Origin of the sequence: Cohnella sp. OV330 (assembly GCF_900112065.1) — a bacterium.
Lineage (GTDB): Bacteria > Bacillota > Bacilli > Paenibacillales > Paenibacillaceae > Cohnella.
The window spans coordinates 57,672-113,730 of record NZ_FOKE01000004.1; the positions used below are offsets into that span (position 1 = coordinate 57,672).

The 56,059-nt window shown below is 60.1% G+C and carries 57 protein-coding genes (2 of these 57 only partly in view); 15 read left to right on the plus strand and 42 right to left on the minus strand.

The features are described from left to right. From BM235_RS31640 to xerS, 3 genes are all read left to right on the plus strand, one after another. On the plus strand, window positions 1–181 hold the 3' portion of the coding sequence (locus BM235_RS31640; RefSeq protein WP_143106664.1) for a hypothetical protein. 14 nt of this gene lie to the left of the window's left edge; only the last 181 of its 195 coding nucleotides appear in the window; its start codon lies off the left edge, out of view; the stop codon is at window positions 179–181. A gap of 274 nt (window positions 182–455) precedes the next feature. Then, complete coding sequence (gene sda / locus BM235_RS10190; RefSeq protein WP_255374347.1) at window positions 456–812, plus strand: sporulation histidine kinase inhibitor Sda; 357 nt, start codon at window positions 456–458, stop codon at window positions 810–812. Window positions 813–1,008: 196 nt separating this feature from the next. Then, the gene (gene xerS, locus BM235_RS10195; protein WP_090112417.1) at window positions 1,009–2,097 is read left to right on the plus strand and encodes a tyrosine recombinase XerS; all 1,089 of its coding nucleotides are present in this window, start codon (window positions 1,009–1,011) and stop codon (window positions 2,095–2,097) included. Window positions 2,098–2,140: 43 nt separating this feature from the next. Here xerS and BM235_RS10200 read toward each other — a convergent pair whose 3' ends face one another. From BM235_RS10200 to gluQRS, 5 genes are all read right to left on the minus strand, one after another. Continuing rightward, window positions 2,141–2,461 carry an MTH1187 family thiamine-binding protein gene (locus BM235_RS10200; protein WP_090112419.1) on the minus strand — a complete coding sequence of 107 codons (321 nt, stop codon included), beginning with the start codon at window positions 2,459–2,461 and terminating at the stop codon, window positions 2,141–2,143. Between the two features lies 1 nt (window position 2,462). After that, a complete protein-coding gene (locus BM235_RS10205; protein ID WP_158543750.1) occupies window positions 2,463–3,434 on the minus strand; it encodes a phosphotransferase in 972 nt (323 codons plus the stop codon). Window positions 3,435–3,487: 53 nt separating this feature from the next. Beyond that, on the minus strand, window positions 3,488–4,768 hold the full coding sequence (locus BM235_RS10210) for a stalk domain-containing protein (RefSeq protein WP_090112423.1): 1,281 nt from the start codon (window positions 4,766–4,768) through the stop codon (window positions 3,488–3,490). 246 nt (window positions 4,769–5,014) lie between these two features. Then, a complete protein-coding gene (locus tag BM235_RS10215) occupies window positions 5,015–5,554 on the minus strand; it encodes a GNAT family N-acetyltransferase (protein WP_090112425.1) in 540 nt (179 codons plus the stop codon). Window positions 5,555–5,574: 20 nt separating this feature from the next. Further along, complete coding sequence (gluQRS, locus tag BM235_RS10220) at window positions 5,575–6,579, minus strand: tRNA glutamyl-Q(34) synthetase GluQRS (RefSeq protein ID WP_090112427.1); 1,005 nt, start codon at window positions 6,577–6,579, stop codon at window positions 5,575–5,577. 146 nt (window positions 6,580–6,725) lie between these two features. Between gluQRS and BM235_RS10225 the strand changes: the two genes are divergently transcribed. Together BM235_RS10225 and BM235_RS10230 are read left to right on the plus strand one after the other, a co-directional pair. Further along, window positions 6,726–7,397, plus strand: a complete 672-nt coding sequence (locus tag BM235_RS10225; RefSeq protein WP_090113503.1) for a response regulator transcription factor — start codon at window positions 6,726–6,728, stop codon at window positions 7,395–7,397. Beyond that, complete coding sequence (locus tag BM235_RS10230) at window positions 7,394–8,611, plus strand: sensor histidine kinase (RefSeq protein WP_090112429.1); 1,218 nt, start codon at window positions 7,394–7,396, stop codon at window positions 8,609–8,611. The genes BM235_RS10225 and BM235_RS10230 overlap by 4 nt, the downstream gene beginning before the upstream one ends. Before the next feature lie 67 nt (window positions 8,612–8,678). On the opposite strand, the gene BM235_RS10235 is transcribed toward BM235_RS10230, so the two are convergent. The 4 genes from BM235_RS10235 to BM235_RS10250 form a co-directional block, all read right to left on the minus strand. Next, window positions 8,679–10,361 carry a methyl-accepting chemotaxis protein gene (locus BM235_RS10235; protein ID WP_090112431.1) on the minus strand — a complete coding sequence of 561 codons (1,683 nt, stop codon included), beginning with the start codon at window positions 10,359–10,361 and terminating at the stop codon, window positions 8,679–8,681. A gap of 242 nt (window positions 10,362–10,603) precedes the next feature. Continuing rightward, the gene (locus BM235_RS10240) at window positions 10,604–12,157 is read right to left on the minus strand and encodes a rhamnulokinase (RefSeq protein WP_090112432.1); all 1,554 of its coding nucleotides are present in this window, start codon (window positions 12,155–12,157) and stop codon (window positions 10,604–10,606) included. Between the two features lie 15 nt (window positions 12,158–12,172). Next, window positions 12,173–12,832, minus strand: coding sequence for a class II aldolase/adducin family protein (locus BM235_RS10245; protein ID WP_090112434.1), 660 nt, complete (start codon window positions 12,830–12,832; stop codon window positions 12,173–12,175). A gap of 102 nt (window positions 12,833–12,934) precedes the next feature. Then, a complete protein-coding gene (locus tag BM235_RS10250; protein ID WP_177244216.1) occupies window positions 12,935–14,725 on the minus strand; it encodes an L-fucose isomerase in 1,791 nt (596 codons plus the stop codon). Window positions 14,726–14,861: 136 nt separating this feature from the next. On the opposite strand from BM235_RS10250, the gene BM235_RS10255 reads away from it, so the two are divergent. Next, complete coding sequence (locus BM235_RS10255) at window positions 14,862–15,875, plus strand: LacI family DNA-binding transcriptional regulator (RefSeq protein ID WP_090112437.1); 1,014 nt, start codon at window positions 14,862–14,864, stop codon at window positions 15,873–15,875. A gap of 478 nt (window positions 15,876–16,353) precedes the next feature. Here the strand turns inward: BM235_RS10255 and BM235_RS10260 are convergent, their stop codons facing one another. The 5 genes from BM235_RS10260 to BM235_RS10280 form a co-directional block, all read right to left on the minus strand. Further along, window positions 16,354–16,950 carry an AAA family ATPase gene (locus BM235_RS10260; protein WP_090112439.1) on the minus strand — a complete coding sequence of 199 codons (597 nt, stop codon included), beginning with the start codon at window positions 16,948–16,950 and terminating at the stop codon, window positions 16,354–16,356. Continuing rightward, window positions 16,947–17,417, minus strand: coding sequence for a hypothetical protein (locus BM235_RS10265; protein WP_090112441.1), 471 nt, complete (start codon window positions 17,415–17,417; stop codon window positions 16,947–16,949). The genes BM235_RS10260 and BM235_RS10265 overlap by 4 nt, the downstream gene beginning before the upstream one ends. Window positions 17,418–17,531: 114 nt before the next feature. Continuing rightward, a complete protein-coding gene (locus tag BM235_RS32945; protein ID WP_369803498.1) occupies window positions 17,532–17,957 on the minus strand; it encodes a zinc ribbon domain-containing protein in 426 nt (141 codons plus the stop codon). Window positions 17,958–17,963: 6 nt separating this feature from the next. Then, window positions 17,964–19,118 carry a metallophosphoesterase gene (locus BM235_RS10275; protein WP_177244217.1) on the minus strand — a complete coding sequence of 385 codons (1,155 nt, stop codon included), beginning with the start codon at window positions 19,116–19,118 and terminating at the stop codon, window positions 17,964–17,966. Beyond that, window positions 19,115–21,256 carry a HelD family protein gene (locus BM235_RS10280; RefSeq protein ID WP_177244218.1) on the minus strand — a complete coding sequence of 714 codons (2,142 nt, stop codon included), beginning with the start codon at window positions 21,254–21,256 and terminating at the stop codon, window positions 19,115–19,117. Before BM235_RS10280 ends, BM235_RS10275 begins: the two co-directional genes overlap by 4 nt. A 95-nt stretch (window positions 21,257–21,351) precedes the next feature. On the opposite strand from BM235_RS10280, the gene BM235_RS10285 reads away from it, so the two are divergent. Then, window positions 21,352–21,780, plus strand: coding sequence for a universal stress protein (locus tag BM235_RS10285; protein WP_090112445.1), 429 nt, complete (start codon window positions 21,352–21,354; stop codon window positions 21,778–21,780). A 403-nt stretch (window positions 21,781–22,183) separates the two neighbouring features. Here the strand turns inward: BM235_RS10285 and BM235_RS10290 are convergent, their stop codons facing one another. Further along, the gene (locus tag BM235_RS10290) at window positions 22,184–22,447 is read right to left on the minus strand and encodes a hypothetical protein (RefSeq protein WP_090112447.1); all 264 of its coding nucleotides are present in this window, start codon (window positions 22,445–22,447) and stop codon (window positions 22,184–22,186) included. Window positions 22,448–22,727: 280 nt separating this feature from the next. Between BM235_RS10290 and BM235_RS10295 the strand changes: the two genes are divergently transcribed. After that, window positions 22,728–23,219, plus strand: coding sequence for a C40 family peptidase (locus tag BM235_RS10295; RefSeq protein ID WP_090112449.1), 492 nt, complete (start codon window positions 22,728–22,730; stop codon window positions 23,217–23,219). Window positions 23,220–23,283: 64 nt separating this feature from the next. On the opposite strand, the gene BM235_RS10300 is transcribed toward BM235_RS10295, so the two are convergent. The 8 genes from BM235_RS10300 to BM235_RS10335 form a co-directional block, all read right to left on the minus strand. After that, window positions 23,284–24,426 carry a Ger(x)C family spore germination protein gene (locus BM235_RS10300; protein ID WP_090112450.1) on the minus strand — a complete coding sequence of 381 codons (1,143 nt, stop codon included), beginning with the start codon at window positions 24,424–24,426 and terminating at the stop codon, window positions 23,284–23,286. Next, complete coding sequence (locus tag BM235_RS10305; RefSeq protein ID WP_090112452.1) at window positions 24,423–25,826, minus strand: spore germination protein; 1,404 nt, start codon at window positions 25,824–25,826, stop codon at window positions 24,423–24,425. Before BM235_RS10305 ends, BM235_RS10300 begins: the two co-directional genes overlap by 4 nt. Further along, window positions 25,810–26,907, minus strand: coding sequence for an endospore germination permease (locus tag BM235_RS10310; RefSeq protein WP_090112454.1), 1,098 nt, complete (start codon window positions 26,905–26,907; stop codon window positions 25,810–25,812). The genes BM235_RS10305 and BM235_RS10310 overlap by 17 nt, the downstream gene beginning before the upstream one ends. Before the next feature lie 70 nt (window positions 26,908–26,977). Then, window positions 26,978–27,970, minus strand: coding sequence for a CobW family GTP-binding protein (locus BM235_RS10315; protein ID WP_090112456.1), 993 nt, complete (start codon window positions 27,968–27,970; stop codon window positions 26,978–26,980). A 75-nt stretch (window positions 27,971–28,045) separates the two neighbouring features. Beyond that, window positions 28,046–28,720, minus strand: coding sequence for an SOS response-associated peptidase (locus tag BM235_RS10320; RefSeq protein ID WP_090112458.1), 675 nt, complete (start codon window positions 28,718–28,720; stop codon window positions 28,046–28,048). Between the two features lie 94 nt (window positions 28,721–28,814). After that, window positions 28,815–29,726: an aldo/keto reductase gene (locus BM235_RS10325; RefSeq protein ID WP_090112460.1), complete on the minus strand. Its 912-nt coding sequence runs from the start codon at window positions 29,724–29,726 to the stop codon at window positions 28,815–28,817. 54 nt (window positions 29,727–29,780) lie between these two features. After that, window positions 29,781–30,098, minus strand: coding sequence for a YbjQ family protein (locus tag BM235_RS10330; protein WP_090112462.1), 318 nt, complete (start codon window positions 30,096–30,098; stop codon window positions 29,781–29,783). Window positions 30,099–30,193: 95 nt separating this feature from the next. Then, entirely contained in the window at window positions 30,194–30,715 is a 522-nt protein-coding gene (locus tag BM235_RS10335) for an ADP-heptose synthase (protein WP_090112463.1), read from the minus strand. 123 nt (window positions 30,716–30,838) lie between these two features. Here BM235_RS10335 and BM235_RS10340 point away from each other — a divergent pair, with 123 nt between their 5' ends. After that, on the plus strand, window positions 30,839–31,798 hold the full coding sequence (locus BM235_RS10340) for a serine hydrolase domain-containing protein (RefSeq protein WP_158543748.1): 960 nt from the start codon (window positions 30,839–30,841) through the stop codon (window positions 31,796–31,798). Here the strand turns inward: BM235_RS10340 and BM235_RS10345 are convergent. The 3 genes from BM235_RS10345 to BM235_RS10355 all read right to left on the minus strand — a co-directional run bounded on the left by BM235_RS10345 (window position 31,786) and on the right by BM235_RS10355 (window position 34,249). Next, window positions 31,786–32,538, minus strand: a complete 753-nt coding sequence (locus BM235_RS10345; RefSeq protein ID WP_090112468.1) for an SDR family NAD(P)-dependent oxidoreductase — start codon at window positions 32,536–32,538, stop codon at window positions 31,786–31,788. The genes BM235_RS10340 and BM235_RS10345 overlap by 13 nt on opposite strands. After that, window positions 32,538–33,224, minus strand: coding sequence for an MOSC domain-containing protein (locus BM235_RS10350; RefSeq protein ID WP_090112470.1), 687 nt, complete (start codon window positions 33,222–33,224; stop codon window positions 32,538–32,540). The genes BM235_RS10345 and BM235_RS10350 overlap by 1 nt, the downstream gene beginning before the upstream one ends. Window positions 33,225–33,520: 296 nt before the next feature. Then, entirely contained in the window at window positions 33,521–34,249 is a 729-nt protein-coding gene (locus tag BM235_RS10355) for a phosphonate ABC transporter ATP-binding protein (protein WP_090112472.1), read from the minus strand. A gap of 146 nt (window positions 34,250–34,395) precedes the next feature. Between BM235_RS10355 and BM235_RS10360 the strand changes: the two genes are divergently transcribed. Then, window positions 34,396–34,626, plus strand: coding sequence for a hypothetical protein (locus BM235_RS10360; protein ID WP_090112474.1), 231 nt, complete (start codon window positions 34,396–34,398; stop codon window positions 34,624–34,626). Window positions 34,627–34,684: 58 nt separating this feature from the next. Here BM235_RS10360 and BM235_RS32015 read toward each other — a convergent pair whose 3' ends face one another. After that, window positions 34,685–34,822 (minus strand): hypothetical protein, encoded by a 138-nt coding sequence (locus tag BM235_RS32015; RefSeq protein ID WP_177244219.1) that lies wholly within the window; start codon window positions 34,820–34,822, stop codon window positions 34,685–34,687. A gap of 168 nt (window positions 34,823–34,990) precedes the next feature. Here BM235_RS32015 and BM235_RS10365 point away from each other — a divergent pair, with 168 nt between their 5' ends. Further along, on the plus strand, window positions 34,991–35,728 hold the full coding sequence (locus BM235_RS10365) for an HAD family hydrolase (RefSeq protein ID WP_090112475.1): 738 nt from the start codon (window positions 34,991–34,993) through the stop codon (window positions 35,726–35,728). Between the two features lie 13 nt (window positions 35,729–35,741). Here the strand turns inward: BM235_RS10365 and BM235_RS10370 are convergent, their stop codons facing one another. The 8 genes from BM235_RS10370 to BM235_RS32020 form a co-directional block, all read right to left on the minus strand. After that, window positions 35,742–36,719 (minus strand): hypothetical protein, encoded by a 978-nt coding sequence (locus BM235_RS10370; protein WP_090112476.1) that lies wholly within the window; start codon window positions 36,717–36,719, stop codon window positions 35,742–35,744. Window positions 36,720–36,723: 4 nt separating this feature from the next. Then, complete coding sequence (locus BM235_RS10375) at window positions 36,724–37,896, minus strand: lysozyme family protein (RefSeq protein ID WP_158543747.1); 1,173 nt, start codon at window positions 37,894–37,896, stop codon at window positions 36,724–36,726. A 182-nt stretch (window positions 37,897–38,078) separates the two neighbouring features. Beyond that, window positions 38,079–38,405, minus strand: a complete 327-nt coding sequence (locus BM235_RS10380) for a hypothetical protein (RefSeq protein ID WP_090112480.1) — start codon at window positions 38,403–38,405, stop codon at window positions 38,079–38,081. A 111-nt stretch (window positions 38,406–38,516) separates the two neighbouring features. Beyond that, window positions 38,517–40,007 (minus strand): glutamate synthase subunit beta, encoded by a 1,491-nt coding sequence (locus BM235_RS10385; protein ID WP_090112482.1) that lies wholly within the window; start codon window positions 40,005–40,007, stop codon window positions 38,517–38,519. Between the two features lie 103 nt (window positions 40,008–40,110). After that, window positions 40,111–40,632 (minus strand): dihydrofolate reductase, encoded by a 522-nt coding sequence (locus tag BM235_RS10390; protein WP_090112483.1) that lies wholly within the window; start codon window positions 40,630–40,632, stop codon window positions 40,111–40,113. Window positions 40,633–40,750: 118 nt separating this feature from the next. Then, window positions 40,751–41,545, minus strand: a complete 795-nt coding sequence (gene thyA, locus BM235_RS10395) for a thymidylate synthase (protein WP_090112486.1) — start codon at window positions 41,543–41,545, stop codon at window positions 40,751–40,753. Window positions 41,546–41,587: 42 nt separating this feature from the next. Then, a complete protein-coding gene (locus BM235_RS10400; RefSeq protein WP_090113512.1) occupies window positions 41,588–42,091 on the minus strand; it encodes an acyl-CoA thioesterase in 504 nt (167 codons plus the stop codon). A 185-nt stretch (window positions 42,092–42,276) separates the two neighbouring features. Beyond that, complete coding sequence (locus tag BM235_RS32020) at window positions 42,277–42,438, minus strand: hypothetical protein (RefSeq protein WP_158543746.1); 162 nt, start codon at window positions 42,436–42,438, stop codon at window positions 42,277–42,279. 166 nt (window positions 42,439–42,604) lie between these two features. On the opposite strand from BM235_RS32020, the gene BM235_RS10405 reads away from it, so the two are divergent. After that, on the plus strand, window positions 42,605–44,413 hold the full coding sequence (locus BM235_RS10405) for an SgrR family transcriptional regulator (RefSeq protein ID WP_090112488.1): 1,809 nt from the start codon (window positions 42,605–42,607) through the stop codon (window positions 44,411–44,413). A gap of 71 nt (window positions 44,414–44,484) precedes the next feature. On the opposite strand, the gene lpdA is transcribed toward BM235_RS10405, so the two are convergent. From lpdA to pdhA, 4 genes are all read right to left on the minus strand, one after another. Further along, the gene (lpdA, locus tag BM235_RS10410) at window positions 44,485–45,906 is read right to left on the minus strand and encodes a dihydrolipoyl dehydrogenase (protein ID WP_090112490.1); all 1,422 of its coding nucleotides are present in this window, start codon (window positions 45,904–45,906) and stop codon (window positions 44,485–44,487) included. Window positions 45,907–45,909: 3 nt separating this feature from the next. Next, window positions 45,910–47,265, minus strand: a complete 1,356-nt coding sequence (locus BM235_RS10415) for a dihydrolipoamide acetyltransferase family protein (RefSeq protein WP_090112492.1) — start codon at window positions 47,263–47,265, stop codon at window positions 45,910–45,912. A gap of 19 nt (window positions 47,266–47,284) precedes the next feature. After that, on the minus strand, window positions 47,285–48,262 hold the full coding sequence (locus BM235_RS10420) for an alpha-ketoacid dehydrogenase subunit beta (protein ID WP_090112494.1): 978 nt from the start codon (window positions 48,260–48,262) through the stop codon (window positions 47,285–47,287). Between the two features lie 142 nt (window positions 48,263–48,404). Next, window positions 48,405–49,505, minus strand: coding sequence for a pyruvate dehydrogenase (acetyl-transferring) E1 component subunit alpha (pdhA, locus tag BM235_RS10425; RefSeq protein ID WP_090112496.1), 1,101 nt, complete (start codon window positions 49,503–49,505; stop codon window positions 48,405–48,407). Between the two features lie 288 nt (window positions 49,506–49,793). Between pdhA and BM235_RS10430 the strand changes: the two genes are divergently transcribed. Next, entirely contained in the window at window positions 49,794–50,537 is a 744-nt protein-coding gene (locus tag BM235_RS10430) for an alpha/beta hydrolase (protein ID WP_090112498.1), read from the plus strand. A 102-nt stretch (window positions 50,538–50,639) separates the two neighbouring features. Further along, window positions 50,640–51,062, plus strand: a complete 423-nt coding sequence (locus tag BM235_RS31645; protein ID WP_143106666.1) for a hypothetical protein — start codon at window positions 50,640–50,642, stop codon at window positions 51,060–51,062. 147 nt (window positions 51,063–51,209) lie between these two features. Here the strand turns inward: BM235_RS31645 and BM235_RS10435 are convergent, their stop codons facing one another. Beyond that, window positions 51,210–51,695 (minus strand): low molecular weight protein-tyrosine-phosphatase, encoded by a 486-nt coding sequence (locus BM235_RS10435; RefSeq protein ID WP_090112500.1) that lies wholly within the window; start codon window positions 51,693–51,695, stop codon window positions 51,210–51,212. A gap of 2 nt (window positions 51,696–51,697) precedes the next feature. Then, window positions 51,698–52,348: a trimeric intracellular cation channel family protein gene (locus BM235_RS10440; RefSeq protein ID WP_177244228.1), complete on the minus strand. Its 651-nt coding sequence runs from the start codon at window positions 52,346–52,348 to the stop codon at window positions 51,698–51,700. A 219-nt stretch (window positions 52,349–52,567) separates the two neighbouring features. Between BM235_RS10440 and BM235_RS10445 the strand changes: the two genes are divergently transcribed. After that, window positions 52,568–53,224 carry a thiamine diphosphokinase gene (locus BM235_RS10445; protein WP_090112503.1) on the plus strand — a complete coding sequence of 219 codons (657 nt, stop codon included), beginning with the start codon at window positions 52,568–52,570 and terminating at the stop codon, window positions 53,222–53,224. A gap of 61 nt (window positions 53,225–53,285) precedes the next feature. Here the strand turns inward: BM235_RS10445 and BM235_RS10450 are convergent, their stop codons facing one another. Continuing rightward, window positions 53,286–56,059, minus strand: the 3' portion of a protein-coding gene (locus BM235_RS10450) for a HEAT repeat domain-containing protein (protein WP_090112504.1). Its footprint extends 265 nt past the window's final position; the window shows 2,774 of its 3,039 coding nt (coding positions 266–3,039); the start codon falls outside the window, past its right edge — the gene reads right to left on this strand; the stop codon is at window positions 53,286–53,288.

The following is a 56,059-nucleotide window of genomic DNA, read 5'->3' on the forward strand; positions in this document are numbered from 1 at the left end:
TTCAGCAGCAGTAGTAAAAAAAGAAATTAAGTCTTTGAAATCTCTTAAAAGTAATATTGAAAAACAAAATTTGCTAGGTAGCTACTCCTATTCCTCAGAATTAAACGACAAAGAAATCTCAGCATTAAACAAGACTGTAAATCGTTCCGACGGAGTTAGCACTGCAGGTTATTGGTCCTAATTCTAAAATTAAGCACTTATTTAGACAGTTTAAGCCCTTTAACTCTAAAAGAGAGAAAAAAGGGCTTTTTGCATTTCTGCTTCTTGCTAGTCATTTCTAATCCAACCAACCCAATAGAAAGCGTCATAACGCATATCAATTTGCATCTTCACGCACACAAAATGCACTGACAACACCAATAAATTACAGGTAAACTTTAACATATAAGCGCAAAGCATTCAAAAGAATTCTATTCATTTCATACTAAAGTAAACGAGGTTTGCAGGTGATTACGATGAAGGTGCTCAAGGAAAGCGACGATGCTTGGTACGTCTCCCTCGCGGTTCAGACCGTACTGCAGGAACAGTTGGTCAGAGTAAAGCTTAATCGCCATGAAATATTGAATATCGCTGAAGAAGTTCAGTTGGAAACGCTCCGCTTCAAGGAAGCGGCTGAACTCGTGAAGACACCTTCCGGAAAGGTGATTCCTCAAATGAGGTTCATTTTGGCGCATCTTCAGGACGATCATCTGGCCAGCAGCTACTTCGAGGCTAGATCGCTTGGATTGGATGCGGAATTTGTTCAAATGCTGCGCTGCGAGATCATTCGGAGAGGCATTAAGGATCTCGTATGCGAGGATTTAGAGCGTTAATTTGTCGAATTCAATATTTTATTGTCGTTAAATGTTGAATGAACTACCTCTCCCTTTTAACTGCTTTTGTTGCAGTTAATCTTATATTGTTTACATAATATTATTTACGACGTCTTTAATAAAAACCTCGACGCGCAATATGATCCGGTCGTCTGGTATAATAACCCTAAATAAACCGGCATGGAGCGCGAACCTGATGAACCTGCAAAAAATAAAAGACCGCGAGCAATTGGACCGACGCGTGCCGAGCATGCCCTGGTACGTCGAGAAGTTTATCAACTATAAACTGCCGGACCTGTCTCCCTCCTCCCTGCTCGAATACGTTAGAGATTACGAAACGTTTTTTAGCTGGCTGATGCGCGAAGGACTGACCACGGCGGAGAAGATGTCCGACATACCGATCGAAGCGCTGGAAAAGCTGAAGATGGACGAGATCGACAGCTTCCGGATGGAGCTATCGACCCGGCGCGAACACGCCAACACGCGGACGACGATCTCCCGCAAGCTCTCCTCCCTTCGCTCGCTGTTCCACTATCTCAGCCAAATCGCGGAGGACGACGACTTCTACCCGCTGCTGAAGCGCAACGTGATGGCCAAGGTATCGATCAAACGAACGCACAAGCCGAAGGATACGGCGGCCAAGCTGGAGGGCAAGCTGCTTCAGGAGGAGGAAATTGCCGAATTTATCGCTTATATCAACGAACATTATGCAACGGATGTGGCTGACAACAAGCAGGCCCTATACGCACACGAGTTGAACCATACGCGCGATGCCTGCATCGTGAGCCTTGTCTTGAATTCAGGCCTTCGCGTATCTGAGCTGGTGAACTTGAACCTGGACGATCTCGATGTTAAAAAGAAACTTTTATACGTCTACCGCAAAGGCAGCAACGACGACACCTTCAAGACGCCCGTTTTCTTCCGTCAAGATGCGCTGACTAATTTGGAGTCCTACCTTCAGCAGCGAGAGATTCGCTATCACGCGCCCAAACGGGAAAAAGCCCTCTTTCTCGCCTTGGCGAACGGCAAGAAGGAAGGCTCGCGCATGACCAAGCGCGCGGTTCAGGAGATGGTCATCAAGTACGCGAAACGATTCGGCAAACCTTATTTGTCCGTCCATAAGCTTCGGCATTCGTTTGCGACCGACTACTATCTGTCGAACGATCTGTACAAGACGCAGGAGCAGCTCGGTCACGCCTCGCCGGAGACGACGCAGATCTACGCCCATTTAACGGACAAAACGATGGAAGAAGCGATCGACAAGCGCCGCAGCCAGGAATCCTGATAGCACGCTCAGCCACAAGGGGACGATCTCGTATCGTCCCCTTTTATGATTCCGGCTTCTGCCGTAGCTTGTCGGCCACGGCCTCCATTTTTTGCGCCATCGTCCCCTGCTTGTCCCTGCGGTCGTCGATCGTGATCGATGTCGACACGCGCTGGGCGCCATGGTTAAAAGGCGTCTCATGCATGCGCCTAACGACCGCTAGCACGTCCTCGAGCTCGCCTTCGATAATCGTGCTCATCGGCGTCATCTCGTGTTTGATCCGCTCAGGCGCCATGCGAAGCACGCGTTCGACCTCGGCGACATATGCGCTCACGCTCGTCGATCCCGTGCCGATCGGCACGATCGTCACTTGTGCGATTGCCATCTTATCCGCTCGCTTTCTTTAACATCGTCTCCCTGCACATCGACCGAATCTCATCTTCCTGCCGATCCAACAGCGCTAACCCTGCGGCCGTCTCCAACGTCTGCTGACGGAGAACGGCCGCCTCGTCCACCCCGCTTAGATAACGCCCTAGGAAGTGAACGAACACGTCCAGGCGGCGCAAACGCATAAGCACCGGGAGGGCGTCGATCTCAGCTTCAATTAAAGGTGCTATTTGTCCAAAGCCATTTAAAAAAGCGGAAGCTGCGCCGAGATCCCCCGACTCGCCGATTAACCCGGCCAACGCGACCGCCGGCTCCATCGCCCGCAGCTCTATCGTGCAAAACTCGAAGTCCAGTATTGCCGCGATGCGTGTAGAATCATTCAGATCGGCGAGCAAGTTGGAATCGTTGATATCCCCGTGCACGAGCTGATGAGGCAGGCTGCGGACGGTCTGCAGCGCCGATTGAAAAACGCGCATCGCATCGCCTATCCGCAGAAGGGATTCCTGCAAATCGTGAAACGCAGCCGGCGGCGCCTCGCAAAAAGAAGCGATGACGCTGCCCGGACAAGACGGATGCGTCTGTTCGAGTTCGTAGCAGGGCAGATAGGCGGGAGCGGCCGTCGTGCGAAGCTCCCGCAGCGCGAGCGACAGGCGCCCGACGGCTTCGCCGATCGACTCGGCGACGGCAGGCTCGGATCCGTTCGGACGCTTGCCGGCCGTATAAGTAAACAATGCCGCGAATCGGCCCGTGCCGTCTGCCAGCGTCGCGAAGCTCGTACCGTCCTGCAGCGCGATCGGCCGCGGTACGGCGAACGGCAAAGTCGCCTCGCTAAGCTTCAGAAGCACGTCGTGCTCGAAAGCGATCTTTTCCGCATCCTTGTGCGTCTCGTAGATGCGCAGCACGCGCTTGTCGCCGAGATCGTTCTCCGCGATTCGCGTCGTGTTGTTCCAGCCGCTCTCCCCCTCGGACACGGTCCAACGTCTCCCAGGATCATAGCGGCTTAAAAAGGCTTCAAAAGGCATGCCTATCCTCCGATCTTCGTCGCCGTGCGGCCGATCGCGGCGCGTTCGGCGTCCGTGAATATCCCCAATCTCCAGAACGCGGCGCCGCCTAACCCATGCCGCTTGGCGAGACCGAGCTTGTCGTCGACCGAAGTTTCGTTTTCCGCGTCCAGATTAATCGCCAGCAGGAGCTTGGACTGGGGCGCGCCCGTTGCGATCGCTTTGTCGATCGCTTCGTCGACCTTCGCGTTCGGCTGAGGCTTTTTATTGTCGCCGTAATCGTATGCCATGATGACGAGCTCGTCGGCCATCTTGGCCAGCGCCGCATAATCGTATCCTTTGTATTCGCCGTTCAGCGGCGGCACCGCGAGCGATACCTTGATGCCGTCCGGCTTGACGGCCGCGACGAGCTGCTTCACATAGGCGTTCAGCGCCGATTGGGCCATGACCGGATCGTCATGCCAACCAAGCCCTTCGAAGTCGAGCATGATGCCGCCGAACGCGTTGTCCTTCGCGAGCGCATGCAGCCGTTCGATCGAAGCGTCCCGCAGCGTTTGGTCCGTTAGCATTTTCATGAGCTGCCCTTTGCCGTCCTTGCCCAATACGGCCAGGTAGCTGCCGGAGCCGTTCGCATTCACCTGCGCGACGATCGACTCCGGCGTATCGTCTCCGGCGGGTTGCGGCCAATACCATCTGTCGCCGGTCGTATCTTTTAAGGCGATTTCTCCATTGTAATCGACCTGGGTCCAACCGAATGCAACGTCGTTCATATCGTTCGTCAGTGCCAGCTGACTGTATGCCCCTACCGCGTAAAAGCCGAGCAGCCGCATCTCGCGCTGCGGCGAGACGACGCGCACCGTTTTCGCCGGCCCGTCCCACGATACGTTCGCGCCGAAGGCTTGACTAAAAAAAGCGAGCGGCACGAGAACCGAATCGTTAGACATGACAGGCGCGGCATTCAATGCATATTTAACCTCATTAATCGTCGCTGTTTTCTGGCCGAGCGTGAGATGAACCTCAACCGCTTGTCCCCCCGCTCCTTTACCCTTGGCGACGACCGATTTGGTCGCGGGTACCCATACCGCGTTGACGCCCAACGCTTCCGCAATCTTGCGGAAAGGCAGCAGAATCGTCCCATTGCGATTGATCGGCGACACGGGTACGGGCAGCTTCACGTCGTCGAGCACGATCGTGACCGCAGGGGCTGCTGAAGCCGCCGATACGTCTTGCGCGCCCAAAGGCAGCAAAATAGCCGAGGCAAGAACGGCCGGCAGCCATTTTTGAACAGGTTTGAGCAGTTTCATCGGTTAAGCTCCTTTTCTACCAAGCCGTCTATGAATCTCTTCATTAGACGCTTTAGATGAAGAGGAGTTGCACGCCTCCGCTAAAAAATCCCTAAAGAGGGGAATGATAGCGATGGCCCTGAATGAATATGCTCTGTTATTTAACGTCATTAACATAAATGCCTTTATACGCTCTTATGCACGCATGATGCGATTCGAGCAATCTTTGCACATTTAGTTTACATAATATATTTTATGATTCGAGTATTATTCGGTCCATTCCGACCTCAATAATCCCATTTGGATCACGTCCGCATAGCGACCGTTGCGGTACAGCTTTTCTCGCAGTCTCCCCTCTTCGACGAAGCCGCACTTCAAGTAACTGCGGCAAGCCCGTTCGTTGAAATCGTACACTTCCAGCTCCAGCCGGTTCAGATTAAGCTCCTTGAACGCATAACCGATCAGCAGCCGCATCGCTTCCGTTCCCAATCCCTGCCCGCAGCGATCGAGCGAGCCGATGACGATGCCGATTTTCGCGCAACGATTTTTCCAGTCGATCGTGTCCAGACCGATCTGCCCGATGTATAGCTCCGTATTCGTCTCCGCGATGACGAAGCCGCGGCTGTCCGGCCGCGGATCCATCATGTCGGCGAGAAATCCCTCGGTCGACTCCAAACCGTGAGGAAACAGAAAAATATCCGACAGAAAACCCGTGATCGCTTCATTGTTCACCCACTGGCGAATCGGCACCAGATCCTCGTGGCGGTATTCGCGCAGTCGAACGCGCTTGCCGATAATGTGCGGCATTTTTGGCACATCTCCTTCTACTAAAAGTTTAGTCCTTTATCCTTGCCGGTCAGCAAATCGATCCACGCGTCCGGAAGCGTCGCCGATGGACTCCGCACAGCTGCGAGATCGAAGGAAGCGACCAGATCGGCAGGCTTCAGCTCTTCGATTCGATCGCGCAATCCGGCGAGCCAGGCGAGAAAACCGACGATTCGCTCGGACCGAACGCCGAACCGTTCGCGGAGCTCCGACAACGACACCGCCCCGTGACGCTTGGACAGCCGGCTGCCGTCCGCGCCGAGCAGCAGCGGAGAATGCGCGAATCGCGGCGGCGGACTGCCGAGCGCTTCGTACAGCGCCAGCTGCCGCGGCGTCGAATCGAGCAGATCCCAGCCGCGCAGCACGTCGGTAATCTCCATCTCGATATCGTCCGCGACGACGGCGAGCTGGTACGCCACGATGCCGTCCGCGCGCCGCACGACGAAGTCGCCGCCGCCGGCGCCGGAGAATGCCGTCTCGCCCGCGATGCCGTCCGCGAACCGGTACGTTGCGCGTTCATCCATCGCAAAGCGGAGCGATGGCGTCTTGCGCAGCGCCCGCTCCGCCCGCTCTGCTGCGGTCAGCGTCCGGCAGGTGCCCGGATACGCCGGTCCTTCGGCGTCAAGCCCATGCGGCGCGCTGGCCGCCGCCATCAGATCGGCGCGGCTGCAATAGCAAGGATACAATCGCCCCTGCCGCAGCAGCTCGTCCAGGATGCGTTCATATTGCGCCGTACGCTTGCTCTGCTCGTAGGGCGCGTGAGGCCCCCCGACGTCCGGTCCTTCGTCCCAATCCAGGCCAAGCCACTTGAGCTCTTCCGGCAGCAGCGCCGCGAGCTCGGGCTTGCATCGCTGCCGGTCCAGGTCCTCCAGCCGAAGGACGATCTCCCCGCCCGCCGAACGAATCTGCAGCCAGGCGAGCAGCGCCGTCAACGCGTTGCCCAGGTGCAGCCTGCCGGACGGCGTAGGCGCGAACCTGCCGCGCACTCTCTTTCCGTTCGAAGCCATCTCCCTTCCCCTTTCTCCGAAGATCGGTCTTGTAGCATAATAGGATTCATATTCAGTTCACAAACGAGCGTCAAAATAACATGAAAACGAAGGCGGCGCATCTTGGCGCCAGCCTCCGATCCGAACTTGAAAAGGTGGCCCATACGATGGCGCGCATTCTTATTGTAGACGATGATCCGCATATCCGCGAGCTGCTCGGTCACTTCCTCGCGGCCGAAGGATTCGAGATCCAGGAAGCGACGGACGGCGCAGAAGCGCTGGCTTCGCTGGCCGAGTCTCCGTTCGATCTGGTCGTGCTGGATATTATGATGCCGAACATGGACGGTTGGGAGCTGTGCCGCGAGCTGCGGACGCACTACGAGCTGCCGGTCCTCATGCTGACCGCGATGGGCGAGACCGCCCAGAAGGTCAAGGGCTTCCAGCTCGGCACGGACGACTACATGGTGAAGCCGTTCGAGCCTGCGGAGCTGGTCGTCCGCGTTAAGGCGCTTATGCGCAGATATAAGATCGCGGTGTCCCATCAGACGCAGATCGGCCGCGTGCTCATGAACCGGCAGACGTTCGAGCTCCAGCTGGACGGACAGCCGCTCACGCTGCCGCTCAAAGAGTTCGAGCTGTTGTTCAAGCTGGCGAGCCATCCCGGCCAGACCTTCTCCCGCGATCAGCTCATCGAGCAGATCTGGGGCTTCGATTATGAAGGCGACGAGCGTACGGTCGACGTGCATATCAAGCGGCTGCGGGAGCGGTTTCCCGACGATTGCGGCTTCCGGATCACCACGATTCGGGGGCTTGGCTACCGGCTGGAGGTGCTCCCTTGAACATCGGCGGATCGCGGCTATCCCGGTTATGGAAAAACTTCGCGCAAAGTCACAAGGATTATCGTCAGCTGCAAAAGGAATTCGAGGCTCGCATGCGCGACCAACGCAGAAGCGAAGCGCTTGCGGCCGGCGGGATGCGGGCATGGTTCGAGCGGCTGCCGCCCCCCTTGCACTTTCTGACCGGCGTCTCCGTATTCCTGTTCTGTTACTCCATCCTCTGGACGGCAGCGCACTTTTTGCTTCGTGCCGTCGGCCGACTCTTGCCGATGCCGGGTACGCTGCGCGAGTATTTGACGCTGATCCTGACTTTTTTCCTATTCGGGCTGTCGATCGTGATCATCCGTTATTTGTTCAGGCCGGAAGCGAGGGCGATGCAGCTCGTGAACGCGCTGACCGACGCGATGTCCAGAATGGGAAAAGGCGACTTCAACGTAAATGTGGAGGTCAATCCGAGGTACGCGGGACAATATTACGAGGTCGTCAAAAACTTCAAGCAGATGGCCGCCGATCTGGGGCAGATCGAAGATATGCGGCAGCAGTTCGTCGCCAACGTTTCCCATGAGATTCAATCGCCGCTCACGTCGATCAAAGGCTTCGCGCAGGCGCTCAAGTCGGATCGGCTCTCGGAGACGCAGCGCAAGCATTACCTGGACATCATCGAAGCCGAGAGCGAGCGCCTGTCCCGTCTCAGCGACAACCTCCTCAAGCTCACGACGCTCGAGTCCAAGCGGCCGCCCTACCAGCCCCGTACGTACAAGCTCGACAAGCAGCTTCGGCAGGTCGTGCTCGCCGCCGAGCCTCAATGGCAGGCTAAACGGCTGGAGCTCGACATCCGCCTCTCCGAGTGCGAGCTGGAGGCCGATGAAGAATTGCTGCGCCAAGTATGGGTGAACCTGCTGCACAACGCGATCAAGTTTACGCCCGAAGGCGGCGTGCTGGGCCTCTCGCTCGCCGTAACCGGCGGCAGCGCGGTCGTTCACGTCGAGGATACGGGACCGGGCGTGCCGCCCGAGCATCTCCCCCGTTTGTTCGAGCGGTTTTACAAAGCGGATAAATCGCGCAACCGGGCGGCCGGCGGCAGCGGCCTCGGCCTCTCGATCGTTCAGCGGATCGTACAGATGCATCACGGCGAGGTGTCGATCGCGAACCGGCTCGTCGCCGGCACGCGCGTCACGGTCGAGCTTCCGCTCTCCCAAAGCGGATCGCAACCTTAAGGCTTAAGACATTAAAAAAGCTGCCGTCGCACTTTTGTGCGACGGCAGCTTCCGCTTATGAATAAACTTATAGCTTGAACGCGCTCACGGCTTGCTTGAGCTCCGCCGCGATGCCGGACAGCGTCCGGGACGAGGAGGACAGCTCCTCGCTGAACGCGAGCTGTTCCTCCGCCGATGCGGCCGCTTCCTGCGTCATCGAGGCGGTCATGGACGCCATATGTCCGATGTTGGACACCGACGCGGATACCTCCTCCGAGCTCGCGGCCAGCTGTTCGGCGGCCGCTGCCGCCTCCTGCACGCGGGAGGATACCTCGTACGACGCGCTCGCGATCTGCTTGAAGGCGACGGCCGCCTCGTTCACGGCCGTGCTGCCGGCTTGAACTTCCTCGATGCTCGTGCTCATGAGCGCGGACATCGATTCGACCTGTTCGCGTACCTCGGTGATGAGCGTGTAAACGTTGCCGACCGACTCGTTGGTCTGGGTGGCGAGCTTGCGCACTTCGCCCGCGACGACCGCGAAGCCGGCGCCATGCTCGCCGGCGCGCGCCGCTTCGATGGCGGCGTTAAGCGCGAGCAGGTTGGTACGCGAAGCGATCTCGCCGATGATGCCGGTGACCTCGCCGATCTGATGGGACTTCGCGACGAGGCTCGTGATTTGCTTGCCGGCAAGACCGACGGTCTGCTCGAGCGAAGCCATGCGCTCCGTCACGTGGACGATCCGGTCCGTCCCCGTCGTAGCCGCGGTAGCGGCGCCTGCGGACAATTCAGCGACCTCGGAGGTCGTCTCGGCGATTCTGCCTACGCCTTCGGCCATTTCCTCCATGACGCGGTCGCACTCCGCAGCCGACTTCGCCTGGCTTTCCGAATTGGAGGCGATCAGGGAGACGGACTCCGCGATCTGGACGGAAGCGCCCTTGTTCTGCTCGGAGCCGCCGGACAGCTGGATCGACGAAGTCGCGAGCACCGAAGCGCTGTCCTGCATCTGACGGACCGAGTCTCGCAGCTTGGCGACCGTATCGTTCAACCTCGTGAGCAGCGTGCCGAACTCGTCGCTTCGTTTCGTCTCGAAAAACGAGATTTGAAGGTCGCCCGCGGCCACTCGGCTCAGCGCATCGGTCGTTTGCTTCAGCGGCACCGTAATGTTGCGGATCAACAGCCAGGAGAGCGCAATCGCGAGCAAAACGATCGCAATGCCGATGTAGAAGACGAGCGATGCGCTGCTGTGGAACAATTCTTCATTGTCCTTTACGCTGCTCGCCGCGCCCTCGTGATTAAAAGCGATCAGCTTATCGACGGTTTGGTCGAGCTCCGTGAAAGCTTCGGAAGCCGATTTCCCCTTGTCCGCGTTTCCGGAACTTTGCGTCGATGCCGAATAACTGGTCTTGAACTCCCCCCAATCCTGCTGAAGCGCATCGTACAGCTTTTTGTCCTCTTCGTTCGTAACCGAGCCTTTATAGCCGTTCACGCTGCTCTCGATCTCCGGGAACAACGAAGCCATTTGTTCGATCGCCTTCTTTTTGGCCGCTTCGTCGGTGGCGACGAGCGATTGGTAATATAGGTTCGTAATCTCTTGTAAGTCGATTTTAATGTTGCTCATCGTTTCCACGCCGCTTAGCCAATCGTTGCCGATCTCCTGCGATTGCTCGTTCATTTTGCTCATGTTGACCAGGCTGATGAAGCCCAGCGCCACGAGCGCGACGAGTATGGCGCTAAACGCCCCCACCATTTTTTTGCCGACCGTCCATCTCATAGGTTGACTGCCTCCCGCCGCACGTCCGGCTCATCATAATGTTCTTTTCCACTTATCATATCGGTGCGCAGTTAAAAAAAACTTAACATTTCTCCATAAATTTGTAGAAAAAGATGATGATTCATTAACGATTACGTCGATTTTTGTCGTATTTGGCTCTATTTATTAACAAATAACCCCGCTCTCCCATTCGGGAAAAGCGGGGTTACTGGTCGATTAACCAAGCTTAATTCCGTTTTACATTATGTTTCGGAAGCCGGCGACGCGTTTGATCCAGGGCTGGGTTGCAGCGCCAAAAACCGGCTATACGCAGACTCCCATGCCCCGCTGTCGCCCGGCTCGTACGTATCGACCGGGAAAGAGCGGGACACGAGACGCCTGGCTTCCGCAAGATCGGCAATCTCGCCTTGCGCGACGAATTGCAGCAGCAAGTTGCCGATCGCGCTGGCCTCCGCAGGCCCGGCGAAGACCGGCCGGCCGATCGCGCCGGCCGATAGCCGGCAGAGCAGCCTGTTCTGGATGCCGCCGCCCACCATATGGAGTCCGGCGAACTTGCGGCCGGTGAGCGACTCCGCCTGCTCGAGCGCCTGCCTGTAGCGAAGCGCCAGGCTCTCGAGGACGCAGCGGGCAAATTCGCCCTGGTCCCGCGGCTCCGGCTGGCCGGTCTCCCGGCAATAAGCGCGAATTTTGGACGTCATGTCGGACGGCCCGTAGAAGCGGGCGTCGTCCGGGTCGATCAGGCTCCGCAGCGGCTCGGCCGCTTCAGCGAGTTCCACGAGCTCCGGATAGCCGATCGGCGCTTCGCTCTCGTCCCACTCCCGTTTGCACTCTTGCAGGATCCACAAGCCCATGATGTTTTTGAGGAGCTGATACGTGCCGCCGACGCCGCCTTCATTGGAAAAGGACAGCGAGAGCGTCTCCGGCTTTAGCACCGGCTCCGCCAGCTCCGTGCCGAGCAGCGACCAGGTACCGCAGACCAGATAAGCGAACGGTTCGTCTCCCGCCGGCACGGCCGCGATCGCGGATGCCGTATCGTGCGAGCCGACCGCCACCGCTGCGACCGGGGGAATCCGAAGCTCATCCAGAACCTCGTCCGACAGCGCGCCGATCCGGGTGCCGGGCGCGACGGGCTCCAGGAACATCGTCTCTGGAATGCCGAGCTCGCGCATCAGCTCCGCGTTCCAGCGCCGCGTGCGCGGATCGAACAGCTGCGTCGTCGTCGCCATCGTAAACTCGCAGGCCGGCACGCCCGTCAGCAGGTAAGTCAGCAGATCCGGCGTCAACAGCAGCGTCTTGGCCGCGTCGAGCTTCGCCGAACCGGCCTTGCTCATCGCATAAAGCTGATAGAGCGTATTGAAGGGCATGAACTGAAGCCCGCTCGACGCGAACAGCGCGTCGGCGCCGAACCGCTCGCTCAGCTCCTCGATCAGCCTTTCCGTCTGCGGATCGCGGTAATGATACGGATTGCCAAGGAGTTCGCCGCCTTCGTCGATCAGGCCGAAGTCGACGCCCCACGTATCGATGCCGAGCGTCCGCGGCGAATAACCCGCTTGGAACGTCTTGCGGATCCCACGCTTGATCTCCTGCAGCAGGCGCAGGATGTCCCAATGCAAATGCTTGCCTACGCGTACGGCTTCATTTTCGAAGCGATGCATCTCCGCCACTTTAAGCGTACGGACGCCGTCCGCTTCCGCGCTAAGCTCGCCTACGTAGGCGCGGCCCGAGCTCGCGCCCATATCGAACGCCAGCGCGGTCGCGCGCTGCGGTACGCCGCTTGCAGCCGTTGTCTCGCTCATGACCCGTTCCTCCGCTTATTTCATTTTTTGCAGCAGCTCGATCCGGTACGCTTCGCTCTCCAGCGACGCGATCTCTTTGTACTCGGCGTCCGTCAATGCCTTAGGCTTCTTGATCGCGCTCGCGATAAGCCAGATCTTCGCGCTCTCCTCGACGACCTCGGTGCGGTAGTACGCTTCGCGAAGATTGCGTCCCGTCGTGACGAGACCGTGATTGCCGAGCAGGATCGTGCTGTAGTCGTTCACCTTGGCGACGACGGCGTCGGCGAGGCGGTCGGTCGTCGGCAGCACGTACGGGACGTACGTCGTCGTGCCGACGAGCGCGGCCTGGTCGGGGAACATAACGGGCAGCTCTTGTTCGACCAGCGTGAAGGCGATGCAGTACGGCGGGTGCGTATGGACGATCGCGCCGATGGACGGGTTGGCTCTGTAGGCATACAGATGCATCAGCACCTCGGACGACGGCCGCAGGCCGATGTCGGCGATGTCGCCGCTCTCGATGTCTACCTCCACCCACTGCTCTGGCGCGATCTCGTCCAGCGCGAACCCGCTCGGAGACAGGTACATCTTGCCCTCGTGCCTGGCGCTCAGATTGCCGCCGGGTCCGACGACCAGTTTGTTCGATACCGTCTTGCGCGCGTACTTGCACAGCTCATTGCGAATATCCGTGGCGCTCATGCGTGATTGACCTCCAATGGGTAAAATGAATGGGCAGGACGGGACGAAAGGATAAACCGGACGAAGGCCGCCCGGAGCGGACGGCTTCGTTTTAGTTGCCTTTTATTTGTACAGCGGACCGAAGTTCGCGCAAGCCCTGAAGTCGGCGCCTTCGATGCCGTCGGTGCCGAACAGGCCCCATGCGCGAGGACGGAAGACGCGTTCTTCGGCGACGTTGTGCATGCTGACCGGGATGCGGAGCATCGAGGCGAGCGTGATCAGGTCGGCGCCGATATGGCCGAAGCTGATCGAGCCGTGGTTCGCGCCCCAGTTGTCCATGACGTCGTAAACGGTACGGAACGCGCCCTTGCCCGTCACGATCGGCGCGAACCAGGTCGTCGGCCAGGTCGGATCCGTGCGCTTGTCGAGCGCGTCGTGCACTTCGGGCGGCAGGTCCACCGAATAGCCTTCGGCGATCTGCAGCGTCGGGCCGATGCCCTTGACGTAGTTCAGGCGCGACATCGTCATCGGCATGCCGCCTTTCGTCAGGAAGTCCGACGAATAGCCGCCCCCCCGGAAATATTCCGCGGACGCCGGGCGCCAGCTCGTCGCGTCGAGACATTTTTGAGCTTCTTCGGCGGAGATATCCCAGAACGGCTTCATCGCCGGCTTGCCGTCAATCGATTGCTCGCCGGTGCCATCCATCGTCGCGGAGCCGGAGTTGATGAGGTGCAGCAAGCCGCCGGCGGCCGCGCCCGTCAATTTGTGACCGGTAACTCTCTCGACCGAATCGGGGCCCCAGTACGTCCGAACGTCGGCGAAAATTTGCGCTGTATTGGTGAGCAGGTAGCCCATCAGCATCGGAATGCCGTTCAAGCTGTCGTTTTCCGTGGCGACGATATAAGGCGCGCGGATGCCGTTCCAGTCGAACGAGGAGTTGAGAATCGTCTCCAGGAAGTCTCCGTTCGGGAAATGGTCGGTCCAGGCGCGCTGTCCCTGGAAGCCGGAGACGATCGCGTTGTGGCCCATCGCTTCTTCGCCGAAGCCGAGCTCGGCCAGGCGCGGGTTGCCGATCATCAGGTCGCGGGCGATCTGCGTCATCTTGACGACCGTCTCCCAATCCTTGTCCTTGTCCGCGCGGCTCTTCTGCAGGCGCTCCGGATTGTTGTCCGGCCCCTCCTTGCAGTTTTCCTTCACCCACGCGAGCGCCTTCTCGAATTCGGCCGGATCATAGATCTCTTCTTCGATGCGGCGCACGAACTCGGACATGTCCACGTACTCCGTACGCATGCCGAGGTATTCCTGGAACAGGCCGTCGTTCACGATCGAGCCCGCGATGCCCATGGACACCGAGCCCATCGACAAATACGATTTGCCGCGCATGATGGCGACCGCAAGGCCCGCGCGGGCGAAGCCGATCAGCTTCTCGCGGACGTCCTCGGGAACGGTCGTGTCGCCCGAATCCTGCACCTGCTCGCCGTAGATGCCGAACGCCGGCAGCCCCTTTTGCGCGTAGCCGGACAGCACGGCGGCCAGATAAACGGCGCCCGGACGCTCCGTGCCGTTGAAGCCCCACACCGCCTTCGGCAGCGTCGGATCCATGTCCATCGTCTCGGTGCCATAGCACCAGCAAGGCGTGACGGTGAGCGAGACGCCGACGCCGGCTTTGGCGAATTTGTCCGCAGAAGCCGCTGCTTCGGCGACGCCGCCGATGCACGAATCGGAGATCACGCACTCGACCGGCTCGCCGTTCGGATACCGGAGCGAGCTGCTCAGCAGCTCCGCCACGGCCTTGGCCATGTTCATCGTCTGGTCTTCGAGCGATTCGCGCACGCCCTTGCGACGGCCGTCGATCGTCGGACGAATGCCGATCTTAGGAAACCCGCTTTGGTACCTATAAGCGTTGTCAGTCATCAATGACGCCTCCTTGAAAGCGATTAATATGTTACCGATAACTCTAAATTAACAACGAAACGTCTTGCTGTCAATCCATCACTTTTGTAAGATAGATATTAAGCATACGGCGGGTTTTTGAAAGGAATGGACGCGCATGGTCACCATCTACGATATCGCGGAAAAGGCCGGCGTCTCGGCTATGACGGTATCTAGAGTTATCAATAACACGGGACGAATCAGCGAGAAAACGCGGGCGAAGGTCAAACGCGTCATGGACGAGCTCGGCTATGTGCCGAACCAGATGGCGCGGAGCCTCGTGCTGCAGGAGACGAGGCTGCTGTTTCTCATGATCACCGACATTACGAACCCTTTTTATACGACGCTCGCTCGCGGCGCGGAGGATGCGGCGAAAAAGCATGGCTACCGGCTCCTGTTCGGCAATACGGACGAGGATCTGGAAAAGGAGAACGACTACATCGACGCCGTTCTGAAAACGCGGGCGGACGGCGTGTTGCTGGCTCCCGCGGGCGATGCGTCTCTGCCCCATCTGGAGATGCTGCGACGCCACCGCGTGCCGTTCGTGCTGCTCGACCGCGAGGTGCCGGGCATGGACAGCGACGTCGTGCTAGGCGACAGCAAGGAAGGCGCGCGCCAGCTGGTCAAGCAGCTCGTCGGAGGCGGCCACCGCCGCATCGCGCTGATCAACGGCTCGCGCACGATCTCGAGCGCCCGGGAGCGGCTCGAGGGCTACAGGGAAGCGCTCAAGCTGAACGATCTCGAATACGACGAAGCGCTCGTGCTGGAGACGAGCTTCGGTCCGCGCAGCGACCTGACGGGCATCGAAGCGTGGCTCGACCGCATGCGTCCCCTCCCCACCGCCTTCGTCGCCGGGAACAATGTCCTGGCGGTCGAGCTTATGCGATCGCTTCGCTCGCGCGGTCTTCGCGTACCCGAAGACGTGTCGCTCGTCTGCTTCGACGAGCTGGCCTCCTACGCCGAGATGGACCCTTTTCTCACCGTCATCTCCCAGCAGGCCTATCAATTCGGACATCTCGGCATGCAAATGCTGCTCGACCGGATCCGATCGCGCGACGAACCGTCGCCCGCCTGGCGCAAGGTCGTGCTGCCCGCGGAGCTGATCGTGAGGCGTTCGGTGCGGCAGCTGTAACGAGGAGGAGCGAAGGGCGAATCGGCGCCTTTTGCTCCGATTGTGCTATGGGGCAAATCTGTCGGACTCGGAGCATTTACTCTCTCGGTTACCGCTAATTGATCTTTTCTCTACCTTGGCTTCACTTATCGCCAACGGACCGTAGATCCGCTAAATGTCGAGCTAAGGGTTGATTGGCGAAGGTGACGGACACAGCGGGCGCTATTTCGACTGAAACGTTACTACGAGACATGCGTTGCCACGAATAACGGATCTATAGTCCACAAACCCGGCTTTTCTCCATCTTTTATACAAAATAGCGGATCCACTGTCCGAAACCTGACCTCGCGAATACGATTGGCGAAAAGACGGAGCGAGTTATTCATTCGCGTTTGTTTGGAATGTTCGTGGTCTCCGGCAATTTTATATACAAGCACATCCCATAACGAAGAGGCGCCGCGGAAAATTTCTCCGCGGCGCCTCTTGCCTAAGCTCATTGCTAGCGTCCCAGCCGAATATGCCCGGCCTTCGTCCGCAATCGATCCCATCCTCGCTTGATCGTACCTCGAGGATCCGGCGCGAGCGCGAGCCCGGACGATTCGGCGATGCGGGCGACGACTTGTCCCGCATTCAATCCGTCGGTCTGAATGCGCACGTCGAACGCTTCCTTCGACAAGCCGGCCAGACAACGGTCGATCTGCCGGGCCGCCCAGGAACGCTCGCTCTCCCACCGGCTTCGAAGACGCCGCAGCAGCGTCTCCCGCGATGCCGTCAGCGCGTAGTGGTCGACCCGGACGCCCGAGGTTCGCAGCGCGCCGACCAGCTCATCCATGTAGCGTTCGTTCACGACCGTCATCGGCACGATGATCGGACCTGCATGGTTCGCGTCGAGATAAGCCAGCATTTCGCGGTTGATCGACCGCCACATCGGATAGTCCTGGAAGTCGTCGCCGCGAAGATGCTTCGGCAGCCTCGCCCGAATGAAAAAGCCGGCCTCCTCGGGGTCGAAGACGAACGAGCCGGGAAGCCTCCGGTGCAGCTCGAAGGCGGCCGTCGTCTTGCCTGCGCCGAAGGCGCCGTTGATCCATACGATCAACGGCTTTGCCCGGCGGTACGCTTCGATCTGCGCCGCCAGATGACGAAGGCGGCGATCGCGGCCGCGGCGATGAGGAGCGACCACAGCCAGTCCAGCCGCGCCAGCGCTTCTCTCGTGCCGTTCAGCTTGCTGTCCGCGTAGGACTCTTGATAGACGGCTTTGACGTACGCGCCGCCTCCCGAGTCGATGGCGATCGCATCCTGCACGTCGATGCCTAAGATCCCCTTGAACTCGGTGCCCTTCGGCAGCGCGTTGGAAAAGTTGCCCTTGTAAGCGCCTTCGGTCTCGGCATAGGCGGAGGTCTTGCCCAGCTTCATGCCCAGCCGGTCGGCTGGCACGGATTCATCCGTAATCTTGTACAAATTGTCGTAATATACGACAAACGGCGTGCTCCAGTCGGCCGCTGAACCAACGGACGGAACGAGCATCATCAGCGCCGCGAACAACAGCAGAAGCTTACGTGACATGGTCAGGCTCCTTCGGATCGATTGGATCGATTGGATCGATGAGGAAGAAAGATGCTTGGTTCACATTTTAAAGCAAAAACCGCCCTTCGAACAGCCCTTAGTTCGCGCCCGCGATCAACGGCCGAAAAGCGTATCGAGCACGGTGCCAAGACTGCCCGGCTTGCGGCCGAGCAGCATCTCCGGGTCGAAAATCTCGACGGCGCCGCAGTCCTCGCAGGACACGAAAAGATAGTGATGATGCTGAATGTCCAGCAGCTTGCTAAGTCCCGGGCCGGTCATCGCGACTTCTTTGGCGGATCCGCCGCGATGGCCGCATTTGCCGCAGACGAAACGATCTTCGAGCATCGCCGCGACATCGCGCATACCGGCCGGGTCCTCGTCGTCCGCAGCGATCGACGTCGCTTCATCGGCCATCAAGCCGTCCGGACTTAAAGCGATTTCCTCGAAGTCCTCCTCGGTCACCTCGTACAGCTTGCGCCTGCAGCTCGGGCATCTCCCGGCGGCACGCTCGAGCGCGGCCTGGCAATAAGGACATTCCATCCTTCTTCACGCTCCTCCGCTGAAGGTAACGGACAAATGCACGATCTCGCTTCGGCTCGCCAGACGGACCGGCGGTCCCCATGTGCCGTATCCGGACGAGACGACGGCGTGCAGCTTCCCTTTGCGCAAATAACCCCAGTCCAACTCGAACAGGCGTCGCGTGATCCAGTGGTTCGGCGCGAACTGGCCCCGATGCGTATGACCGGACACGAGAATGTCGACGCCGGCCTCCGCGGCGGCCGCATAGCCGTATGGCTGATGGTCCATCAGCACGATCGGCAGCGTGGGATCGAGGCCCTGGAGCAGCTCCGCCACCGGCTTGCGGCCGTCCGGATCCATCGATTCCGCCGTCTTGTCCTTGCGCCCGACGACGTTCACGATGCCGCCCGCCGTGGCGCGCTCGTCGCGCAGCACGGGAATGCCCAGCGCCGCCATGCGTCCGACGTACTCCTCGATATGCCCGCCATAATATTCATGATTGCCGAGCACGGCGTAGACGCCGAGCGGCGCCGAGAGACGGCCGAGTCGCTCGGCCATGCGATTGCGCACGAACGGCTCGATCACGTCGTCTAGGACGTCGCCCGCCAGCAGGATGAGATCGGGCTTGATCGCCTCCACCCGCGGGAGCAGACGGTCCAAGTGGCGGTTGCCTACGATGTTGCCCAGATGCAGGTCGCTTACGAGCACGATGTCCATTCGACGCCGGCCTCCCGCATCCTTCGCGACGTCGAGCTCGTACTTGCGCACGATCGGCGTCCAGGCATTCCACGTCCCCCAGGCGAAGAACGACAGCAAAAGAACGGCGACGATGAAGCCGGTCGTTTCTACCGTATGGATATAATCCGATCCCGCCTCGTAGAACAGCCAAACCGCCAGATCCGCGAGCGGCAGCAGCAGCACGGCGTACTCGAACAGTCCGATATAGTACGCGCCGAACACTTTAAGTCCGCGTCCCGCCGGCTTCGGCAGGAATCGAAAACGACCGATCAGATAGCCGAGCGCGGCCACGGCGAGCACGGTCCACAGCAAGCCGTCCGGAAATCCGGGCAGCCAGCTGTCCAACCAAGCCTGCGCGTTCCAGCCGATGAAAAAGTTCAGTCCGAAGTACGCGGCGACAATGAGCGTAAACGTAACGACTGCCCGCAGGCCCCCTCTTCTCATCGGCCCGCCTCCTCAGATTCATGGTCCGACTCGGCTATGAGCGGCGTCGGAGCACCCGCATACAGCAGCTTCAGCCTGTGCAGCGCGCGCGTGCATCCGACGTAGAGCAGCTTGGCGTCCTCCGCCTTGTAGTCCGCCGCGCCCGCGTCGGGGATCAGGACGGCATCGAATTCAAGGCCCTTGGACAGATACGCCGGCGCCACCGTGATCCCGCCTTCGTAATTCTGGTGCTTCGCCTCGAGCAGCGAAGCCCGAATGCCCCGGGCGCTCAGCTCGGCATGGATGCGCGCGCAAGCCGTTGCCGTTCGGCCAAGCACCGCGATGCTCTGAAGCTCCGGCTCCCGCTGCCATTCCTCGACGATCGCGGCGATCGCGCCGACGTCCGGAGACTGCGCGGTACGCTGGACCTCCACCGGCTGTCCGCTGCGAAAGACGGGCCGCGCCGGCTTGACGCCGCCGCCCATCCCCTTCAGGATCCGGTTGGCGAATTCGATGATCTCGAGCGTCGAACGATAACTCCGGTCCAGCTCGTAATACGAGGTCTCGGCCCGAGGGAACAAGCTTTTGAGCTCTTCCCAGTCGGTAATGCCCGCATAGTCGTGGATCCCCTGCTGCAGGTCGCCGAGCACCGTCATCGAGGTGATCCGCTGGTGCTGCCTGAGCACATGCAGCTGCGCGGGCGAATAATCCTGCGCTTCGTCGATCACGATATGGTCGTAAGCAGGTGCGGTCGCTCCGAGCAGCTTCAGATGGATGTGCACGAGCGCTGCCAGGTCTTCTCTTGCGAAAACGGCGGACGCTTTGCTTTTGCCCTTGCCCTTCGCTTTTGATGAAGCGCCCGCGCCTCTCGCGCCCCCGGCCGCCCCTTCCGCGACGTCCGCATGCCAGCCGCCGGCCTTGTAAAAGGAGGAAGCCGTATGCTGCGGCAGCTTCCCCGCGTACGCCTTCCAGCGGGCGTTCGCCTTTTTGCGCACCTCGGCGTCGCTCCACCTGGCTTTGCCGATTTCGATTTCCATCCAGCGCTTGATCCGGTTAAGCACCCGTTCCCGCTTCTTCATGAGCGGATCGAGCGGATTTTCCTCCGCGAACCAGGCACGAACCTGCTCTGCCGTCAGCATTCGCCGGTCGTCCGGCGAAAACGGCTCGTCCGGGACAAGCGTTTGCGCGAGCTCCGCGATCGCTTCGTCGATTTCGGCCAGAAAGCCGAGGCTGCCTTTGCGCTTCGCCGGCGCATCCGCGCGGCCGCCGGCCGCGGCGTCGCCCTCGAACCAGCGGGCCAGCTCCTCCGCCGGATCCCGCAGCTGCAGGTTCTCGCCGATCTGCTCGAGCGCCCAGTCCTCGAACGTCTGCTGGCCGATGTCCCCGACGCCGAGCTCCGGCAGTACGCCGGAGATGTAATTCAGGAACATCTTGCTGGGCGCGAGGATCATCATGCGGTCGGCGCGAACGCGGTCCTGGTAGCGATACAGCAGGTAGGCGAGGCGATGCAGCGCGACGGTCGTCTTGCCGCTTCCCGCCACGCCCTGGATGAACACGGCTTTGTTTTTCTCGGTGCGGATGATCGCGTCCTGCTCCTGCTGGATCGTCGATACGATATCCCGGAGCTTATTGTCCTTGCTCTCGCCTAGCTTGTGGAGCAGAAACTCGTCGCCTGCCGAGCCGCCCTGCTCGCCGCCCTCGGCATAGCTGTCGACGACGCGCTGCAGGTCGCCTTCCCGCACGAGAAGATTGCGCTTCAGGTGGACGGTGCCGGACACCGGCCCTTCGGGCGAGTCGTAGGCGACCTCCGGATGGCCGCCCGAGAATGCGTAGAACAGGCTCGATACCGGCGCCCGCCAATCCACGACGAGCAGGCGGTGCCCGTTTTCTTCGCCGACGCCCGACTTGCCGATATACAGCGGCAGCGGCTCGCTTTTGCCTTCCTCGCGGAAGTCGAGCCTGCCGAAGTACGGCTCCTTTTCGGACGCCAAGAGCCGGATTTTGCGCTCCTGCCGGATGGCGTCCAGCGTCTGCTCGGTATAATCGTTGCCGGTGTAACGCGGCCCGATGCCCGCGATCTGGCTTCTGATCGCTTCCTTCGTATGCTCCAGCTTCACCGTTTCTTCACGGAATCGTTGGTCTTCCGACACGGATCGCATCCCCCTTCAAATTGATTACGGCAGATTAAGTATGGTTAAATAAAGGAAGATACATGGTTGATGCAAGTTACATAATTCGGCGAGGAGGCATTTCAATGAGCTACAACAACATTTTGGTCGCGTACGACGGATCGAATCTGTCGCGCAAGGCGATCTCCCATGCCTCCGCGCTGGCGGAGAGCTATGGCGCAGCGCTGACGGTCCTGCATGTCTATCAGGTGCCGCTCGTCAACAACGGCGACTTCATGGTCACCCTGCCGGCGGATTGGTCTCAGCAGTACATGGACCACTCGTTCAAGGTGCTCGAGGAAGCAAAGGCGCTCGTACCCGGTACGGTCAATGCGACATTCAAGCTGATTGACGGCGATCCAGCGAACACGATCCTCGATTATGCCCGCGACGAAGGCGCCGACCTTATCGTGCTCGGCAGCCGCGGGCTCGGCGGCATCCGCGAGTTCGTGCTCGGCAGCGTGAGCCACAATGTCATGCAGCACGCCAAAGCGCCTGTATTGATCGTCAAGTAGTTCGGATCGGGCGGCAGACAGTTGTCCTCAACGCCAACGACAAAAATCGGTCTCTTCCCGCACGGGAAGGGACCGATGTCTTTATTAGGGGCATATGCAAGCTGACTGTACAGGTCTGCCCTATAATATATCGCATATCGTTAGCCAAGTAAAATAATAGGAGACCGTCTAGATCCGCGTCGCGGCGATCAGCAGATCGGCATTCGACTCGGGCAACTTTACGCGCGCGCCCTCCGGCACGCCCGCACGACCGGCTCGATCGGCAGCCGGCGGACGAGGTCGAACGCCTCCCGCCGGTACGAAGCCGGCCGAAGCGCCGGACAGCATGCTCCACCAGAACGCCCTGCGAACGTCGAACGCCTGGAATCACCTCTTTGCTTCTATATAAAAAGGAATAGCGTCACTAAGCCATCGCGTCGACGGCGGCATCGACCAAACGTTCGTAAAGCTCGTCGTTCGACTCGATCTCCGCGTCTACCGCGTCTATCTGTTCTTCGCTGCCCGACTTGCCCGCGAAAAACAGCGAGTAGCTCCACTCCCTGCCTTTGTCGCTCTGCAGCACCATCTCGTAAGCCGCATCGTGTCCCTCGACCTCGAACACCACTTTTCCTACATATCCTTCGACTTCATCCTTCGTCATTGCCGCTTCGCGAATGGTTACGTTCATGCCGATTCTCCTTTGTGTCGAGCCTGCGCGCGGTCCTGCCGCGGCTACTTACCCCATTTTAACGGTTTCAAAACCATTTTTGCAAAAAATCGCACACTTTCGGCGTTTGTCCAGTTGTCTAGAATTAATATTTTCTTAGTTGTTTTTCATATAAACGCGCAAACCGCCATGCATCAAGCTTTCCGCCGCTTAGAGGGAAATAGAGGGAAGTTTCAATCTGATATATTGATTCTAGCAGCAAGAGCATCACGACTACAACATCATTGGGGGAATCGCATCCATGGCAACAATCAATAGCTTTAAGAAATTGATGGCGTCGGTCGTCGCAGCAACCGTTCTTTTCGGAGGCGCGGCAGCGACTCTGCCGGCGAAGCCGGCCAGCGCGGCGGAAGCGACCGTCACCGCCAGCTCCAAAGCATCCAGCATTATCGCCAAAGGCAAAAAATACTTAGGCGTTCGATATAAGTTCGGCGCGAAAACCGGCAACACGAGCTCTTTCGACTGCTCTTCGTTTACGCAATTTTTGTACCGCAAGTACGGCGTATCCCTGCCGCGCGAGTCCAAGGCGCAGTCCAAGTCCGGCAGGTACGTATCCAAGGCTAACCTGAAGCCAGGCGATCTCGTGTTCTTTTACTCCCCGATCCACCATGTCGGCATCTACATCGGCAATGGCAAGGTGCTTCACACGTATGGCAAACCGGGCGTCACGATCTCGAGCATTAACTCGGGCTGGTGGAAAAATCACTACACGACCGCTCGCCGCGTTCTTTAACCGCGCTTTATTCAGACAAGCCGTCCCTCTCGGGGACGGCTTTTTCTTCTTCTCGCCCGATCGCTTATTTAAGCTTAAGCTTTCCCGAATTCGTGACTTTCACGTCGACGACGACCTCGCAAGGCAGGTCCGTGACCTCCCTTCCGTCTCTCTTCAGCCTTTTCCATGCGGCCGGGTGATGTCGGTACAGCTTATCCTCCAATCCGATCAGGTCGACGCGACTCTCACGGCCCGACGCAAGGGACTGCTCCAGCTTTTCCCGAATGCCATTTTGCGCCCATGTTTCCAGTTGGCGTTCGCCGGCCATGTCGTGCAGCTCGTAAATATATGCCTGAACGCGAATGACGGCCTTGAAGGCGCCCCCTTTTGCGTTTTCGCTATAGGAAATGCGGCCTTTGCCTTTCGTCACGATCAAGATGGCCACAAACTTGCCGGCATCGTCTCTGACCTCCAGGAACGTGCCTGTCGGATTCGAATGGTACCACTTTACGCCCTGTAAGATTTTTTCGTTCAGCGCAGCGCGCGCCTTCCGACCGGCGATCGCGTGCGCGCCGTCATAGAAAATGTAAGTTTTCGTTTTATTTCCTTGCTTCCAGCTGGCGCGATCAAGCTTGAGCAAGGGCAGAAAAGTCGTATGGCTTTCTTCGTAAAATTGGCGTACGAATGCCTGCAGGCTGATCATCTGTACCGGCGGCGCGGCCGGACTGTGAACGCGATGCGCGTAAAGAAACGTATACATCGGCGAATTAAAAAAAGTGTCCGATGCAAGCAGCTCATCCAGCGGCTCCGTCGTCGCTGCGATAAAAACGTTATAGCGAACGGTTCGGGCTCTGTTGATGCTGTCCAAAATATCGGGCATTCGCGACAAGGCGCGTTGTTTGACGACGATCGTCATCAGATGGTCGAGAGACGGTCTAAGTTGGGTGCTTCGATACAACGCCTCAAGCGCCAGCTGCGGCGACTCGCCTTCGCCATGTCCCAAGTAGGCAGGGGCTGCCTTGCCGCTCGGTCCTTCCGTCTTTGCGACGTCGGCCATCGTGATGAGCGTCCCGTATACGGAAAATAACTTCTGCTTTTCGTCGAAATCGATCCCGAGGCTCGTAAAGTAACTGGTTTCCTGAATCGAGCGTTGGTCCCAGCACGACGTCAGAATGACGGCCATGAAGGCCAGCGCCAGCAATCGCGTCGCCGCGCGCATCCGGCTCATCCTCCGGGCCTGCCGCGCTTCGGACCGCCCTTGCTTCTCCCGTCCGCGTACGGCAGCTTGATGAAGGCGCCTAGTGCGCGTCTCGCCTCGTACGGTGCCGCCGGCTTCAAATAGGGCACGCCGAACGAGCGAAGCGACACCATGTACAGCAAGATCGCGAACACGCCGATGAAAAACCCGAACATGCCGAGCGCGGTCGAAAAGACGAGCACGACGAACCGCAGCAGGTTAACGGATCCGAGCAGCGTCTGATTGACCAGCGTAAACGAGGTGACGTTCGTCACGGCGCTGACGACCAGCATCGTCGGAGACGTTAGTCCCGCGCGGATCGCCGCGTCCCCGACGATGATGCCGCCGACGACCGCGACCGTCTGGCCGACGGCCCGGGGCAGCCGCACGCCCGCCTCGCGAAACAGCTCGAACATGAAGAGCATGAGGAACATCTCGATCGCGGTGGACATCGGCAGGCCGATTCGCGAGACGACGATCGTCGCCATGAGCGGGAACGGAATCTGGTCGACGTTAAACGTCGATACCGCGACCCAGAACCCTGGCAGCGTGAGCGTGATGAATAGCCCGAGCAAACGTAGCAGCCGCTCCATCGTCACGAAATAATAGGAGTTGTGGATGTCCTCCGGCGATTTGAGCAGCTCGAACATGTTGGTCGGCGCCGTGTACACGAGCGGCAAGCCGTCCACGATGATGGCGACGCGGCCGGCGGACAGGCACTCGACGATATAGTCCGGACGGCCGGTATAGCCGACGAGCGGAAATAAGGAGCGGGATCTGTCGGACAGCATTTCTTCGAATTGCGAGGAGCCGATCACGATATCCGGCGACAATCTGCCGATCCGCTTGCGCGCCTCCTCGACGAGCGAACGGCTCGCCGCCGATTGCAGGTACAGCAGGTTGACCTCCGTCCGGCTGTCCGCTCCCACGCTGAACGATTCGACTTTCAGATCCGGCGATTTAATTCGCTTGCGCACCAACGTCCGATTGATGTACAAGCTCTCGACGAAGCCGTCGCGCGGACCTTTGACCGAGATCTCCGAAGCGGATTCCTCTGGCGCGCGTTCGGGCTGACGGGGGATCGGATAAGCGAGCACATGCCCGCCCATCACGATCAGCACGCTGCCGGAGAACAGTTCGGACAGCACGCGCCCTCGCTCTTCATCGCTTGAGACGGCACGCGGGTTCGCGCCCGGCAGACCTTCGGTAGGCGTCGTTCCCGCCAGCCATTCTCCTAGCGAAGGTAGCAGCCGGTCTTTGTACACGGCATTGTCGATCATGCCCGGCGCCAACACGAGCGAGGCATGCCGGCCGCCCGCCTTCAGCGTCTCGACGGCAACGTCCGCGCAGCCGGCGAGATCTGCATCCAGCCAATCAAGCCCCGTTCGCATGGAGTCGTCCCCCCTCCCGGCGCTTGCGAAGCGCTAACGCCCATACATATAAGAGCAAGCCAAGCTGCGTCACAAAGGCAAACGGCCGAATCGCCTTGTAAAACAAATATTGATTGCTGTCTCCGAAAGGATACACGGTCAAGGCGACGAGGAGGATCCCGATGACGATCAACGCGATCAGCTTGCCCTTTCGCTTCTGAATGCCGGACAGCTCAAGCAGGATGCAGAGCGCGAGCGAGGTCCGGATAAGCGCCCCGCTGACCCATTGGTATATGGCGAAAAAATCGAGGTGCTCGATATAGCGTCCGACTCTCAAAATCCGCCACTGCGAAAAGGCCGGAAACCGCATGATGCCGGATTCAAAAACGCCGAATTCGCAAATGGCGGCAACGGTCGGACCGAGGGACAGCATAATGATAAACAATCCCGACCCATACAGATGAACCGGACGAAACGGCTTGTTGGCGTAGGTTTGGAGCAGCATGAAGAGGATGATCTCGGTCAATCCGCTGCCGGATACGACCACGCCCCGAAGCACCGGTCCCCAGCCGTGTTCCACCAGGGGGAGCAGCTGGGCATAGTCCTTGCGGTTCGCGTTGCCGGACGCGACGAAGACGCCCAGGCCCGAGACGACGGGTAGGACGATGCAGGACATATAGACGATCGCTTGCATGCCGACCAGAACCACGGCGATGCACAGAAGCATGAATACCGTGGAGGTGACGAGCGGGGGCGTATCCGGCAAATACGTACTGTTGGTCCAGGTCAGCACATCGACGGTCGTTACGGCCGATTCCAATAGCAAGTATCCGCCGACGATGACGAGAATGAGCAGCTTGGAAAAGGAGCCCCCCTTCTCCTTGAGCCATGCGGAAAAAGGCTGCAGTCCCAGATCGCGCAGCACCGTCGCCAACGGCAGAAGCAAGAACAGCATTAGGGCGCCGGCGAGGAGCACCGAGATCCAGGCGTCCCTGCCGGCCGTTCCCAGCACGACAGGAAGGATAATGACGTGATTGACCAGTCCGACCGATAAGATCAAGCTCGTGATGACCGAAAATCGTCCTGCTTCGAAACCCCTCATTTTCCGGAACCTCCCTTCCCGGCTTAAGTTTCCCTAGGCAGGTCCCGTTTATGTGCGAATCCGAGTCCGCTTATTCCCGTCCTTCCTCCAATCGGGCCAGCCGATCCCGCATATCCGATTCGCCGAATTCTTCGCCGATCAATACGATGACGTCGGGTACCGGCTTCTGCGGCGCGATCGGCATAAAGTCCGATTCCCGGTAAGCGAATTGGAATAAATAACGGGCTGCCGTGTCCGTGAACGTAACGATCCCTTTGGCGCGATATACCGACGGGGGCAGGTCGCGCAGGAATCGCTCGAAGTCCTCGCTGCGGAACGGCGCCGCGGGATAATGCGTGAGCACGTGCACATGATCGTGCATGCGAGACGTCGCGTGATCGTGGTCGTGAGCGTGGTCGTTATGGTTGTAAGAATCCCTCGACGCGGCAGCGTCGGGAAGGAGCGACAACAGATCCGTCTCCGTCTCTCCCTTGACCGCTTCCTCGAGCGCGGCCGACGGATTCCATTCGCGCAGCTGGGCGCGCACCTCCTCGGCCTCTTCGGGACCGACGAGATCCGTCTTGCTCAGCAGCAGAAGCGAAGCCCCGCGGATCTGTTCCCGCATGAGCCGAAGCGTCTTGCCGGCGCCGAGCCGCAGCCGGTCGAGCAGATGCCTGGCATCCACGACGGTGATTAACCCGCGAAGCTCTAGCTTCGCGTACATGGACACCTCCGTCACGGCATCCATCATCTCGAGCGGCTGCGCCACGCCGGTCGACTCGATCCAGATGACGTCCGGACGGTGATCCTGAGCGAGCTGCAGCAGCGAGACGCCGAGATCGTTTTTGACCGAGCAGCAGATGCATCCGCCGAGCAGCTCCGCCATCGGCACGTCCTTCGTCAGCAGCTCGCCGTCCAGGTTGACGTCGCCCGCTTCGTTCATGAGAACCGCCGTTCGCCAGCCTCTTGCCTTGGAGCCCTCGAGCAGTTTCTGCAGCACGGTCGTCTTGCCGCTCCCCAAATATCCCGACAAAACGTACACCCGTATCGACCGATCGCCGTTATCTTTTATTTTTGCGCACATGGCGGTTCCTCCCCCGGCAAAATGAATCGGCCCTCCGTCGCGGCTGCGCGGAGGGCCTCTTTGACGTTCGTTATGCTACTCCCGGATCGCGGAGTAAAAGTTGCGGATCGGCTCGACGCATTCCGGCGTCTCGCGCTCCCGCTCGTTCACGTAAGCGCCGACCGGGTACATCATCATCTCGTCCGCCGAGATCCCGCGGATCCTGCCCAGAACGCCCCGATACTCCGTATTCGTCTCGTTCAGCCATTCGTCGATGCCTTCATCGTCCAAAATGGCGGGCATCCGGTCCGAATACGGACCGACCATCTCGTTGGACAGCGTCGTCAGCATCGTATACGCGCGAATGTCGCCGCCTTCGACGCGCGGCCACACTTCGTAAAACCCGGGGACCGCGAACGTCCCGCGCCCCTTAAGCACGAAGTGGATCGGCTGACGGGCTTTGCCCTTCGTCTCCCAGCCGTAAAAGCCGCTGACGGGGATGACGCAGCGCTGCTTGTTCGTCATGCGCTTGAAGATCGGCCGGTCGCCGATGCCCGGACCGTCCGCATTGACGGCATCGCGAGACCAGTAAGGCATGAGGCCCCAGCGCAGCGACTCGAGCTTGCGTTCGCGCCGCTCCTCGACGATGACGGCGGCATTTTGGGTCGGGGCGACATTGTATCTGGGCCTGTATGGTCCGACGACTTGATCGATCCGGTAACGTTCGGTGAGCTCGGACAAATCCGCGGCAAGCGAAAATCTTTGGCACATGGGGGGCACCGCCTTCTTGGGTTTCCCCCCAGTATTTGCTTGAAGGCGCCGCTTCTATTCGCGGGATCCCGAACGCGTCCGAGCAGTCGCGCGATCAGGCGTCCTGCGGATGCCCAGCCGGTACCAGCGCGACGGCCGCCGCGTTGGCCTCGACCTGGGCGACGTCCTTGCAGCCGGGAATGACGGCGGTGACGGCCGGATGGCGCAGGCACCACGCCAGCGCCCAGGACGCCATATCGACGCCTTCAGGCACCTCCGTGCGCTTGATCTCCTCCGCTTCGCGAAGCAGCGCGTCGGCTTCCTCCCGGTCGCGCCGCGAACGAACGTCGTCGCTTGGAAACGTCGCGCCCGGCTTGTACTTGCCGCTCAGGAAGCCGCTTGCGAGCGGCACGCGCGCGAGCACGCCGAGTCCCTGCGCCTCGCAGGACGGAAATACTTCCTCTTCCGGCGCGCGGTCGAGCCGGTTGTAGACGACCTGGATCGCCTGCGCGCCGACCGCCGTCGCCTTGGACGTCTGATAGACGTTGCGGTTCGATCCGATCGAGATGCCGAGGTGCCTGATCTTGCCCGCTTCGACCTGCCGGCCTAGCGCATCCCAGAGTCCGTCCGTATCGAACGCGGCATCGGGTCCCGAATGAAATTGATAGAGATCGATATAATCGGTCTGAAGCGCCTTCAGGGAGGCGTCCAGCTGTCGCACGACGTCCTGCGGATCGTAGTCGTCCGTCCGGCTGAACGGCCCGTGGAAATGATGCCCGAACTTCGTCGCGAGTACCCAATCGGAGCGGCGGCCGCGGATGGCCGGTCCGATCAGCGACTCGGACAGATGGTCGCCGTAGCATTCGGCGGTGTCGATCAGGTTGATGCCGAGCTCGGCGGCCCTGCCCAGAATGGCGTCCGCCTCGCGCTGTTCGTAGTTCCTGCCCCACTCTCCTCCGAACTGCCAAGTACCGACGCCTACCGCGGATATTTTCAGATCGGTCGATCCCAACTTGCGATACAGCATGCTTAAGCCTCCCTTTCATAGAAGAAGATTCGCCCGGGATTCAGTCAACGACGATTAAGCTTCGACGGTCACGGCGGTGCCGCTTACCGCTACCATGAGCATCCCTTCCCGCACGACCTCGTAGTCGACATCGACGCCTACGATCGCGTTGGCGCCCATCCGCCTCGCTTGCTCGACCATCTCGGAGACCGCGATGTCGCGGGCCTGCTTCAGCTTGTTTTCATAGGAGCCGGACCTGCCGCCGACGACGTCGGTGATCGAAGCCATGAAGTCGCGGAAGATGTTCGCGCCCATGATCGTCTCTCCGTTCACCAGTCCGAAATAGGACGTGATTCTGTATCCTTCCACATTGGGCGTAGTCGTCACGAGCATCATAATAGCCTCCTTGAAGATGTTGGGAACGCCCTCATTCTATCATACCGTTCCCCCGAACAACAACGAGAGCCGCCGGCGTCCGCCGGCAGCTCTCAAGGGTTGAATTCGGTCGGAGCCGGGCTTTCCTCCACCGCGAATTCGTAATCGTCGATATCGAACACCTGGACCGGAATCGCGTTCTGGACGACTTTGTCCTGGAATTCGATATGGTCGGTCAAGATCGGACTTTGCGCGCGAAGCGACGTCAGCACGATCTCCGTCTCGATCGGGTCGAGCAGCTCGCCGTACTGCATGTTCTCGGCCGCGTTGACGACGACGAGGGTCACCTTGTCGTTGATCGGCAGCGGCGGGCTCTCCCGCCACGGCGCGAGCAGCGAGCGCTCGAGCTTCTTTTTATTGAAAGGATCTTCGAAGTACGCGATCATCTCCCCGATCTTGCCCTTGACGTGACGGTCGTCGTCCGGGTCGGGCATGACGGGCTCGTCGCTATCCTTCATATCGTACAATTCCATCACTGTCGAATACGGAATCCGGTATTCCACAGGCCGTTTCGGCAGAAGCAGCTGACCATATATGGCGATCATGACCGCCTCGATGACAAAACGCCTTTCCATTGTAGCCAGTCCCCCCTAGTAGCGGCAGAAAAACCTTGAGCGCATTGCTGTACATTATATCATAAATTCGCTTCAGACATGCCGGCGGCGGGTATAATAGGCCGACATAAGGAGGCGATCGGGATGACGCTGACGACGACGAGGAGCAGGACGATCGATCTTGAAGGGCTGCAGCGCGCGGCCGAAGCGTGCAAAATCGATACGTGCCGCGTACAGATCGGCAGCGGGCGAGCCGCGCGGACGCTCGATTACGCGCGCAACGCGCGTTCGGCCGAACGGCTGCACAAGGTCAATTCGGTGACGAAAAGCGTGCTCTCGCTGCTCGTCGGCATCGCGCTCGCACGGGGCGAGTTCCCGTCGCTCGGCACGCCGCTCGCCGGCTGTCTGCCCCGGATATCGGCTTCGCTCGGACGAATTCGCCTGCATCATCTATTGTCGATGACGGCGGGCATGGACTGGCCGGAGTGGGGCGCCTGGGGCGGACGTCCCAATCCGATGTGCGAATCGGACGACTGGGTCGCCTTTATCCTGGATAGACGGATAACATCCCGCCCGGGAGACGCGATGTCTTACAACTCCGGCTGCTCGCATCTGCTCAGTCTCGTCCTGCAGCGGGAGACCGGCATGACCGCCGAAGCCTATGCCGCGCGCCATCTGTTCGGTCCGCTCGGCATCGACGCCTGGCAGTGGCATTCGGATCCGCAGGGCGTGTCGATCGGCGGCTTCGGACTGGCGCTGCGCGGCGGCGACCTGTTCAAGCTGGGCCAGCTCATGCTGTCCCGCGGCCGTTGGGGCGGTCGGCGAATCGTGCCCGAGGATTGGATCGACGAATCGACCGCCCCCAGGCACCATACTTACGATTGGCTCGGCTCGTACGGCTATCACTGGTGGACGTTCACCGGCGGCGGCCGCGAGCCGCTGAAGCCGCATATTTATTATGCGATGGGCTACGGCGGCCAATTTCTGTTCGTCATTCCGGAGGCCGAGACCGTCGTCTCGTTTACGAGCGATTTATATCGCGAACCATTAAGGCCATTAAAGATTTTTTCGACGTTCGTCGCGGGCGTTCCTTACGGTTCGTAGATCATCTTGCGCGTCATGCCGCCGTCCACGACGAGATTCGTCCCCGTGACGAAGCCGCCTTCGGGGTCGGTCAAATAGAAGCAGGCTTTGACCACGTCCGACGGCATGCCGACCCGACCGGCGGGATGCTGCTCGTGATCTGCGGTCCGCAGGGCGTCATAGTCGCCGGTCTCGATCCATCCCGGGCTAATCGCGTTCACCGCGATGCCGTCGGGCCCCAGAGAAAGCGCGAGCGCGTGCGTGAGCGCCAGGATGCCGCCCTTGGACGCCGCATACGCTTCCGAGTTCGGCTCGGATTGAAGCGCGCGCGTCGATGCGACGTTGACGATGGCGCCGCCGCCAACCCGCTTCATCGCTTTGGCCGCTTCGCGGCCGCACAGGAACGCGCCGCGAAGGTTAATATTCATGACGCGGTCCCATTCCTCGAGCGACAGCTCGAGCGGCGACTTCCAGACGCCGATGCCCGCGTTGTGCACGAGCACGTCGACGCGGCCCGTCCAAGCCGATGCGCGCGCTACGATCTGAGCGGCCGCTTCGGCCTCGGTCAGGTCGGCCGCGATGAACATCGCGGAGAGGCCTTCGCCCGACAACTGCGCGGCCAACGCCTCCCCGCCCGTGCCGGGCGCGTCGCTAAGCGCGACCGATGCGCCAGCTTCGGCGTACGCCCGCGACAGATGTCGCCCGATGCCGCCGGCGGCGCCCGTCACGATCACGGTGCGGCCCGCGTACCTGCCCGGCATCAGGGCTGCGCGAGACGCGACAGTCTCGCCGTCAACGTCTCCCTCCAGCTGTCCGCCAGCGCATCGACCGCGAGCAGGCGAAGCATGCCCTCCCGGTTTTCTTTTCCCCGATGCATGACCGCATTAGCCTCCTCGACCGTGACGCCTGCGGGATCGCGCGAGACGAGGACGAGCTCGCCCGGTTCGACCGCGCCCGGCGACAGCACGCGGAAATAAAAGCCGGTTTTCCCCGTATCCCGGACCCTCGCCGGGAGATCGTCCGCTCCCCATTTCATCGCGAGCTTCCAGCAAGGCACCCGGGGCTGGCTGATCTGAAGCTTGACTTCTCCGATCCTGAATATATCGCCGACGCAAACTTCGGATTCTTCGATTTCGTCGATCGTGAAGTTTTCGCCGAACGCCCCGAATTCGAGCGACCTGCCGAGCGACTCTTCCCAAAAGGCATAATGACGGTACGGATAGGCGCACACCGCCTTGTCCGGCCCGCCGTGATTCACGTTATCCGCTTGCTCGTCTCCCGACAGCCCCTCGCGATGAACGGTAACGGCGCTTAGCGCTCTTTCCTTATAAATGCCGGACTTTGCGGGCTTGCCTTTGAACTGCGCCTCGCGCGCCGCGCCTACGTTCACCGACAAAAGCGGGTAGGACCGATCAAGCGCCGCGGGCAAAGCTGTTGAATTCGACATTGCGCGAACCTCCTTGAGCGTAGAGTTGTCAGGACGCCCTAACCGAAAGCCCGGCGTGCCTTGGATGGATAAGGAGCAACCGTCCTTGCCATGCTAAATTCGGCGGGCCAAAGGCGCCCGGGATGGGAGCTGATGAAAATGACCACGTCGAAACGCAGAAAAGAAAGCGCATGGAAAAGTCGCAAAGAGCGCTCCCAAATTCGCCCGGCGAAGGCGCCGGAGGGCGAACCGGAAGCGCCGCCTCAACCGTAATCGCCGCTCCGCATGACTGATGGTCCCCGCGACGGGAGGACGGCTTAGGAGATTTGGTGCTTTTCGGCTGCCGTGAGCCGTCTTCCCCGAACGGTCAGCACCGCCCTGCCGTCGTGCAGGCCCCATATCTCGTCCGCGAATTTCTCGGCGAGCTCCAAACGATGCAGCGCTACGACGATAATCATATTCTTATCCTTCGCCTGCTGCTTCAGCATGCCCATGATGCTCTCTTGCGAATGAGGATCGAGTCCGGTCACGGGCTCGTCCGCGAGCAGCACCTCGGCGCCGTGGGCGATCGCGCGGGCGATCGCCACGCGCTGACGTTCGCCGCCGCTGAGCTTCTCCGCCGGCTGGTGCGCGCGGTCGATCAAGCCGACGTTCTCCAGCGTCTCCATGGCGTCCATGTAGTCGTCGCTTCTGACCATGCCGGTCATCCGGCGGAACCAGGACACCTGGCCGACCGCGCCGATGATGACGTTTTTGAGCGCCGTCTTTTTTTCGTACATCAGCGCCTTCTGTTCCAGATAAGCGATTTTGCGCTTTAAACGCAGCCTAGACAGCGCGCCACCGGCAATCGCGTCCTTGCCGTCGATGCGCAGCTCCCCGCTCGTCCATGGCTCCTTGAGTCCGAGACAGCGAAGCAGCATCGACTTGCCGCTGCCGCTCGCCCCTACTACCGCATACAGCTTGCCCGGCTCCAGATGTCCGTGGATGCCGTCGAGTACCTTTTTGCCTGTCGGCAGCTTGCGCGTAAGACCGATGATATGTATCATTCCCGTCCGAATGCCCCCTGACTTTCGTTCCTGCCGTTTTTTCTAGTGTAATTCTTTACGGAACGGCTTTCCATACGAACAAACGTTTGGTATACTATAAACAAGAACATGCGTTCTATCTATTCCAGTCAAAGGTGGGATGATGGATGGAGAACTGCGAGCACCTCCGCTATTTGGAGCCTTCAAGGGGATCCCGGCCGTCACGAGATCTGACTTTCAAATTTTACGACAGCGGCCGTCTCGTGATCGTGGACAATGACAGCGGCAATACGATGAACCCCCGCGAGTTAAGCGGGGGCAGCTACGACTTCTATGTGCGTCAACGGCTCGCCTTCATCAAGCGCGAGCTGAAGTCCAAGATCGAGAAGTACGCGTGACCATGCCGCGTGGCCGTGCCGGGACGCCAAGTCCCGGCAAGCAGTCTCACGCTTGCGATCAAGGCAGGTTTTTGTCGATACCGTTCAAGCTAGGCGGCAGGCGGGACATTTTGTCCAGCTTCGTTGCCTGGCTTTTTCCGCGTCCTCCGGCCGTGATGCTCTTCGCTCCCGCTTTAGGTCCTTGATAGGGCGGCATATCCGACTCACCTCCATGGATGCTTCGTATTTGGGTTAAGGCCGAACGCACGATTAGGTTGCCCGCCCCGCTCATTTACAAACACCTTCCGGTTAGACATAATAAATTCATGTCCGCCGTCCGATTGGCGAGCGGCTGGAGCGGCAAGCAGACGAAGGAGCCACGGATATGAAACAAAACATCCTGTTCGACCTGGACGATACGCTGATCTATTGCAACAAATATTTTCATTTCGTGCAAGAGCAGTTCGCGGACTTGATGACGACCTGGTTCGCGCCGTTCGGCTTGACCAAGCAGACCGTGCTGGCCAAGCACAGCGAGATCGACATCGCCGGCGTGCAGATCGTCGGCTTCAGCAGCGAGCATTTTCCCCAATCGTTTGTCGATACGTACCGATACTATAGCGCCTTGCACGGACGTTCCGAATCCGCCGACGAGGAGGCGCTTCTATGGAAGCTCGGCCTTAGCGTGTTCGAGCAAGAGACCGAGCCTTATCCGTTCATGAACGAGACGCTCGAATCGCTCGCGGCCGCCGGCCATCAGCTTCATTTATATACGGGCGGAGATCCGGCCATCCAGAAGCGCAAGATCGAAGCAGCCGGCCTAGAGCGTTACTTCCGAGATCGCATTTATATCCGGCTGCACAAAAACGTCGAAGCGCTGAAGGAGATTTTGCGCGCAGGCAAGCTGCGGATCGATCGCACCTGGATGGTGGGCAATTCGGTGCGCACGGACGTCCTGCCCGCACTGTCCTGCGGCCTGCATGCCATCTATTTGAAACAGGAGCGCGAATGGGACTACAACGTGCTGCCGATCGCGGATGCCAAGCCGAGCGGCGCGTTCCTCACGCTATCCTCGCTTCGCCAGGTGCCGTCCGCGATCGATGCATATTTGACGCAAGGCTGACGTCCGCCCGCGGTCACGTCCCGACGATGCGCCTGAATCGATCGTAGGCCGCGGCGTCGGCGCCGCCGGCGCGGGCTGCATGATGATAAAAGCTGTAAGGGAACTTGAACGCATGTCCAAAATCCCACTCGTCCCCGCTTCGTTCCTTGTCCCAAAAAGCGGATTCGGTCGGCAGCGAAGTTGACGGCCGTGCAAGCGCGAGCGGCTCGCGGTCGACCGGCGAGAAAAGGCGGATCGGTTCGCCGGGCTGCAGATACCGGCTTGCGCGCAATACCCGAACGAGCTTGAACAGCGGCAATAGCCCTCTTTTGAACAATGCCGGGTAACCCAGCTCCTCGAGCGTTACGAGCGCATGCGAAAAGGTCAGCATATGGCCGATCAGGTCGTGATGGGCTTCCGCCCGATAGATGGTCCCGAAGGCGGCCAGCTCTTGCAGCACGGCGCGCGATAGCGCCGCTCCGTCTTCGATGCCCGCGGGTCCGCCTTCTTCCGGCGGCGTCAGCGCCTTGACCTCTGACGTCTTGTAGCCGATCCAAGAGCGCCCCGGAATCTTCCCTTTGAACGAGCGAATCAGCTGCGAGATCGCTTCGACGTCCGCCGCCGCGCCCCAACCGTCCAATTCGCGAATCGCCTTCAAGCTCGCCGCCGCATAGATCGCATTGTGACCGACCCAGTGCAAGCCGTCGATCGTTTCTTCCAGCGCCTCCACGACGACGCGCTCGTCATCGTTTGCGCTGCGCTTCGCCTCTCGATCCGCCATGTCGGGATCCGCTCGAACGAGATTTACCGGCTCGCCCAGACGCCGGGTCACCATCCGGTCGGCTTGCTCCGCGATCTTCCTCGCGACATCGTCGTCGAGCCTATTTTCGGCGATAAAAAAATAAGCGGCGATCGCCGCCGCGCCGAAGTGCGCCTCCCAAATATCGCCTGTCCGCTCGCGGCATGATGCGATGACGGTCAGTCCTTTTTTTAAAAGCGTGCGATCCGTCATGAAATCACTCTCCTTGCTCTCTTCCTATCGATTGAAGCTTGGCGTATATGGCGCGGACGCCGTCCGACCACAGCGGGTCCTCCGCATAGGTCCGATTCATCCAGGCGAACGGTTCTTCGCCTTCGGGAATGCCGGCCGCCAGCTTTGCGAGGAGCTTCGCCGCGATGCCCGACGAATCGCCGATGTCCGTATTGTACGTCTCCCAGCTATGAAAGACGTTAAACGGATTGTTCGCGATTTGCTTCGCTTTTTTGGCGGACTTCGGGACGAAGCCTTGCTCTTGACCCGCTACCGCAAAAAGCAGCAGCGGATCGATGCCATGCCGGCGGGCGCTCTCGACGATCGCCTCGAAGTAAGGGCGCTCGGCCAGCATCGAGTCCCGGCCTTTCAGGTAAGCCTTCACCGCCTCCGCATCGAACGGCAAATAAGCAAACGGAGCCGTATCGGCGGCTTGGCGGACGGTTTGCTGCGCTGCCAGGTTTGCGGCGGATTCGGGTCTAGGCAAATCCGCTTCGCTGTCGCTGCGCTGAATCGACGTCAAAAGCACGCACGCAGCAGCAAGCATCAGCACGGCCGCGAGAACAAGCGGGCGCAGGGCGGATGGCGCCAGCCAGCCGGATCTTGGCACCCTGACGGCATCGGCGGCCGAATCAGCGTCCGCGGCGGCGAGGCGTGTGCCGTCTATGCCAAGTGTCGTTGAAGCATGGTTATGGCCGACGGCGCCGTCATGCGCTGCTTCAAGCAGAGATGAAGCGCTATCATTTGCGAATGCTTGAGAATCGAGCTTGGCCGCGAGATCATGGTTCAGCACGAGCCCCTTTTCGGTTCGCTGCGCGATCCGATCAAGCGACCATGCCGCGGCCGTCCTTTCGTTCAACCATCGAAGAAGGCTAGCCGCATGCGCCTCATCCGCAAGCGTCAAATCCCCGCATACGCGCAGCACGTCCTGCGGGTACACCTCGCGCTTCTCGCCAACGACGCAAGACGCCACGAGCCTGTCGGCCACGTCGGCTCTGAGCGCTTCCGGCCATTCGGGCAGCCGCCGGCGAATCGTACGCACGATCGCGTCGGCGACGATTTCCGCCTGATTCGTCGCGGGCATCGGCGCATATTTAGTTCGAACGTATCGGCGGATGACCGATACGTCTCCCGGCGTCAACAATGCTTCGCCTGCCATATTCGCCGCGCCCCCCTCCGCCCGAAGCTTTCCAGATCGACTGCTTTTCCATAGTTTAGCATAGGAGCGCCGCCTGAAAAAGCGATCTTGCCAGCGATTCAGCCTCGTTTCCGGCCTCATCGCCTGCTCTACATCAAGCGACCCGCCACGTAGATCCGCCACGCGGACCCGCCGTTCACCGTTTAGCCCCGTGCTCCGCGCGCGGCTTCCGCAATACGCGCCTGTACCTCGTCGCTCCTGATGTAACGTTCGATCTGCTCCTTCTCGAACATCGTGAACTGGTATTCGCAGTCGATGCCCTCGTCGAGCGCCTCGATCTGGATCGGGTGCCCGGCATGCGTGCATACGACGAGCGCCGTCAGATCGATGACGTCGCCCGGCAGCGGCGTTGACGCGTCCACGCGAATCACAAGCTCCGCATCGATCCACTGCGCGTCGCGCTTGTCGACGCTAACTTCGAACCCCGTAAACTTGAGCTCCTTCGGTAGATCTTCGCCGTATCGGAACATCGCATTTTCCTCCGTTCGCAATAAAGGGTCGTCACCCGCCGGCTTCGCTTCGAAGACGGCTCGGGTGCGACCCTGATATGATTAAATCGCTAGCTGGTCAATCGTCAATCCTTAAGGCAGCATCGTCGAACCCATCAGATAACGGTCGACCTCGCGGGCAGCCTCGCGGCCTTCGTTGATCGCCCATACGATGAGGCTTTGGCCGCGGCGCATATCGCCGGCCGCGAACACTTTGTCGACGCTCGTCTTATACTTGCCGTAGGCCGCCTTCACGTTCGTTCTGCGGTCCGTCTCCAGGCCAAGCTGCTCGATAAGGGTCGATTCCGGACCTTCGAAGCCGACGGCTACGAGGACGAGATCGGCCGGCCATACTTTCTCCGTGCCGGGAATCTCTTCGTATACCTTGCGGCCCGACTCGTCGACGTAGCGCCGGATTTGAACGGTGTGCAGCTCCTTGACGTTGCCGTCTTCGTCGCCGACGAACTTTTTCGTCAACACCGAGAACGCGCGCGGGTCTTCGCCGTACAAGACCTTCGCCTCTTCATGCGCGTAATCGAGCGTGTAGACGTTCGGGTATTCCGGCCACGGGTTGTTGATCTGGTCGCGCGTCAGCGGCGCCTTGGCATGCGTGCCGAACTGAGAGACGCTCGTGCAGCCGTGACGCAGCGCAGTCGCGACGCAGTCCGTACCCGTGTCGCCGCCGCCGATGACGATGACATGCTTGTCCTTGCCCGAAATATAATTGCCGTCTTCGAGATTCGAGTCGAGATAGCTCTTGATCGTGCCGTTCAAGTAATCCATCGCCTGATGGATGCCCTTCAGGTTCGCGCCTTCGACGGGGCCAAGCCCGCGCGCCTTGGTCGCGCCGCCGCACAGGACGATCGCATCGTACTCTTCGGCCAGCTGCTTAGCGGAAATGTCCTTGCCGATCTCGGTGTTCGTAACGAACTGAATGCCCTCTTCGGCCATCAGATCGACGCGGCGCTTGACGATATGCTTCTCGAGCTTCATCGTCGGGATGCCGTACGTGAGCAGGCCGCCCGGACGGTCGGCGCGCTCGAATACGGTCACGCTGTGGCCCGCTTTGTTCAACTGAGCGGCCGTAGCCAGGCCTGCAGGTCCGGATCCGACGACGGCGACGCGCTTGCCCGTGCGCTGCTTCGGAGGCTGGGGCACCACCCAGCCCTCTTCGAAGGCGCGGTCGATAATCGCTTGCTCGATCGTCTTGATCGTGACCGGATCGCCGATAAGGCCGACGGTGCAAGATCCTTCGCACGGCGCGGGACAGACGCGGCCCGTGAACTCGGGGAAGTTGTTCGTCTTGGCCAGACGCTCGTAAGCCTCTCTCCACAGTCCGCGGTAGATGAGGTTGTTCCATTCGGGTATTAGGTTGTTGACCGGGCAACCCGAAGCGCCGCCGGACAATTCCATGCCGGTGTGGCAATATGGCGTGCCGCAGTCCATGCAGCGCGCCCCTTGGGTGCGCAGCTGTTCTTCGGAGAACATGCGGTGGAACTCGTTCCAGTCCTTGATCCGTTCAAGGGGGTCGCGATCGCTTGGCAGCTCGCGTTGATATTCCATAAATCCCGTAGGCGTCGACATCCCATTTCCTCCATCTGTCGGTAATTCGCGTGTCTGACCGGATATAGCCGCCGGGTCAGGGCACCGTTATATGATAGACCATCTTACCTGACGACCCGTGTCATCAGAATGGATTATCCCCTCTATTGTTTGCACTTTCCGCTGCGCGGCGCTCGTATACGCACTTATCGAAGGCGATCGGATTGCGTTCGTCCGCCGCCTGGGACTTTTTGGACGCAAGAACCCAGTCCGACCGGTCAAAGCTCGGGAATACGGCGTCGCCTTCTACGTCCTCAGAAAGCTCCGAGAGCAGCATCCGGTCGGCGTGCGGCAGCAGCTGCGCGTACACGTCGGCGCCTCCGGCCACCATCAGCTCTTCCCCGCCGTAGCGCGCGAGCGCCTCCTCTACGGAGCGAACGATGACGCAGCCCTCCGGGGCTTCGGTCATCGTCCTGGACAAAATGACGTTCGTCCGTCCGGCCAGCGGCTTCGGCAGCGAGCGGAACGTCTTGCTCCCCATCAACACGGACTTGCCCATTGTCTGGGCTTTGAAGTAGGCCATCTCGTCCTTCAGACGCCAAGGCAGGGCGTTATCCGCCCCGATGACGCCGTTCTTCGCGACGGCGGCGATCAACGTGACGGACATGCGCCACCGCCTCCCTGCTATCGTGAATTTGTGTAACTATCATAACATACGATGTCTCCCGGCGACTATCAGCCAAAAAACGACTGTTTTTTGACGACACCACGGAAGCGGCGCCTGCTTAAATCGCTACGGGCGCCTTGATCGCGGGATGATATTCGTAGCCTTCGAATACAAAATCTTCGAATTTGTAATCGAATATCGAATCCGGCTTGCGACGAATAACGAGCTTCGGCAATGGCAGCGGCTCGCGGGTGAGCTGCAGCTTCACCTGTTCGAGGTGATTGGCGTAGATATGCACGTCCCCGCCGGACCAGACGAACTCCCCGGCTTCGAGACCGCATTGCTGCGCCACCATGTGGGTGAGCAGCGCATAGGAGGCGATATTGAACGGCAAACCGAGGAACGTATCGACGGAGCGCATCGTGAGCATGCACGAGAGCTTGCCCTCGGCTACGTAAAACTGAAAAACGAAGTGGCACGGCGGCAGCTTCATCCGTTCGATCTCCGCGACGTTCCAGGCGCTGACGAGATGGCGGCGGGATTCGGGATTGCGCTTGATGGACTCGACGACCTGCGCGATCTGATCGACCGTACGCCCGTCGGGCGTCTCCCAGGCGCGCCACTGCGAGCCGTAGACGGGTCCGAGATCGCCGTTTTCGTCGGCCCATTCGTCCCAGATCGAGACGCCGTTTTCCTTCAAATAACGAATGTTGGTATCTCCGCTCAGGAACCAGAGCAGCTCGTGCACGACGCTTTTCAAATGGATCCGCTTCGTCGTGACGAGAGGGAAGCCTTCCTGCAGATCGAACCGGAGCTGCCTGCCGAATACGCTGATCGTGCCGGTGCCCGTTCGGTCTCCCTTCTCCGTGCCATGGTCCAAAATATCCTGTAAAAGGTCCAAATAATTACGCAAGAGACGTCTCACCTTTTCATTGTAACGTTATTTCCGATTGTATCATTTGTCCCGTCCATCTGTCGACGAGTACCGCCGGCCCCGCCGCAGCTGTCGCTGCTCGTAGCGATCGCGCGCGCTCTCGTGCAGCAGCCGCTCCTCCTCGGTCTCCGGGTAGACGCCGGGCACCGGAGCGGTTTTGCCGTCCGCGCCGAGCCCGACGAACGTGCTGAACGCGGTGACGGTCAGCCGCCGTTCGCCCGTGAACAAATCCTCCGCGCGAACGACGCAGTAAATCTCCATGGAGCTGCGATGCGTCCAGGTAACGCAGGCTTCGAGCTCGAACGCCTCGCCTACGCGAATCGGCGAGAGGAAGTCGAGGCTATCCTGCGAGACCGTCACGACGGGCATATGGCAATGGCGCATCGCGGCGATCGTCGCGATCTTGTCGATATACTGCATGAGCGTGCCGCCGAACATCGTGCCATGGTAATTCGTATCGCCTGGAAACAGCATCTCGGTCAGCACGGACCTGGACGCCGAGATCGGTTTGGATGAATCGGTCATCGTATGCATTTCCTCTTTTCTTCTGCTGCGCGCCGGCTCGAAGCGTCGCGTCTCGCGATGTCTTAAGTCCCTACATTATAACGCAAGATAACTACGCAAGATAACTACGCAAGATAACTACGCAAGTTAACGCGAGACGCTTCCGGCGTCAGGTACAAAAAAAGAAGGCAGCCGCGCGGGCTGCCTTATCTTCCGATTAGCGCAGCGAGCAACGCGAGAATCGAAGAGCGAACTCGCTTGAATCTGCCGCCGCTTAACGTTGAATCTCCGTAGCGTCCCGCGTCGTCGCGATGTCCGAGCTCCCGGTATTCGGCCAGCTTTTCGAGCGTGTATTGAATGTCCAACATGGGGGTTCCTCCTCCGCGTATCGCCAGGCCGCACGTTGCGGCCGGCACGCTTGTTCGTTGTCTCCATTATGCGTTGTCCAAAAGAGGATAAAAAGCGTATAATGCATATACTGGATTTCCTCTTTTACAGGAGATAAGCGGCAAAACCGCGGAGGGGTGAACGGGGATGCTGACGGCGGAACGATATTTGACCCTATTCGATCGTTTTGATGGCGGCCGCGCCTTGGGAGAGCCGGTTGAGGCTACGCTCGAGGAACTGGCCGAGACGCTGTATTGTACGACGCGCAACGCCAAGCTGGTGCTTAAGAAGCTCGAGGAGGACGGCCTCATCGACTGGCTGCCCGGCCGGGGCCGCGGCAATCGCTCCCATATCGCCTTCAAGGCGGAAAAGGAGCCGTTTTTGTTCGGCCTGGTTACGGCCAAAGCGGAGCACGGCGACTATCGCTTGTCGTTCGAGCTGATCTCGAGCTTCGGCAACGGCACCGACGTCAAGGCGAGATTTATCGATTGGCTGAATGTCAGGTTCGGCTATCAAAAGGAAACGGTTCGCGGGCGCACGGACTGCGACACGCTCCGGATCCCCGTCTACCGGCAAGTGCAGACGCTCGATCCCGGCTGCGCCAACTTCGCGTTCGACGGCCACCTGATGTACCATATTTACGATCGGCTCGTTACCTTCGACGAATCGCTAGGCCGGATCGTGCCGGGCATCGCGCATGCATGGAGCTCCGATCCGTCAGGCATGGAATGGACCTTTTACCTGCGAAAAGGCGTGCTCTTCCACGATGGGCGCGAGCTGACGAGCGAGGACGTCGTCTTCACGTTCGAGCGGCTTCGCCAGCCAGGGGTGCCGAACAGCTGGATGATGCGCAGCCTTTCGCGCGTCGAAGCGCTTGGGCCGCGCACCGTACGTTTCTCGCTCTCGCGGCCTAACCGCATTTTCGACCGATTCCTGTGCGCCGCCGCGGCCTCCATCCTGCCGCTCGACTTGTGCGGCCTAGGCGAAGCCTACTGGCGGCTGCCGGTCGGCACCGGCGCCTTTAGGCTCGTCACGCTGTCTCCCCACCGGATCGAGCTCAGCGCCAATACGGCTTATTATTCGGGACGCCCGTTTCTCGACGTCGTGGATATTGTCATTATGCCGGAGGATTGCCGGGAGCGGTCCACGATCGGGATGCCTTCGGTCATGCGCGCGCCGAACGGCGAGGACGAGGACGACGGCCTCGATCCGCCCATGGATTGGCAGGCGCTGGCCAGGCTTTGCAACGGATGCACGATGCTGACCTGGAACACGAACAAAGAGGGCTGGCAGCAAAACGACGCGTTCCGCACAGCCGTGCGCCATATGCTCGACCCGGTGGCGATGCAGGCCGACCTTGGCGGAGAACGCGCGCTGCCCGCCTATTGCATTCGCCCCGAAGACAGCTTGAAGTATATCGCCAAATCCGCCGGCGAACCGCAAATCCGGGAGGCTCTTCGCGCTTCGGGCTACGACGGCGAGACGCTGCGGCTGGTCGTGCACGAGAAATACGAGCCGGACGGAAAATGGATCGCCGCACGGCTCGAACGGTACGGGGTTCGCATCGACCTTTTCGTAGCCGATTGGAAGCAATCGGTCGATCCGGCCGTCGTCGCGAGCGGCGACTTCACCGTATCCGGCATCGTCCTGGCCGAGGACGAGGTATGCGAGATCGACCTCTACGAACACGAGGCCTGCATGACCAGCGCCTATCTGAACGCGACGCTGAAGGCTTGGATCGTCGAGCGGATCGATCGTGCGCTGGCCGCCTTCAGCGCCGAGGAGCGCCGCAGTCATATGCGCGAAATCGAAAACCGGCTCCGCGATGACTGCTACCTCGTATTTTTGCACCATCGCCGTCTGAGCACGCAAATGCATCCCTCCGTCAGAGGCGCCAGCTTCAGTCCGCAGGGGTGGATCGATTTTAAGCAGATTTGGCTGGAAAAGGTCGTATGATCGCGCGTCAACGCAAAAAGAGGAAAGCGTCCGAGAATTTCTCGGCGCTTTCCTCTTATATGTGGCAAAGCTTATTTTTTAGGCGCGATCGTGTGGATCGGGTGACCCATCGCGAGTTCGGCCGCGTCCATCGTGATCTCGCCCAGCGTCGGGTGAGCGTGGATGGTCAGGGCGATGTCTTCGATCGTGGCGCCCATCTCGATCGCGAGACCCAGCTCGGCGATCATGTTCGACGCTTCGACGCCGGCGATTTGCGCGCCGACGACAAGGCCCGTGTCGACCTCGGAGATCAGCTTCAGGAAGCCGTCGGCACCGCCCAGCGTGACCGCGCGGCCGTTGCCGCCGAACGGGAACTTGCTGGACTTGACGTTCAGGCCTTTATCCTTCGCTTCCTTCTCGGTGTAGCCGACGCTTGCGCATTCCGGATCGGAGAACGCAACTGCAGGGATGCACTTGTAGTCGACCTTGGAAGGCAGACCCGCGATCGCCTCGGCCGCGACCTTCGCTTCGTAAGAAGCTTTGTGCGCCAACGCCGCGCCGGGCACGATATCGCCGATCGCGAAGATATGCTTGATGTTCGTGCGGCATTGGTCGTCGACTTCGATCAGGCCGCGATCGGTCGTCTTGATGCCGATCAGGTCGAGGCCCAGCTCGCCGTCGGTGTTCGGACGGCGTCCGACGGTGACGAGCAGGTAGTCCGCGGTCACGGTCTTCTGTTCGCCGCCGACTTCGTACGTCACGGTGACGTCCTTGTCGGACTGCTCCGCGCCCTTGGCGAGCGCGCCGTTGACGATGTCGACCTTGTTCTTCTTCAGCTTCTTGACGACGAGGTTGCTCATGTCCTTGTCGAAGCCCGGCATGATCGTGTCGGCGCCCTCGAGGATCGTGATCTCGGTGCCGAACTTGGCGTACATCTGGCCGAGCTCGATGCCGATGTAGCCGCCGCCGATGATGACCATGCTCTTCGGCACTTCGGGCAGCGACAGCGCTTCGGTCGACGACAGGATGCGTCCGCCGAACGGGAAAGGCTTCAGCTCGATCGGGCGCGAGCCCGTCGCGATGATGCAGTTTTTAAAGCGATAACGAGGCGCCTCTTGGTCGTTGAACAGACGCGCTTCGTTTTCGTTGATGAACATGACTTCGCCTTGGAACATTTGAACCTTGTTTGCCTTAAGCAGCATCTCGACGCCGCTCGTCATCTTGTTGACGACGGAATCCTTGTATACTTGCACCTTGCCGAAGTCGACCTTGACGTTCTCGGCGGAAAGGCCGTACTCGTCGGCATGCAGCATCGATTCGTAGTGATGCGCGGAGTTGATCAGCGCCTTGGAAGGGATACAGCCGACGTTCAGACAGACTCCGCCGAACTTGCCCTTATCCGCGATGATGACCTTTTGGCCGAGCTGTGCCGCGCGGATGGCCGCGACGTATCCGCCGGGACCCGCGCCGATTACTAATGTGTCGATGTCCAGAGAAGCGTCTCCTACTACCATCGATTACACCTCCATGACAAGCAGCTCAGGATCGCTAAGCAGCTGTTTAATGTAGTTAACGAATTGTTGCGCGGTAGCGCCGTCGACGATGCGGTGGTCGAAGCTCAGGCTAAGCGCCATGACCGAAGCGGGTACGATCTCTCCGTTCTTAATGACCGGCTTCTGATCGATACGCCCGACGCCCAGGATCGCGGACTCGGGGAAGTTGATGACCGGCGTGAAGAACAGGCCGCCCGCCGAGCCGATATTGGTGATCGAGATCGTGCTGCCTCTCAGCTCGCCTGCGCCCAGCTTGCCGTCGCGGCCGCGGGTCGCCAGATCCTTGATTTCCTTGGCGATATTCCAAATGTTCTTGCGGTCGGCGTCGAAGACGACCGGCACGAGCAGACCGTTGTCCGTGTCGGTGGCGATGCCGATGTTGTAGTACTTTTTGAAGACGATCTCGTTCGCGGCTTCGTCGATCATCGCGTTCATGACCGGGAACTCGCGTACGGCGGCGACCAGCGCCTTGACGATGAACGGCAGGTACGTCAGCTTGACGCCCTTCTTCTCGGCGAACGCCTTGGAACGGTTGCGCAGCGCGACGAGCGCGGTGACGTCCACTTCGTCCATCAGCGTAACGTGCGGCGCCGTGTATACGGACTTGACCATCGCGTTCGCGATCGCCTTGCGGATGCCCTTGAACGGCACGCGCTCTTCGACGCCGGGGCCCGATTGCGCGGCGCGCGCTGCAGGCGCTGCGGCTTGTGCAGCAGCAGGCGCGGCGTCTGCGGACGGGGCTTCGCTCTTCGCAGGCGCTCCGCCTTCGGCGAAGCCGGCGACGTCCTCGCGGGTGATGCGGCCGTTCTTGCCGGTGCCGGATACGTCCGCGATGGCGACGCCCTTCTCGCGGGCGAACTTGCGCACGCTAGGCGTTGCCAGCACGAGCGCGGCGTCCTTGGCGGCAGGCGCAGGCGCAGCGGTTTCGGCAGGCTTGGCGGCCTCGCCGACGGTCTCTTGGGCCGGCGCTTGGGCAGGCTGACCCTTCAGGTCCGCGCCGCCTTGAGCGGATGCGACTTCGCCGCTATGGCCGGAAGGCTCGGCGCCGTGGCCGCCGTCCGCTTGCTCCGGCAACTCGCCTTCGGCATCGATAATGGCGACGACTTCGCCGACGCGCATCGTCTGACCGTCTTTGCCGAACACTTCAAGCACCTTGCCGTTGACCGGGCAAGGCACTTCCATGATGGCCTTGTCGTTTTGTACTTCCATCAAGATGTCTTCGTCGGTAACGGCTTGTCCGGCAGCGATGTGCATTTTGACGATCTCGCCCTCATGCAGACCTTCGCCGAGCTCCGGGAACCGGTATTCAAATCTAGCCATGCGCTATCCCTCCTTCACTTTAGAACTGAAGCGTTTGGTTGGCGGCCTTCACGATGCGTGCAGGCGTCGGCAGCCAGGCGTCCTCGATCAGCGCGAACGGATACACCGTATCCGGACCCGCGACGCGGAGAACCGGCGCCTCCAGGTGGAGAATCGCTTTTTCGTTGATCTGCGCGATGATCTCGGCGGCGGCGCCGGAAGTCTTCTGCGCTTCTTGAACGACGATCGCGCGGTTCGTCTTCTGGATCGACGCGACGATCGTATCGATGTCGAGCGGCACGAGCGTGCGCAAGTCGATGACCTCTGCGGATACGCCGTTTTTGGCCAGCTCGTCGGCTGCCTTGATCGCGGTGTGTACCATCAGGCCGTACGCGATGATCGTAATATCCTTACCCTCGCGAACGACGTTCGCCTTGCCGAGCGGAACCGTGTACTCGCCTTCGGGCACTTCGTCCTTGAACGCGCGGTACAGGTTCAAGTGCTCCATGAAAAAGACCGGATCGTTGTCCCGGATCGCGGAGATCATCAGGCCCTTGGCGTCCGCGGGATTCGAAGGCACGACGACCTTGATGCCCGGCGTCTGGATAGCCAGACCTTCGAGCGAGTCGGTGTGCAGCTCGGCCGCCTTGACGCCGCCGCCGAATGGCGTGCGGAAGACGATCGGCGCGTTGTAGCGGCCGCCGGAACGGTAGCGCAGGCGCGCGGCCTGCACGAACATCTGGTCGAGCGCCTCATAAATAAAGCCTACGAATTGAATCTCGGCGATCGGGCGGAAGCCTTGGGTCGCGAGACCGACAGCCAGGCCCCCGATCGCGGACTCGGCCAGCGGCGTATCGAATACGCGCTGCTCGCCGAATTCGGCTTGGAGACCCTCCGTCGCGCGGAAGACGCCGCCGACCTTGCCGACGTCTTCGCCGAAGAGCAGGACGCCGGGGTCGCGCTTCAGTTCGACGCGCAACGCGTCCTTGATCGCTTCAATCATGTTCATTTGCGCCATTGGATTTTGTTCTCTCCCATCTAGAGGATGACGGCCGCGATCATAGCGGCTGTACCATATATATTGAACGGACCGGCTTCAAGCTGGCCCGTACCGGGGGCGCCGGACGAAGAACCGTCCGCGCGCTGCCGCGGGTATCTGTTTAGAAATCGGCTTTTTGCTCTTCGAGATGCGGAGGCGTCGTCTCGAACATCGAGTCGATCAGCCCCGCGACCGTCATCTTCTCGGTCTGCTCGGCCTTCTTAATATGCTCGTTAACCGCAGCCTTGGCCTCTTCCTTAACGCGAGCCGTGTCCTCTTCCGACCACAGGCCCTTCGATTCAAGGTACTTGCCGAAGCGCACGAGCGGATCGCGAAGCGCCCACTCCTGCTCTTCTTCTTTCGTGCGGTACTTGGTCGCGTCGTCGGACATCGAGTGCGGGCGGAAGCGGTACGTGACGGCTTCGATCAGCGTCGCGCCGCCGCCTTCGCGGGCGATCTCGGCAGCTTCCTGCACGGCGGAGATGACCGCCAGCACGTCCATGCCGTCGATCTTCACGCCGCGGATGCCCGCCGCGAGCGCCTTGTGTGCGATCGACTGGGCGGCCGTCTGCTTGGCGAACGGCGTCGTGATCGCATAGCCGTTGTTTTGAACGAAGTAAATGACCGGCAGCTTGAACGAGCCGGCAAAGTTCATGCCTTCGTAGAAGTCGCCTTCGGAGGAGCCGCCGTCGCCGGTGTAGGTAATGGCGACGCGCTTTTCATTCTTCAGCTTGAAGCCCATGGCGACGCCGGTCGCGTGAAGAATCTGCGCGCCGATGATGATCTGCGGCATCAGCACGTTCACGCCTTCGGGAATCTGGCCGCCGTGCTGGTGACCGCGGGAATACAGGAACGCCTGATACAGCGGCAGGCCGTGCCAGACGAGCTGCGGCATATCGCGGTAGCCCGGGCAGACGAAGTCTTCCTTGGTCAAGGCGTATTCGCTGCCGACCATCGTGCCTTCCTGGCCGGAGACCGGCGCGTAGAAGCCCAGGCGGCCTTGACGGCCCAGGTTGACGGCGCGGTCGTCCCACGTGCGGGTAAATACCATGCGGTACATAATTTCCTTTAATTGCTCGTCGGTCAGGTTCGGCATCGCTGCCGCATTGACCACTTCGCCTTCGGGGGACAATACTTGAAGCGGCGTGACGTCTTCCGAATGCACAATATGCGCTGCTTGCTGCCCCGGCTTGGCCGGTGCGTCCAAAGATCCTTTGCTCATCGTTACATCTCCTCGTCATGAATTGTGGAAGAGGGGTTTCTGTTATAGAATTATTATATAGCTGCCCTAGTGGTTTGGTCAAAGCAAAAAAGGCATATTTATTGATTTCTTCGCCGTTGAAAGCGCAATATGTTTCTAGTACAGTTTCAAATTTGTTGTATAACACATTAATACAAATCCCGATCGGCCGTCCTTAAAATGGCAAGCGCGGCAACGAACATTCCTATGTTTTGCCCATGCCGGGGCGCTGTCATACCCGAATCGGGCCCGAGAAAGGAACGATGATCTATGTCCGATACGCCTGTCCGCAGAACCGTCGTCAAGCACACGGTTCCCAGCAATTACCTGCAAGCCGGCGAACGCGCGGTCCGCTTCTATTTACCCCCCGGGTACCAGGAGTGGCTCAGCTATCCGGTCGTTTATTGCCAGGACGGAGAAGATTTTTTCAATTTCGGCAGAATCGCCACGATCTCCCATGGCCTCATACTTGAAGAGAGCTGGGAGCCTTTCATCATCGCGGCCGTCGACGTCGACAAATCGGTCCGAACCGAGGAGTATTTGCCGGGCAGCGAGCGGCACGAAGCGTATTTGAATTTCTGGGTCGACGAGCTCGTTCCCTTTGTCGAGAAAACGTTCGCCGCCCGCCCTTCCGCGGACGCCCGCCTGCTCGCCGGCGACTCGCTAGGAGCTACCGTGTCTTTGTCGATCGCCCTTCGGCGTCCGGACCTGTTCAATCGGCTCCTCTCGCTGTCCGGCGCGTACTACGGCGCTTCGATCGCGCAGATGAAGGAAGCCGGCGACCTGTCCTGGCTCTCCGCCTGGATGACCGTAGGTCTGCAGGAGACCGCCTATGAGACCGAGCGCGGCGTTCATAACTTCGTCGAGCTGAACCGGGCGGCCAAGCGGATCCTCGAGAACAAGGGCGCATTCGTCGATTACCGGGAAAAGGACGGCGAGCACAAGTGGGGCTTTTGGCAGAAGGAGCTGCCGGAAGCGCTCGGCGCGTTTCTCGGGCCGAAGGCGCATATGTAACGAAAAAAGCAGTCGGACAAGTCATGGATAACTTGACTTCGCCGGCTGCTTTTTTAATACCCTTTTAATAACCCTGCCTTAATACCGAAAGGAGTGACCGTGTTGAAGTCTTATCGTTACCGCAGTTTGAGTCTGACTGCAATCGTTGCGCTCATTCTCGCTACAGTATTATTTTATGGCCAGTCTTTTATAAGCAACAGAACGAATTCCGGTCGTGATGAGGCTATAGCGACCAATATTGATGTCGCTATACTAAATGCGCCTATCGTTATTACAGGAAGAGTCGTTGATGGAGTTGCAGTCTCAGGAACAAATTATCGTATCCTTGTATCAAAAGCGTTAAAAGGAGATTTAGCGGTTGGCAGCGAAATTAGCGTCGCGGTAAGCGGCGGTAGTCTCGGAAAAGTAAAAGCCCCTTTGCTGGCAACGTTGGTTGTCGGCGAGGAATATATTTTTACCCTTGCGCAAAGCGGCGAGGCGGTCCGAATTACTATGGAATTATCGAACCCTTTATTTTTCAGTTAAAAGCGGGTCGCATTGTTGCCGTGAGCAACGTTGAGAAATACAAAAACGCATTTCAAGAAACTGAGATGAGCGAAGAAGCGTTTTATCGTAAATTTAAGTAAATAAACGATGCCGAGACAAGATGTCTCGGCATCGTTCATTTACGCCTCACCCAAGATTCGTTTTAACCTTGCCGCTTTCCAGCAAATGCGCGAGCAATCTGTCGCTCGCTTCGCTAATTAACGCGTACGTTTCTTCGAAGTCGCCGGTGTAGTAGGGATCCGGCACATCCGCCAAACGCGCGCCGGGCACGAACGAAAGGAAGCGCACGATCTCTGCCTTCGCTTCTATACCGAGCGCCTCGCGAATGGCCTTCACGTTGCTCTCGTCCATCGCGACGAGCAGATCGAATCGCTCTCCGTCATCGGCCCGAATGCCGCGCGCCAGCATGCCTTCATAAGAGATGCCTTGACCGTCCAAGATGCGGCGGGTGCCTTCGTGCGGCGGTTTGCCTAGGTGCCAATCCCCGGTGCCGCAGGAGTCGATCTCGATCGATCCCGTAAGTCCCGCTTTCTCTACCCGGTCCCGGAATACTGCTTCGGCCATCGGCGAGCGGCAAATGTTGCCCAGGCAAACGAACAATACGCGATACATGCTTACAATCCCTTCCCTTCTTCTGCAGCCGACCCGTCATATCTGCCGTATGCATGCAGCTTCCTGCGCGGCAGCCGCCATTTATAATGAACCGACAGCATCCGCATCGTTACGGTCGCCGCGAAAAGCGCAAGCAGCGTCCAAGCGACCCGCATCGGCCCGATCCCGACGGCCAGTCCCGCGAGCAGCGCCCACACCGCATAGATCTCGTCGCGGAGCACGAGCGGCTTGCGGCCGGCCATAATATCGCGAATCATCCCGCCGCCGATGCCGGTCATCATCGCGGCGACCATGACGGCGCTGACGGGCAGACCGGCCTCCACGGCGTACAGCGCCCCTTGAATCGCGAACGCTGCCAATCCGATGGCGTCGAAAAACGCCTCGCTTCTTTTCCAATGATAAATCCATGCGGTCGGGAGCACGAACACGATCACGATCGAAAATACCGCCGTCTTCAAAAGCAGACCTTGGCTCCAGAGCGTCGTGACGGGCACGCCGATGAGCAGATTGCGCACGACCCCGCCGCCGAACGCGGTCACGAGTCCTAGCACGAACACCCCCAGCATGTCGTAATGCTCCTCCATCGCGACGATCGCGCCGCTCACGGCGAAGGCGATGGTGCCTATAATGCTGAACCATTCAAATACGTCCAAAGTCAAAACGATAACCCCCGGCCGTTTCTCTAGTCGAGGCGGCGCCCTGCATGCGAAGTCCGCGAACCGCCTCATATATTGTATCGGCAACCGCGTGCGGGCCGCAACGGAGAATTTGAACCAAAAACAAGGGGCCGTCCATCGCATCTCGTCGCTTCTGCCATTATACTGAATAAAGACGCGGCCCCAGCCGCAAATGACCAGCAGGAGGAAACAGCCTTGCCACAGCAACCTTCGACCCGGCGCGCCGTCATCTATACGGGAGGCAGCCTTGGACCTTGGAGCCTCGCGCTCGCGCAGCCGGGCGACTATCTCATCGGCGCGGACAAAGGCGCCTTTTATCTCATACAGAACGGAATCGCGCCTCACCTGGCGCTCGGCGACTTCGATTCGGTGGATGCGGATGCGCTTGCGCGGATTCGCGCCGAAGCGAAGGAGACGGCCGAGTACGACGCGGTGGACAAGGATTGGTCCGACACCGAGCTCGCGCTCCGGGAAGCGCTGGCGCGAGGTTACCGGGACATCGTCATCGCCGGCGGACTCGGCACCCGGTTCGACCACAGCCTGGCCAACGTCCAGCTGCTCGCCGTCGCGAACGAAGCCGGCGCCGAGGCTTTGCTCGTGGACGCGCACAACGAGATTCGCCTGCTGACCGCAGGCAGCCGTCTGCAGGCAGACCACCGCTATCCCTACGTGTCCCTGCTCCCGCTGACTTCGGAGGTGACGGGCGTTACACTTACCGGCTTTGCCTATCCGCTGCAGGACGCCACGCTGCGCCAAGGCATGTCGCTCGGCGTCAGCAACTTGCTGTCTGCAGAAGAAGGCTTCATCTCGCTGCGCAGCGGCTCGCTGCTCGTCATTCGCAGCAGAGACTGAATCCTGCGCAAACGGGCCGACCGGGCGCATTGCCTCATGCAGTATTCGCGAAGGGGCTAGATTACGAGTCGATCCGCATCAGCATTTCTTCAAGCAGCCGCACGCGGGCCAGCGACGCCCTTAGAAGACCAAGGCCGATGTCCGGGTAAAGCCGGACGAGCCGGGTTAGCGCCTCCCGCTGCAAGCCGAGCGCACGCACGTCGCCGAGCAGCGCGTGAGCCGATACCGTCGACGCCGATTCGTCCAGCGCCGACGTGGCGCCGCACACTTCGCCCGCCCCCAGCACGCCAAGCGTCGCTTCGAGTCCCGCCGCAGTGACGCTCGTCAATTCCACGTTGCCGTCCACGATGACATAGAGCGCGTCGCTGGTCGAACCCCGAAGCAGCAGCGCCTCGCCGTCCTCGAATACGCGCTCCGATGCGATGCCGGCGATGAGGCCGAGCTCCTCTAGCGTCAAATCCGCGAAAAACGGCACGTTTTTCAAATATATGACTTTGCCGAGCCTGCCGAGCGCCCCTTGCGCTTCCACTTGACCGCCACGCTCCCTTCCCGCTTCCGCCGCCATCTCCGGCCACCAATCGTCCGCCGAACGCGACGCATGTTCAAGCGCTGTCCGCGCCTCCTCTATCGTCGCGGACAGCCGTCCCCGATCGTCATAGTCCGTTTGAAGCACGACTGAGAGCCGCTGCGCCAGCCGCCGGTCTCCGGCGCCTTCGGCGAGCACCTCCAGCCCGCTGCTCTTCGTCTCGTCGTCGGCGTCCGCCAGCGCTCGCCTGATCGAAGCGACGACCTGCTCGTCGGTCAGTCGCACGAGCAAAGACCAGACGCCTTCGAGGATCCGCTGGCGCTGTCCGTTGAAACGAAGCGCCGCAAGCTCGGCAAGCTCTTCCCTGCCGACCGCGCGAAAGGCGGACGCATAGCCCGCTACCTTGTCCAGTCCGCCCATCCGCCGCAGCGCCTCGTCCGTCAGCCTCCCTCGGATGTCGTCCTCGGGCAGCAGCACGGCTAGCGCGCCGATCGCGACGCGCCAAATCTGCGCATGCGCGCCAGGCAAGGCTGAGAGCAGCGGCTCAATCGACAGGTGGCCCATATCGATCAACGCTTGCTCCGTGACTCGCATCAGCTCTTGGTCCCCCGCCGGCAGGCGCTCCAGCAGCTGCGGGACGACATGCGCCGCGCCGAGCTTGCCGAGGCATGACGTCGCCGCGAGCCGAACGGATGGATGCGTGTCCTGCAGCAGCCGCTCGACCGATTCCCCGAATCGCTCCAGCCGAAGCTCCGCCACGACGCCGCACACATGGGCGGCGGGTTCGCCGCCCTGCCCGAGCAGCCGCTCGATCGCCTCGAAGCAAGCTTCGTAGCTCGATTCGCTTTCCAGCGCATACATCGCCTTGACCGCCTCTGCGACGACCGCGGGATGCGGATCCAGCAGCTTCATCCGCAAAAAGAAAAACGCCTGCGAAGACAAGTGCTTCATCTGCGCCATCTGCCTGACGCCCTCCGCCCGCACGGCCGGATCCTCGTCCTCCAGCACGGCGCCAATCCGCACGAGCGCCTGAAGATCGGCGCCCGTCAGCTTCATCGCCCGCAGCGCCGCCGTCCGCACGCCGGGACTCTCGTCGCCCAGCAGCTCGAGCAGCTCCGGCACATATCGTTCGTCCTGCGTACGCCCGACGATGTCCGCGGCGATCTGCCGCACGCCTTCCTGCTCGTCCCGAAGCAGCGTCAGCACGGCGCCCATCGCCTTCGTATTGCTGAAAAACTCGCGGTACGAGTCCATCAGTTCCCGGTCGTCCAGCCCGAGCGTCTGGACGCCTCTCACCAGCTCTCGCATATAAAGACGCCGCACCGTCCAGGCGAGCGCCGTCAACAGCAGCGCGGCGCCGGCCCCGACCGCCGCCAATATCGGAAAACTGAAACCCGCCGCCTTATGCAGCGACTGCAGCCCCGCGCCGAGCAAAATGCCGAAAAAGGATGCCAGCCCCTGCGCCGCATACCGGTAGCCGTCCCGGTGCTGCATCGGCAGCGTCTTGTAAAACAGCTGGTAAGACGGCTCCGCCGAGTAAAAGATTAAGACGTTCGTAAGCATATACGCGCCGGCAGCGGCCGTCACGGCCGCCGTCTCGCTCCCGAGCAGCACGGCCGACAAGCCGAAAGCCGCCGCGTAAGCCGCCGCGATCGCCACGAGCATCCCGCTCGCGCCGAACCAGGCGACGAGCTTGCCCGACACGAGCTGGACGGCAAACGCCAGCAAAAAGAGCAGCGTCGACACGATGCCGAACATGCGCGCGAACTGCTGCTCGTCCGGATAAGACGCGTGCGCCGTATTCAAAAACAGAAACTCCGCCAAGTAGTAAAGCGCGGGCATCAACGTCATGAGCCCCATGACGCCGAGCAAGAAAGGGGAACGGAACGTGCGTTTCATATAAATGAACGAAGACGCGCCCTCGTCCTCCGCGGCGGCCTGTGCCTTCAGGGCGAGCGGCACCAAATATTGCACGATCGCCTTGCGGTAGTTGAACGAAGCCGCAATCAGAAGCAGGGGACCCAAGCCGTATACCCATTCAGCGCCGAGCGGGCTGAGCATCTGCGTGGCGAGACCGCCGGCCGCGCCGCCAAGCGTCGCGCCGGAGACAAAAAGCGGCATAAGCCGCTTCGCCTGCTGCGTCGGGCACACATCGACGGCCAGGCTCCACAGCAGCACCGTCTGCTGGCGCACGACAAAGCTCGAAGTGAGGAACAAAACCGGATAAAACCAGCGCGCGTCCAGATCCGCCAGCTTCAGCGCTGCCAGAACGCCCGTATCCGCAAGCAAAATCGCCGTCATGACGGCGT

Bases quoted from the DNA above. Each gene is read 5' to 3' on its own strand.
- sda (WP_255374347.1), top strand. From the start codon at position 456: ATGAAGGTGCTCAAGGAAAGCGACGATGCTTGGTACGTCTCCCTCGCG.
- xerS (WP_090112417.1), top strand. From the start codon at position 1,009: ATGAACCTGCAAAAAATAAAAGACCGCGAGCAATTGGACCGACGCGTG.
- BM235_RS10200 (WP_090112419.1), bottom strand. From the start codon at position 2,461: ATGGCAATCGCACAAGTGACGATCGTGCCGATCGGCACGGGATCGACG.
- BM235_RS10210 (WP_090112423.1), bottom strand. From the start codon at position 4,768: ATGAAACTGCTCAAACCTGTTCAAAAATGGCTGCCGGCCGTTCTTGCC.
- BM235_RS10215 (WP_090112425.1), bottom strand. From the start codon at position 5,554: ATGCCGCACATTATCGGCAAGCGCGTTCGACTGCGCGAATACCGCCAC.
- gluQRS (WP_090112427.1), bottom strand. From the start codon at position 6,579: ATGGCTTCGAACGGAAAGAGAGTGCGCGGCAGGTTCGCGCCTACGCCG.
- BM235_RS10225 (WP_090113503.1), top strand. From the start codon at position 6,726: ATGGCGCGCATTCTTATTGTAGACGATGATCCGCATATCCGCGAGCTG.
- BM235_RS10235 (WP_090112431.1), bottom strand. From the start codon at position 10,361: ATGAGATGGACGGTCGGCAAAAAAATGGTGGGGGCGTTTAGCGCCATA.
- BM235_RS10240 (WP_090112432.1), bottom strand. From the start codon at position 12,157: ATGAGCGAGACAACGGCTGCAAGCGGCGTACCGCAGCGCGCGACCGCG.
- BM235_RS10245 (WP_090112434.1), bottom strand. From the start codon at position 12,832: ATGAGCGCCACGGATATTCGCAATGAGCTGTGCAAGTACGCGCGCAAG.
- BM235_RS10250 (WP_177244216.1), bottom strand. From the start codon at position 14,725: ATGACTGACAACGCTTATAGGTACCAAAGCGGGTTTCCTAAGATCGGC.
- BM235_RS10255 (WP_090112437.1), top strand. From the start codon at position 14,862: ATGGTCACCATCTACGATATCGCGGAAAAGGCCGGCGTCTCGGCTATG.
- BM235_RS10265 (WP_090112441.1), bottom strand. From the start codon at position 17,417: ATGTCACGTAAGCTTCTGCTGTTGTTCGCGGCGCTGATGATGCTCGTT.
- BM235_RS32945 (WP_369803498.1), bottom strand. From the start codon at position 17,957: ATGGAATGTCCTTATTGCCAGGCCGCGCTCGAGCGTGCCGCCGGGAGA.
- BM235_RS10275 (WP_177244217.1), bottom strand. From the start codon at position 19,118: ATGAGAAGAGGGGGCCTGCGGGCAGTCGTTACGTTTACGCTCATTGTC.
- BM235_RS10280 (WP_177244218.1), bottom strand. From the start codon at position 21,256: ATGCGATCCGTGTCGGAAGACCAACGATTCCGTGAAGAAACGGTGAAG.
- BM235_RS10285 (WP_090112445.1), top strand. From the start codon at position 21,352: ATGAGCTACAACAACATTTTGGTCGCGTACGACGGATCGAATCTGTCG.
- BM235_RS10290 (WP_090112447.1), bottom strand. From the start codon at position 22,447: ATGAACGTAACCATTCGCGAAGCGGCAATGACGAAGGATGAAGTCGAA.
- BM235_RS10295 (WP_090112449.1), top strand. From the start codon at position 22,728: ATGGCAACAATCAATAGCTTTAAGAAATTGATGGCGTCGGTCGTCGCA.
- BM235_RS10300 (WP_090112450.1), bottom strand. From the start codon at position 24,426: ATGAGCCGGATGCGCGCGGCGACGCGATTGCTGGCGCTGGCCTTCATG.
- BM235_RS10305 (WP_090112452.1), bottom strand. From the start codon at position 25,826: ATGCGAACGGGGCTTGATTGGCTGGATGCAGATCTCGCCGGCTGCGCG.
- BM235_RS10310 (WP_090112454.1), bottom strand. From the start codon at position 26,907: ATGAGGGGTTTCGAAGCAGGACGATTTTCGGTCATCACGAGCTTGATC.
- BM235_RS10315 (WP_090112456.1), bottom strand. From the start codon at position 27,970: ATGTGCGCAAAAATAAAAGATAACGGCGATCGGTCGATACGGGTGTAC.
- BM235_RS10320 (WP_090112458.1), bottom strand. From the start codon at position 28,720: ATGTGCCAAAGATTTTCGCTTGCCGCGGATTTGTCCGAGCTCACCGAA.
- BM235_RS10325 (WP_090112460.1), bottom strand. From the start codon at position 29,726: ATGCTGTATCGCAAGTTGGGATCGACCGATCTGAAAATATCCGCGGTA.
- BM235_RS10330 (WP_090112462.1), bottom strand. From the start codon at position 30,098: ATGCTCGTGACGACTACGCCCAATGTGGAAGGATACAGAATCACGTCC.
- BM235_RS10335 (WP_090112463.1), bottom strand. From the start codon at position 30,715: ATGGAAAGGCGTTTTGTCATCGAGGCGGTCATGATCGCCATATATGGT.
- BM235_RS10340 (WP_158543748.1), top strand. From the start codon at position 30,839: ATGACGCTGACGACGACGAGGAGCAGGACGATCGATCTTGAAGGGCTG.
- BM235_RS10345 (WP_090112468.1), bottom strand. From the start codon at position 32,538: ATGCCGGGCAGGTACGCGGGCCGCACCGTGATCGTGACGGGCGCCGCC.
- BM235_RS10350 (WP_090112470.1), bottom strand. From the start codon at position 33,224: ATGTCGAATTCAACAGCTTTGCCCGCGGCGCTTGATCGGTCCTACCCG.
- BM235_RS10355 (WP_090112472.1), bottom strand. From the start codon at position 34,249: ATGATACATATCATCGGTCTTACGCGCAAGCTGCCGACAGGCAAAAAG.
- BM235_RS10360 (WP_090112474.1), top strand. From the start codon at position 34,396: ATGGAGAACTGCGAGCACCTCCGCTATTTGGAGCCTTCAAGGGGATCC.
- BM235_RS32015 (WP_177244219.1), bottom strand. From the start codon at position 34,822: ATGCCGCCCTATCAAGGACCTAAAGCGGGAGCGAAGAGCATCACGGCC.
- BM235_RS10365 (WP_090112475.1), top strand. From the start codon at position 34,991: ATGAAACAAAACATCCTGTTCGACCTGGACGATACGCTGATCTATTGC.
- BM235_RS10370 (WP_090112476.1), bottom strand. From the start codon at position 36,719: ATGACGGATCGCACGCTTTTAAAAAAAGGACTGACCGTCATCGCATCA.
- BM235_RS10375 (WP_158543747.1), bottom strand. From the start codon at position 37,896: ATGGCAGGCGAAGCATTGTTGACGCCGGGAGACGTATCGGTCATCCGC.
- BM235_RS10380 (WP_090112480.1), bottom strand. From the start codon at position 38,405: ATGTTCCGATACGGCGAAGATCTACCGAAGGAGCTCAAGTTTACGGGG.
- BM235_RS10385 (WP_090112482.1), bottom strand. From the start codon at position 40,007: ATGTCGACGCCTACGGGATTTATGGAATATCAACGCGAGCTGCCAAGC.
- BM235_RS10390 (WP_090112483.1), bottom strand. From the start codon at position 40,632: ATGTCCGTCACGTTGATCGCCGCCGTCGCGAAGAACGGCGTCATCGGG.
- BM235_RS10400 (WP_090113512.1), bottom strand. From the start codon at position 42,091: ATGACCGATTCATCCAAACCGATCTCGGCGTCCAGGTCCGTGCTGACC.
- BM235_RS32020 (WP_158543746.1), bottom strand. From the start codon at position 42,438: ATGTTGGACATTCAATACACGCTCGAAAAGCTGGCCGAATACCGGGAG.
- BM235_RS10405 (WP_090112488.1), top strand. From the start codon at position 42,605: ATGCTGACGGCGGAACGATATTTGACCCTATTCGATCGTTTTGATGGC.
- lpdA (WP_090112490.1), bottom strand. From the start codon at position 45,906: ATGGTAGTAGGAGACGCTTCTCTGGACATCGACACATTAGTAATCGGC.
- BM235_RS10415 (WP_090112492.1), bottom strand. From the start codon at position 47,265: ATGGCTAGATTTGAATACCGGTTCCCGGAGCTCGGCGAAGGTCTGCAT.
- BM235_RS10420 (WP_090112494.1), bottom strand. From the start codon at position 48,262: ATGGCGCAAATGAACATGATTGAAGCGATCAAGGACGCGTTGCGCGTC.
- pdhA (WP_090112496.1), bottom strand. From the start codon at position 49,505: ATGAGCAAAGGATCTTTGGACGCACCGGCCAAGCCGGGGCAGCAAGCA.
- BM235_RS10430 (WP_090112498.1), top strand. From the start codon at position 49,794: ATGTCCGATACGCCTGTCCGCAGAACCGTCGTCAAGCACACGGTTCCC.
- BM235_RS10435 (WP_090112500.1), bottom strand. From the start codon at position 51,695: ATGTATCGCGTATTGTTCGTTTGCCTGGGCAACATTTGCCGCTCGCCG.